Origin of the sequence: Streptacidiphilus cavernicola (genome assembly GCF_042510955.1) — a bacterium.
Taxonomy (GTDB): domain Bacteria; phylum Actinomycetota; class Actinomycetes; order Streptomycetales; family Streptomycetaceae; genus Streptacidiphilus; species Streptacidiphilus cavernicola.
In genome coordinates, this window is record NZ_JBHFAB010000003.1 from 169,075 (window position 1) to 223,856 (window position 54,782).

Consider the following 54,782-nt stretch of genomic DNA (forward strand, 5'->3'; position numbering starts at 1 on the left):
CGCGTGCTCGGCCGGTCCCGCGTAGGGGATCGAGCGACCGTCGTAGGCCCGGTAGTGGCTGCTCGCCTTGGCCCGCCAGAGGTAGTCCACCCAGACCACCGCCGGGTGCCCGGCCCGGAGCTGCAGGTAGAGCTTCGCCGGGCTGTAGTGCTCCTGGGCGGCCAGCACCTTTCCGCCGTTGGCCTTGGCGGCGGCGGCGACCGGCGGGTAGAAGACGCCGTAGCCGGTGCCGTGCAGCTCGCTGCCGTCCGGGCTGCCGACGAAGGCCCGGTACGGGTCGCCCGAGGTCTTCCCGGAGCGGCCGTAGTCCGGGTGCTTCAGGTCGATGCCGATCGAGGCGAGCAGCTGCCGGTCGCTGCGCCGGTGCCCCCGGTAGGCCAGCGCCATCCGCAGCGCCGCGGCCTCGCAGTCGTTGGACTGCTGCTGCCGATAGTGCGGCAGGGCCAGCACCCGGCTGCTGGGCAGGGCGGCGGCGCCCGGTGCCGCTGCGGCTGCCGAGGGCGGGAGCAGCCCGAGCAGCAGGGCGGTGGCACCGGCCGCGAGGGCAACGGAGCTGACGGTGCGTCGGATCGGGGTCATACTTCGCATCCTGCCGTCGTTCGGACGGCTCGGCAGCGGGGACTGTCGGTCGGCTCTGGTAGGACTGTGCACATGAACGGCACTCCTGACCCCGGCTCCGACTCCTCCGCGGGGGAGCAGCTGGAGCTGGTCAGGCTGGAGCTGAAGAAGGCCAGGGCGCGGGCCAGGCCGGGGGCGGGCCCCAAGGCGACGGCCCGTCACCTCCCGGTGGCGCGGGTGGTGGTGAACCGGAGCGCGCTGGTGATCGACCAGTTCTTCGACTACTCCGTCCCGGTGGACCTGGACGAGATCGCCCAACCGGGTGTCCGGGTGCGGGTCCGCTTCGGCGCGCGGATGGTGGAGGGCCGCCGCGAGGGCGGCAACCTGGTCGACGGATTCCTGGTGCAGCGGCTGGAGCGCTCGGACTATCCCGGCTCGCTGGCGCCGCTGAGCCAGGTGCTGTCGGCCGAGCGGGTGCTGACGCCCGCCCTGCTGCGGCTGTGCCGGGCGGTGGCGGACCGCTACGCGGGGTCGCTGGCGGACGTGCTGCAGCTGGCGGTGCCGCCGAAGCACAACCGGGCCGAGGCGGCGCCGTCGCCGGAGCCGTTGCCGGCTCCCGCGGCGCCTGGGCCCGGGTCCTGGACCCGCTACCCGCTGGGGGAGGCGTTCCTGACCGCGCTGGCCGCGGGCGAGGCGCCGCGTGCGGTGTGGGCGGCGCTGCCCGGCGGCTGGGCCGGGGAGCTGGCGCGGGCGGTGGCGGCGGTGCTGGCGTCGGGCCGGGGCGCGGTGGTGGTGCTGCCGGAGGGGCGCGCGGTGGCGCAGCTGGACGCGGCGCTGCTGGAGCTGCTGGGGGCGGGCCGGCACCTGGCGCTGACCGCCGAGCTGGGCCCGGAGGAGCGCTACCGGCGCTGGCTGGCGCTCAGCCGGGGCTCGGTGCGGGCGGTGGTCGGCACCAGGGCGGCGATGTTCGCGCCGGTGGCCGACCTGGGCCTGGTCGCGGTCTGGGACGATGGGGACGACCGGCACAGCGACCTCAACGCCCCGTTCCCGCACGCCCGGGACGTGCTGCTGCTGCGCGCCGCCGAGGCCGGCGCGGCGGTGCTGATCGGCGGTCTGGCGGTGACGGTGGAGTCGGCGCAGCTGCTGCACACCGGCTGGGCGCGTCCGCTGCTGGCCGACCGGGCGGAGGCGCGCCGGGCCGCGCCGCTGGTCCGTACCGGGTCCGAGCGGGACCAGGCGAACGACGCCGGGGCGCGGGCGGCGCGGCTGCCCTCGCACGCCTGGTCGGTGGCGAAGGAGGCGCTGGCCCGCGGGCCGGTGCTGGTCCAGGTGCCGCGCCGGGGCTATGTGCCCCGGCTGGCCTGCGTCCGCTGCCGGGAGCCGGCCCGCTGCCGGCACTGCGCGGGCCCGCTGGAGCTGCGGGACGCCGAGGGCGCGCTGTGCTGCGACTGGTGCGGGCGGCCGGACCAGGACTGGCACTGCCAGGAGTGCGGCGCGAACCGGCTGCGGGCCCAGGTGGTCGGCGCCCGGCGCACCGCGGAGGAGCTGGGGCGGGCGTTCCCGCTGGTCCCGGTGCGGACGTCGGGGCGCGGCGAGGTGCTGGCGACGGTGCCGGACGTCCCGGCGCTGGTGGTGGCCACGCCGGGGGCCGAGCCGGTGGCCGAGGGCGGGTACGCGGCGGCGCTGCTGCTGGACGGCTGGGCCCTGCTCGGCCGGGCCGACCTGCACGCGGGCGAGGACACGCTGCGGCGCTGGCTGAACGCGGCCGGGCTGGTACGGTCCCGGGAGCAGGGGGGCGCGGTGGTGGTGGTCGCCGACGAGGGGCTGCGGCCGGTGCAGGCGCTGGTGCGCTGGGATCCGGCCGGGTTCGCCGGGACGGAGCTGGCGGAGCGCGCGGAGCTGCGGTTCCCGCCGGTCTCCCGGATGGCGTCGGTGACCGGCACGTCCGCGTCGATCGAGGACCTGCTGACCCTGATCCGGCTCCCGGAGGGCGCGGACGTGCTCGGCCCGGTCGCGGTCGGCGGGGGGCGGCCCGGAGGCCGGGGGGAGGGCCGGGGTGGCCAGGGCGGGGACGGACGCGGCGGTCAGGACGGGCTGGAGCGGGTGCTGCTGCGGGTCGCGCCCGGCCGGGGCGCGGAGCTGGCCACCGCGCTGAAGGCAGCGCAGGTGGCCCAACTGGTCCGCAGGTCGGCCGAGCCGGTGCGGGTCAGGATCGACCCGCTGGACATCGGCTGAGCCCGGCGGCGTCAGGTCGCGGCTTCGCCCGGGGCGGGGAGCGCCGGGTCGCGGCGGGCCGAGGGGATGGCGGAGGAGAGCTGCGCTCCGCTGCCGGGGCTGCTGCCGCTGCCGGAGCTGGTTCCGCCGCCGAGGCTGCCGGGCCCGCCAAGGCCGGTGCCGTTGCCGAGGCCGCCGAGGTCGCTGTCCGGATCGGCCCCGGCAGCGGCACCGCCCCCGACCCGGGAACCAGCCCCGATGCCGGAACCGCCCCCGGCCCGGGAACCAGCCCCGACGCCGGAACCAGCCCCGGCCCCGGGACCAGCACCGATGCCGGAACCAGCCCCGCTGCCGCCGACCGACTGCGTCGGTAAGGTCCCGGCGCTGTGCGCGGCTGCCGCGCGGATCTCCGCGAAGGCCTGCTCGTGCCCGCTCACGGCGCCGCCCTCGGCGACCGTGTCGGCCGGGCGGCGGACCCCGTACCTGCGGTGCACGGCCTGCTTGGTGACGCCGAGCGCGGAGCCCACCGCGTCCCAGGAGAAGCCGAGCGAGCGGTCGAACTCGACGGCCGCGGCGACCAGCCCCTCGACGCTGTCCCGCAGCTCCTGGGCCAGCCGGACGGTGGGCGCGGGCGCGCGGCCGTAGACCACGAATCCGGCGGAGGTGGTCGGACGCCGGGGGCGGTAGACGTTGCCCAGCTGAGCGGTGAGCGTGCGCAGGGCGTCCACCTGGCGGCGCACCCGCTCGATGTCCCGCACCAGCAGGTGCAGGCTGGCCCTGGCACGGGCGTCGTGAGTGGCGTGTTCGGCCATGGTCTTCAGAGAGCCTCTCGGAACCGGCGGTCAATCTTCCTTGACCAACGTTCCCGAGCCCGTTGGGTCACGGAGAGGGCGCGCGGAAGCATCCGCGGGGCGTGTGCGCTCCGGCGTGCGGCGATTGCCCGCGAAGCCCTCAGTACACTGTGCAGCTGTGCACGAGGGACGTCTGCACGCCTCCACCCTGACCGACGGGAGCCCGTTCCGTGGCGATTCAGCCCATCCGCATCTTCGGCGACCCGGTGCTCCGCCTGGCGGCGCAACCGGTGACCGTGTTCGACAAGGAGCTGCGGACCCTGGTCAGGGACCTGACCGAGACCATGAAGGAGGCCCCGGGCAGCGGCCTGGCGGCCCCTCAGATCGGGGTCTCGCTGCGGGTCTTCACCTACCATGTGGACGGCGTCCTCGGGCATCTGGTCAACCCCTCGCTCGACCTGACCGACGAGGAGCAGGACGGCCCCGAGGGCTGCCTGTCGCTCCCCGGGCTCACCTTCGACTGCAAGCGTGCCTACGGCGTCGTCGCCAAGGGCTTCAACGAGTACGGCGACCCGGTCACCATCGAGGGCACCCAGCTGCTGGCCCGCTGCATCCAGCACGAGACCGACCACCTGGACGGCATCATCTTCATCGACCGGCTCGACCGCGAGCAGCGCAAGGCCGCGCTGCGGGCGATCCGCGAGGCCGAGTGGGCCGGGGACTCCGCACCGCAGGTGCGGCTCTCCCCGCACAGCACCTTCGGCCGCGCGCTCTGACCCGTCCCCGCCCACGCCCACCCTTCGCCCCGAGAGGCCGCACCCCCGAATGAAGCTCGTCTTCGCCGGCACCCCCGAGCCCGCCCTGCCCGCGCTGGAGGCGCTGATCGCCTCCCGGCACGAGGTCGCCGCCGTGGTCACCCGTCCGGACGCCCCCGCCGGGCGCGGGCGGAAGCTGGTGGCCAGCCCGGTCGCGCAGCTCGCCGAGCAGGCCGGGATCGAGGTGCTGCGGCCCGTGCGCCCGCGCGAGCCGGAGTTCCTGGCCCGGCTGGCCGAGATCGCCCCCGACTGCTGCCCGGTGGTCGCCTACGGAGCGCTGCTGCCCAAGGTCGCACTGGACGTGCCCCGGCACGGCTGGGTCAACCTGCACTTCTCGCTGCTGCCGGCCTGGCGCGGCGCGGCCCCGGTGCAGCACGCGCTGATGGCCGGGGACGAGGTGACCGGCGCGTCCACCTTCCTGATCGAGGAGGGCCTGGACTCCGGCCCGGTCTACGGCACCGTCACCGAGCTGGTCCGCCCCGGCGACACCAGCGGCGACCTGCTGGAACGGCTTTCCCGCTCGGGCTCGCGGCTGCTCGCGGCGACCATGGACGGGATCGAGGACGGCACCCTGGAGGCCCGTCCGCAGCCCGGTGACGGGATCAGCCTGGCGCCCAAGATCAGCGTCGAGGACGCCCGGGTGGACTGGACCGCCCCGGCGCTGCGGGTGGACCGGGTGGTCCGCGGCTGCGCGCCCGCGCCCGGCGCCTGGACCCTGTTCCGCGGCGAGCGGCTGAAGCTGGGCCCGGTGCGGCTCGCCGCGGGCCGCAGCGAGCTGGCCCCGGGGGAGATCGCGGTCGCGAAGAACACCGTGCGGGTCGGCACCGGCAGCCATGAGGTCGAGCTCGGCGAGGTCCAGCCGCAGGGCAAGAAGCGGATGGGCGCGGGAGACTGGGCCCGGGGCTCGCGCCTGGAGACCGGCGAGCGCCTCGGCGCGTAGCAGCGGCTCGGAACACCGACGGATGACCGGATAACCAACGTCAGCACCTTTGCGAGGCACCACATGAGCACCCCGAACACCCCGTCCGGCGCCAGGCCCGAGGGCCGGGCCCCGCGCCCGCACCGCCGGCCGAAGAAGGACCCGGCCCGGATGCTGGCCTTCACCGCGCTCCGCGCGGTGGACGAGCGCGACGCATACGCCAACCTGATCCTGCCCTCGCTGCTGCGCAAGGCCGAGAAGAACGAGGGCTTCGAGCGCCGCGACGCCGCCTTCGCCACCGAGCTGGTCTACGGCACGCTGCGGATGCGCGGCAGCTACGACGCGATCATCGCCGCCTGCATCGACCGCCCGCTGAGCAAGGTCGACCCCAACGTCCTGGACGTGCTGTCGCTGGGCGCGCACCAGCTGCTCGGCACCCGGATCCCGGCGCACGCGGCGGTGTCCGCGACCGTGGAGCTGGCCCGGGTGGTCCTCGGCGACGGCCGGGCCAAGTTCGTCAACGCGGTGATGCGCCGGATCAGCGCCCAGGACCTGGACGCCTGGCTGGAGCAGGTCGCGCCCCCGTACGAGCAGGACGCCGAGGACCACCTCGCGGTGATGCACTCGCACCCGCGCTGGGTGGTCGCCGCGCTCTGGGACTCGCTCGGGGTGTGGCAGCCGGAGCACTGCGGCCGGGCCGCCGTGTCCGAGCTGCTGGCCGCCGACAACGACCGCCCCGCGGTCACCCTGGTGGCCCGTCCCGGCCGCTCCACCGCGCAGGAGCTGCGCGACTCGCTGCCGGCCGAGGACACCGCTCCCGGTCGCTGGTCCCCGTACGCGGTGCGGCTGGTCGAGGGCGGCGAGCCCGGCCAGGTCGGGGCGGTCCGGGAGAACCGGGCCGGGGTGCAGGACGAGGGCAGCCAGCTGGTCGCCGCCGCCCTCGCCGCCGCGCCGCTGGACGGCCGCGACGGCCGGTGGCTGGACGCCTGCGCCGGGCCCGGCGGCAAGGCCGCGCTGCTGGCCGCGCTGGCCTCGGAGCGCGGCGCGGTGCTGGTCGCCTCCGAGTCGCAGCCGCACCGGGCGGCCCTGGTCGCCAGGACCCTGGACGGCAACCCCGGCCCGTACGCCGTGATCACCGCGGACGGGCTGCGCCCGGCCTGGCGGCCCGGGTCGTTCGACCGGGTGCTGGTGGACGTGCCGTGCAGCGGCCTGGGCGCGCTGCGGCGCCGCCCGGAGTCGCGCTGGCGCCGCCGCCCTGAGGACGTGGCCGCGTTCAACCCGCTCCAGCGCGGCCTGCTGCTCTCGGCGATCGAGGCCGCCCGGCCCGGCGGCGTGGTCGGCTACGCCACCTGCTCCCCGCATCTGGCGGAGACCCGCACCGTGGTCAACGACGTGCTGCGGAAGCGGGACGACCTGGAGTGGATCGACGCCCGCCCGCTGCTCCCCGGTGTGCCGGACCTCGGCCAGGGCCCGGACGTCCAGCTCTGGCCGCACCTGCACGGGACCGACGCGATGTACCTGGCCCTGCTCCGCAAGAAGTCCTGACCACCCCTCACTCGAAGGTTCGGGAAATGCCCCAGATCAGCCCCAGTATCCTGTCCGCGGACTTCGCCCGGCTCGGCGAGGAGGCCGAGGCCGTGCGCGGCTGCGACTGGCTGCACGTGGACGTGATGGACAACCACTTCGTGCCCAACCTCACCCTGGGACTGCCGGTGGTGGAGTCGCTGCGCAAGGCCACCGACATCCCGATCGACTGCCATCTGATGATCGAGCAGCCGGACCGCTGGGCCCCGCAGTACGCCGAGGCCGGCGCCGGGTCGGTGACCTTCCACGTCGAGGCCGCCGCGGCGCCGGTGCGGCTGGCCCGGGAGATCCGCTCGCTGGGCGCGCGGGCGTCGATGGCACTGAAGCCGGCCACCCCGATCGAGCCCTACGAGGACCTGCTGCCCGAACTGGACATGCTGCTGGTGATGACGGTGGAGCCGGGCTTCGGCGGCCAGTCGTTCCTGGACATCATGCTGCCCAAGATCCGCCGCACCCGGGAGCTGATCAACCGGCACGGCCTGCAGCTGTGGCTGCAGGTGGACGGCGGCGTCTCGGTGGAGACGATCGAGCGCTGCGCCGAGGCCGGCGCCGACGTCTTCGTGGCCGGCTCGGCCGTGTACGGGGCGGACGACCCGGCCGCGGCGGTGCGCGGGCTGCGCGAGCTGGCCGCGGCGGCGACCGAGGGCTCGCCCTGGGTGCACCGGCACTGACTTTGTAGGAACCTACAGGCCCGGCCTGCTTTTCCTGGGGCCGGGCTGTGCACATGCGCAGGAAAGCGCACTGAGCTGGAACCTTCGCGTCATCTGTACGAGAATCGAAGGTCGGGTGCAGATCGCCCCCTTCGCAGCAGAGAGCCCTCACATGCGCTTCTTGAACCCCCAGACCGGCAGCTACGACGAGCGCTCCTCGGTGCCGTACGACCTGACCTACGACGACGTGTTCATGGTGCCCAGCCGCTCGTCCGTGGGCTCCCGGCAGGCGGTGGACCTCTCCTCGACCGACGGGACCGGCACCACCATCCCGCTGGTCGTGGCCAATATGACCGCCATCGCCGGGCGCCGGATGGCCGAGACCGTGGCCCGCCGCGGCGGGCTGGTGGCGATCCCGCAGGACATCCCGATCGAGGTCGTCGCCGAGGTGGTCGACTGGGTCAAGCAGCGCCACCTGGTGCACGACACCGCGATCACGCTGGCCCCGGGCGCGACCGTGGCCGACGCGCTGTCGCTGCTGCCCAAGCGGGCCCACGGCGCGGTGGTCGTGGTCGAGGACGGCAAGCCGGTCGGCGTGGTCACCAGCGCCGACTGCCAGGGCGTGGACCGCTTCACCAGCCTCTCCGCGGTGATGTCGGCCGACCTGCTGCTGCTGGAGGAGGGCATCGCCCCGCGCGACGCGTTCGAGCGGCTCAACAACGCGCACCGCAAGCTGGCCCCGGTGGTGGACGGCCGCGGCGAGCTGGTCGGCATCCTGACCCGCAAGAACGCGCTCCGGGCCACCCTCTACACCCCCGCCGTGGACGGCGGCGGCAGGCTGCGGATCGCCGCCACCGTCGGCATCAACGGCGACGTGGCAGGCAAGGCCAAGGCGCTGCTGGCGGCCGGGGCGGACACGCTGATCGTGGACACCGCGCACGGCCACCAGGAGTCCATGATCACCGCACTGCGCGCGGTCCGCGGGCTCGACCCGCAGGTCCCGATCGCGGCCGGCAACGTGGTCGCCGCCGCCGGGGTGCGCGACCTGGTCGAGGCCGGGGCGGACATCGTCAAGGTCGGCGTCGGCCCCGGCGCCATGTGCACCACCCGGATGATGACCGGCGTCGGCCGGCCCCAGTTCTCGGCCGTGCTGGAGTGCGCCGCCGAGGCGCGCCGGCTCGGCAAGCACGTCTGGGCGGACGGCGGCGTGCGGCACCCGCGCGACGTCGCCATGGCGCTGGCCGCGGGCGCGTCCAACGTCATGATCGGCTCCTGGTTCGCCGGGACCTACGAGTCGCCCGGCGACCTGCAGACCGACGCCGACGGCCGCCAGTACAAGGAGAGCTTCGGGATGGCCTCGGCCCGCGCGGTGCGGAACCGGACCGCCGAGGAGTCGTCCTACGACCGGGCCCGCAAGGCGCTGTTCGAGGAGGGCATCTCCACCTCGCGGATGTTCCTCGACCCGGCCCGGCCCGGCGTCGAGGACCTGATCGACTCCATCGTCGCGGGCGTCCGCAGCTCCTGCACCTACGCGGGGGCGCAGTCGCTGGAGGACTTCCACCAGAAGGCCGTGGTCGGCGTGCAGAGCGCGGCCGGCTACGCCGAGGGCAAGCCGCTGCACGCCAGCTGGTAGCCCGTCGGCTGACGGCCGGTCAGCTGCTGCTCACCCCGCGCGTCCGGAGGACCGGAGCGGGGTGAGCAGACAGCGGCAGACCAGCCCGGCCGCGTCGTCCAGCGCCGCCGAGGCCACCGCGAGCGGGCCGGGGCGGTCGCGCAGCTCCCAGAGCGTCACCGCGGAGGCCCAGGCCGCGTCCCTGGCCCGGTCGATGCTCCAGGCGCTGACCAGGTGCAGCAGCGGCTCGGCCAGGTCCAGCTCCCCGGCCGAGGGCATCAGCCGGTCCCGCTCCTGCTCCTCGACCTGCGCCAGCACGTCGTTCACCCGGTGGAAGTCCCCGGACAGCTCGTCCGGGGAGCAGCCGAGCGCGGCGCAGGCGTCGAGCACCGCGAGCGGCAGGTCGTGCTCGATGTGGGCGTTCATCCCGCACAGCGCGAACTGCACCGGCAGCACGCCGGGGTGCAGCCGCAGCTCCAGCAGCGGCCGCCAGCAGGCGGGCGCGCGCGGGGCGGTCAGCGCGTCCAGGAAGCGGTTTGCGAACAGCACGTCCAGCACCGCCACCTCGGCGGGGGAGCGGAACAGGTCGCCCACCGAGAGGCGGTCCCTGACCGCCTCGGTGACGGTGAGGTACATCCCGCCGAAGACCGCGACGCCGTCCTGCGGCGGCAGCCCGGCCAGGAGCAGCCGCAGCCGCTCCACGATCGCGGTGACGTCGGCGGCGGGGCCGGGCGCTGTCTCGGTGGCCATAGGCTTCAGGGTCGGTGGTACCGGCCGGTAGGGCGATCCCTGCTGCGCCGCCCGGAGCAGCGGCTCAGTCCTGGCCGGCCCAGGCCTCGCGGGTGGTGCCGACGGTCTCGCCGGTGCGCAGCGACTCCTCGACGGCCAGCGCCAGCTGGTGGTCCTGGCAGGCCTCGGCCAGCGGGTAGGGGGCCGGGCCCGCGCCGCGGGCCCAGGCGACGGTGTCCAGCAGCAGGTCGGTGACCGCGAGGTCGTCCTCGGACAGCCGGGCGCCGTTGAGGCGGTTGCGCCAGAGCACCTCGCCGTCGACGCTGATGTGGTCCAGGTCGACGCCCTCCAGGTTGAGGTCCACTCCGGCCCGGCGGCGCACCAGCGGTGAGTCGACCACGCTGCGGGCGTCCGCCAGCCGGGTCAGCGTGTCGTCGACGATCTCGCCGTGCGAGCCGCGGACGACGATGCGGCGGGCCCGCAGCGGGTTCCACCACTGGTTGTCGGTGAAGTCGTACAGGCCCATCGGGCCGCCGAAGTCCAGGGTGGCCAGGGTGGTGCCCGCGGGCCCTGCGGTGGTGTCGCCGGTCCAGCCGTCCCGGTTCAGCGGGTCGGCCAGCGGGGCGCTGAAGCGCCGGGCGTGGACCGCGGCGGGGGCGAAGCCGACCCCGAGCAGCCGCCGGATCAGCGCCATGGCGTGGTACATGTGGGTCGAGGAGACCTGGACCGAGCCGACCTCGCCGATCGCGCCGCGGTCGACCAGGGCGCCGCGGACGGCGTGGGCGGGCATCCGCGGGTACTGCTCGGCGACCTGCACCAGACCGCCGGCGCCGACCGCCGCCCACAGTTCGCGCAGCCCGGCCAGGTCGGGCGCGGGCGGGGTCTCCGCGAGCACCCTGGCCCCGGCCCGGACCAGCCCGGTGATCACCTCTGGGCTGGCGTCCCAGGGGACGCAGGGGATGACGAAGTCGCTGGCGACGGACTCCAGCAGCTCGTCGGTGCTGCGGAAGACCGGCACGTCCCACTCCGCCGCCACCGCCTCGGCGCGCTCCGCACTGCGGGTCACCACGCCGGACACCCGCAGCCGGGACGGGGCCTGCCGGGCCAGCCGGAGGAAGAACTCGGATCGCCAGCCGGTGCCGATCAGGGCGAAGCCGCCCCCGGTGCGTCGATGTCCATGCCGTGCCTCTCGGGAAGAGCGGGAAGAGCGGGGAGGACGGGCGGCGTGCTGCCGCTGTGCCCGCCGGGGCTGCGGTGGCGCAGGTGGGCGCCCTCCCGCGCCATCCTCACACCTGATCCGTTCCGCGCGATGCCCTTCGGCCAGGATCGGCGCGGACCGGGAGCCGTTCGTCCCGGATCGGGCGGATCCTGGGCGACTATGCCGCTATGTCAGGTGATGAGGTGCCGTCAGCGGACATGGTGGGAAGGGAGACGGTCGTGCGTCCGGGGTCGGGCCGGGCGCCGACGGGGAGAGGCGGGGACAGATGGACGATCTCGGGACGGGGCGCGGACCGGGCTCGATCGGCGAACAGCTGCTGCAGGAGGAGTTGGGCACCCAGGCCCGCGCCGAGGCCTTCTACCGGGACCAGGTGCTGGACCATCTGAACGACCGGATGCGGGAGTTCGTCGCGGAGCAGGAGATGGTCTTCATCGCCACCGCCAACGGCCAGGGGGAGTGCGACAGTTCACTGCGGGCCGGGCCGCCGGGATTCGTCCTGGTGCAGGATCCGACCTCGCTCGCCTACCCGGACTACCGGGGCAACGGGGTGATGGCGAGCCTCGGCAACGCCTATGAGAACCCGCACATCGGCCTGCTGTTCCTGGACTTCTCCCGGCACCGGATCGGGCTGCACGTGAACGGGACGGTCCGGCTGGTCAGGGACGAGGACATGCGCGCGGAGAACCCCGGGATCGCGCCGGAGCCGGTCCCCGGCCGCCGGGCCAGGGTCTGGGTGCAGATCGCCGTCGAGGAGGCCTACATCCACTGCTCCAAGCACATACCGAGGCTGGTCAAGGTGCCGACCGACCGCTCCTGGGGGACCGACGACGTCAAGCGCAAGGGCGGCGACTGGTTCGGCTCCGCCGCCGCCCAGCGGGCCGCCGCCCAGCAGGCCGGGGGTCAGCCGCGGCCGTAGCGGTCCTCGGCCCGCCAGAAGAACCACATGCCGCCGCCGAGCGCGAGCAGCGCCCAGAACACGGCCACGTACCAGGCGTACGGGGTGGTGGAGCCGTAGCCGTCCAGCAGCGCGTGCCGGACCAGCTCGATGTAGACCGCGCCCGGGTTGAGCTCCAGGGCCAGCCGGATCAGCCGGGGCGCGTGCGCGGTCAGCTTGTCGATGCTGTACATCACGCCGCAGGAGTACATCCAGACCCGGAGCACCCAGGGGATCAGCTCGCTGACGTCGCGCAGCACCGCGCCGATCCGCGCCATCACCAGCGCCGCACCGAAGTTGAACAGGGTCTGCAGGAACAGCGCGGGCAGCACCGCGAGCCAGCGGGTGGACGGGACCTCGCCCACCGCGAGCAGCACCCAGCCGACCACGCCCAGCGAGAAGCCCAGCAGGATCAGCTGCTGCAGCACCATCGCCACCGGCAGCAGCGCCCGCGGGAAGTGGATCGCGCGGATCAGGTTGAGCTGCTGGGAGACCGCCTTGCTGCCGACCGCGAAGGCCTCGCGGGTGTAGCTGAAGACGAAGACGCCGATGCAGAGGAAGCCGATGTAGCTCTCGCCCACCCCGGCCTTGCGGTCCAGCAGGTAGCCGAAGACGAAGTAGTAGACCGCGATGTTGAGCACCGGGGTCAGCACCGTCCACAGCGGCCCCAGCCGGGCCGAGGAGTACACGGTGACCACCCGGGACCGGGCGTAGGTCAGCGCGAAGCCGTGGTAGGCCAGCAGCGAGCGCAGGTAGGCCCAGAACGGGGGCCGCCGTCCGGGCGACCTGAGGCCGTAGCGGGCGGCGAGCTGGCCGGGCGTCAGGTCGGCGTCGGCCAGGTGCGCGGTGGAGGCGGGCCCGGCGGGGCCCGGGTCCAGGGCTTGCACGGTCATGTGAGTGCGGCCTCCTGGCCACCGGGGTTGGTCGGTCGGGTGGTGGCCAGGGCGTCCGCCGCGGTCGCGCTGACCTGCTGCAGGAACGCGGAGACCTGGGCCGGGGTGTCGGGCCCGAGCCACTCGTGGATGTCCTCGCAGGCCGCGATCTGCACCCCGTGGCCGCGCAGCACGATCGGCAGGGTGTGCAGGATCGTGGAGGGGAAGCTCAGCAGGGTGGTGCCGATCGGCTGGTCCAGCACCGCCAGCTCCAGCGGCAGGTCGGGGCGGATCACCTCGACGCCCGCGGCGGCGGCCAGCAGCCGGAGCTTCTCCGGGTCCTCCCTGCGGTGCGCCAGGTAGCGCGAGACGCCGTGCCGGGCGGCCAGCCGGGCCACCCCTTCGACGTAGCGCTCCCGGGAGAGCAGGCCGGTCTCCACCAGCGAGCTGCCGGCCAGGTCGACCAGCGGCAGCAGGGTGGGCCGGCCGAAGCGCTGCCGGGCCCAGGTGTAGCGGTTCGCGGTGCAGAGCGTGCCGGAGGGCAGCGGCAGGATGCCCGCCATCGAGGTGAACAGCTCGACGCTGTGCCCGGGACGGGCGGTGAGCCGCCGGGTCGCCCGCGCGGCGGAGGCCGAGCCGGCCGCCGGGGAGCCGTCCGGGGCGCTGCGGTGCCAGCGGACCAGCGGGCGGCCCTCGTTCAGCGCGGTGGCGAGCCCTATGGTCGCGGTGCCGTCGTCGACCAGGACGATGTCCCTGGCCGGGGAGAGCGGCAGGAGCAGCTGGATCAGCCGGGAGAACGGGTCTCCCAGCACCAGCCGTCCGGCCGCGGCCAGCCGCGGCGCCAGTCTGGTGCCGCAGCCGGCCAGCGCGGCCGGTCCGCCGCGGATGTCGTGCACACTCACGCGAAGGCCGCCGCTGCGGGCGAGTTCGGCCATGCCGGCCAGCTGGCGCCGGGTCGGGTCGTCCTGCGGCAGCAGGACCGCTATGTCGACCGGGCGGTCGGCGGCGGCGCCGGCCCGGTCGCCGAGAGCCCACTCCAGGACGTTCAGCAGCTGGGCCGGGCTCTCGACCAGCGCGAGTGTGCGGGCCGTCATGAGGCGGCGGCTGGCTGCGGCAGGGTGGCCAGGTTGCCGGGCACCCGGCGCAGCTTGGCCATGGCGGCCTTCTCCGCGCTGTAGACCTTCTTGATGCCGTCGCCGAGCGCGGCCTCGACCACGCGGATGTCGCGGACCAGGCGCTGCAGGCCGCCGGGCTCGACCGAGGCGCTCTGGTCCGAGCCCCACATGGCGCGGTCCAGGGTGATGTGGCGCTCCACGAAGACCGCGCCGAGGGCGACCGCGGCGAGGGTGGTCTGCAGGCCGATCTCGTGGCCCGAGTAGCCGATCGGCACGTTCGGGTACTCGCGGCGCAGGGTCTCCAGCATCCGCAGGTTGAGCTGCTCGGTGGGCGCCGGGTAGGTGCTGGTGGTGTGGCACATCAGCATCCGCTCGCTGCCCAGCACCTCGACCGCGTGCCGGATCTGACGCGGCGTCGACATCCCGGTGGAGGCGATGACGGTCTTGCCGGTCTGGCTGAGCCGGACCAGCAGCTCGTCGTCGGTCAGGCTGGCCGAGGCCACCTTGTAGGCGGGCTGGTCGAACGCCTCCAGGAAGTCGACGCTGGGCAGGTCCCACGGGGAGGCGAACCAGTCGATGCCGGCTTTCCTGGCGTGCGCGTCGATGGCCCGGTACTCGTCCTCGCCGAACTCGACCCGGTGCCGGTAGTCGATGTAGGTCATCCGGCCCCAGGGGGTGTCCCGCTCGATGTCCCACTGGTCCCGCGGGGTGCAGATCTCGGGGGTGCGCTTCTGGAACTTGACCGCGTCGCAGCCGGCCTCGGCGGCCACGTCGATCAGCGCGAACGCGTTGTCCAGGCTGCCGTTGTGGTTGATGCCGATCTCGCCCACGATGTAGACCGGGCAGCCGGGGCCGACGAGCTTGCTGCCGATGGGACGGATGCGGGCCGAGTCGACGGTCACCGGGTCGATCTCGGCGCTGGTGTCAGCGGGGGTGGCAGTGATGCTCATGGGGTGAGGAGTTCCTTTCCGAGGAGCCAGGCGGCGATTTCACGTACGGCACCGAAACCCCCGCGCCTGGCGGTCACCGCGCGGGCGCGGTCGAGGACTTCGGGTTGTGCGTCGGCGACCGCGGTGGGCCAGCCGACGAGGTCGAAGCAGGGCAGGTCGTTCACGTCGTTGCCGAGGTAGAGCACCCGCCCCAGGTCGATGCCGTGCTCCTCGGCCCAGAGGGTGAGGGCACGGTCCTTGCGGTCGACGCCGTGCACCACGGGGATGCCGAGCTTGCGGGCCCGTGCGGCGACGACCGGGTTGGTCTCGGTGGACAGCAGCAGCACCGGCAGCCCGGCCCGGCGCATCCGGGCCACGCCCAGGCCGTCGCCGCGGTGGACCGCGACGGTCTCGTGGCCCTCGGCGTCGATCCAGACCCGGTCGTCGGTCTGGGTGCCGTCGAAGTCCAGCACCACCGCGTCCACGTCCTCGCGGGACGGGCGCCGCGGCGGGTCCGCGAACAGCGGCTCCAGGGCGCGGGCGCGGGCCAGGTCGGCCGGCTCGTCGATCTCCAGCACCCGGGCCGGGTCGGTCCTGACCAGCGCGGTGCGGCCGAAGAAGCGGTGCCCGGCGGCGCGGAAGCCCCCGGCCCGCATCGCGTAGGCGGCGCCGGTCTCCAGCAGGTCCTCCTGGCGGTCCTGGCGGCGCGGGCGGCGGGCCTCGTCGTGGTTGACGCCGTGTCCGACCCGCCTGCCGTCCGGGGTCGGGCGCTCGCGCCAGAGGAAGCCGTGGAACGGGGCGGCGGTGAAGGCGCTGTCCGCGCCGTCCTCCAGGACGGCGGCGATGACGCCGTCCACCTCCTCCGGGGTCAGGAACGGGCTGGTGCACTGCACCAGCACCACCACCTCGACCGGGGCCGCGTCCAGCAGCTCGACCGCGTCCATGGCGTGCAGCAGGGCGCTCTCGCTGCTGGCGGTGTCGCCGGACAGCTCGGCCGGGCGCGGCACCACGGTCGCGCCCGCGGCGCGGGCGGCGGCGGTCACCGCGGCGTCGTCGGTGGACACCACGACCCGGGTCGGCCGCTCGGCCGCGAGGCAGGCCAGGACCGTGCGGGCGACCAGCGGCTCGCCGCCGACCTGGGCGGTGTTCTTGCCGGGCACGCCCTTGGAGCCGCCCCTGGCCGGGATGACCACCAGTACCGAGGGCCGCCGGCCGGTCTGCTGACGGTTCGTCACAGCTGCCCCCAGCGGCGGATCGCGGGCGCCACGCGCTGGGCGCCGAGCCGGTAGCCGTAGCGCGCCCCGCGCCGGACGGTGCTGCGGACCAGCCGGGCGACCGGGCCGCGGCCCCCGCTGCCGAACGAGTCCAGCGGCACGCCCTGCGGGTCGAAGCCGTACCGCTCCAGCAGGTCCGGCAGGTAGCCGCTGGCCCGGGAGGCGGTGTAGTACGGCTGCAGCGGCGGCATCACGTCGCAGGCCCTGAGCTTGGCGATGCGCTCCTGCAGCTCCCGGTACGGGTCATCGGAGGACACCCCGTGCCGGTCCAGCCAGCTCTGGTCGGCCTCGGGCACCACGCCCTGGTCCAGTTCGTCCCAGGAGGCGAGGCAGCCGGAGCCGATGAAGTAGTGGTTGCCGAGGTTCTCCCGGACGCCGAAGTCGGTGAGCACGGCGGTCGGGACCGAGCGGTGCAGCGCCTCCAGGGCGGCGGTCGAACTGACCGTCACCAGCAGGTCGGTGCGGTCCAGCACCTCGCCCATGTGCCCGTACTTGAACTGGAGGTTGTCCGGCGGCGGCTCGCTCAGGTCCCGCATCAGCTGCTGGTACGGGAAGTCCTCGACGTGCGTGGTCTGCTCGCCGGGCAGGCTGCGCAGCTTCACCAGGACCTCGCGCTCCGGGTGCAGCCGGGCGTGCCCGGCGGCGCGCTCCAGCAGGTGCAGCCGGGCCGAGCGGCTGGCCGGGGCGGAGGGCTGGGCGGCGAAACAGACGGTGAACGGACGGGAGACGCCCGCGGCGGACGGGTCGTGCGACGTGCCGTCCAGGAACGGCAGCGCGGTCTCCACCACGGCCCCGGGGTCGGCCCCGACCCCGGCGATGGCGGCCCGGAAGCGCTCGGCGTCGGTGGTGGTGTTGGCGAGCACTATGTCCGAGCCGACCCGCAGCAGCAGGCCGTCCGTCATCTTCTCGTACACCACCCCGACGTAGCCGGTGATCACCACCGGGCGCACCGCGAGCCCGGCCCAGGCGTGGGCCAGCCCGTGCAGCAGGGCCTGTCCCGAGCCGCCGACCAGGGCCAGCACCAGCACGTCCGCCTCCAGCACCCGCGGGTCCGCCAGGAACTCGGCGGCGGTGACCTCGCGGGACGAGTCGGACCGGATGCCCACCTCGGCGAGCTGCCGCTCGGTGGGGGTGGCCCGGCCGTTCAGGTAGTACGCGTCGAGTACGGTGCCGGGGGCGATCCGACGGGCCAGCGTCGCGCCCCACTTCCAGCGGGTGTCGGAGTCCGCGAGGACCGCGATCCGCTGGGGCGGGGTGTGCGGCGGGTGTGACTGTGAGAGTTGGTCGTGAATCGTGGGCACGTGTTGAAGCTAGGAAGCGCGAGTTAATGAACGGTGGTTTTTGGCCGACCGGAACGTGTGGGCGGGAGAAAGTTCGTACGTCGCGGTCCCCAGGGGTGCTGCCCCGACCGGCATTTCACGCTGAATCAGGCCATAACGGACCTTTGGTCGCGGTGAACAGCGCCGTCGGAGCAAGGCAGCGTTTTCCGCCACCCACGTCGTCCAGAGGGAGAAGGGCTCCGCAGGGGAGACCTGGGAACGGGGGGCGGGTGTGAGTTCGGACGACACGGCGTTCACCGAGTTCGTCGCCGAGACGCACGGCCAGTTGGCCAGGTCGGCCCGGTTGCTGACCGGGGACTGGCACACGGCGGAGGACCTGGTGCAGGCCACGCTGATGAAGGTGTACCGGCAGTGGCGCCGGGTGGTGCTGGCGGATTCAGCACTGGCTTACACCCAGCGCATCATGCTGAACCTTTTTCTCACCTCGATGCGCCGCCGCTGGCACGGCGAGGCGCCGAGCGGGGAGCTGCCGGAGCGGCTCGGCCCGGACTCCGACTTCACCGGGGCGGTGGGCAGCCGCGACGCGCTGTCACGGGCGCTGGCCGGGCTGCCGCGGCGGCAGCGGGCGGTGGTGGTGCTGCGCTACTACGAGGACCTGTCCGTGGAGCAGACCGCGGACCTGCTGGACTGCTCCGCCGCGACCGTGCGCAGCCAGGCGTCCCGCGCCCTGGCGAAGCTGCGCTCCGATGTGGGGACCGCTCGACTGGAGCTGGAGGCGTGATGTCCGAGACGGAAGCGGAGAGGGAACTGCGCGCTCAGCTGGGCGCGCTGGTGGCGGACCGCCCGGCGGCGTTCTCACCGGCCCCGCTGGTGATCGCCCGGGTCCGCCGCAGCCGCCGACGGCGGGCTGTGGCGGGTGCGCTGGTGGCGGTCGCCGCGGTGGCCGGGGGGACGCTGGTCGGCCTGGACCGGGACCGGGGCGCCGCGCCGGTGGAACCGGCGAAGCCTGCCCCGGTCTGCCGGGTGCAGCTGCCCGAGGCGTGGGCGACCGCGCTGGTCGGCTCGACGGGTCGGCTGCCGACGGGGTCGAGCCTGATCGCGGCGTCGCCGAACGCGTCCCAGGTGTTCGTCCAGCAGGGCGACCGGATCGTCCGGCTGACCGACCACCTGGCGACGCAGACGACGGTGATGACCCTCCCGGCGCTGCCGACCGGGCTCGCGGCGTCGGCCTGGACGGTCACCGGCAGCTTCGACGGCCAGTGGCTGGTGCTCGCGCTGAAGCCGGACGACCCGAAGTACCTCGACACCCTCGGCCTGTACGCCTGGAACGCGGACACCGGGGCGTCCAGGACGCTGCTGGCCGCAGTCGCCCGTCCGACCCGGCAGATCGGCAGCTGGGTCGCCGGGTCGGGCCGGGCCGGGTGGGAGGAGGAGCCGTTCCGGCTGGACGGCGGGGTCGCCAACGGCACCGTGAAGTCCCGTCTGGCCGATCTGTCCACCGGTGCGGTCGGAGATCCCGGCGGCAGCGTCCGGGCCTTCGTGGGCGACACCATGCTGCTGCTGGACTCGGGCAACAAGCCGCGGACGGTCGCGCTGTCCGTCTCGGATCCGGCTCCGGTGCCGGAGGCGCTCAGCGCGTTCCTGGGCACGCACGGCAGTTGGGCCTCGATGACCGGGGACGGTGGTGCGTTCGCCTGGGGCGGGGGGACCACGCCGGTCAAGGGGCCGGGCGGCAAGGAGGTCGGCCAGGGCCCGGCCAGCTGGGACGTCTGGTGGCCGGGGGAGCCGTCGGTGGCCCGGGTGACTGCGCCGAAGGGCTCCTACGTCGCCGGGGTCTCGCCGTTCTCCACGGACTACGCGATCGGGACCCTGGTCAGGAACGGTGCGCCGCTGGGCGGCGAGACCAGTGAGATCCTGATCGACCTGCGGGACCGCAGCTATGCGCCGCTGACGGCGGCTCAGGACGTGGTGCTGGAGGGCAGCGGCGGCGGGGCCGACCGGGTGCTCGACATCCTGGCCCTGCCGAGGCTGCCGGACTGCTGACGGTGTGACGGCCGGGCCCCTCGGGGTCCGGCCGCCCACTGTCGCCGGTCAGGCCTCCCGCTGGTCCACGATGCGCTTGAACTTGCCCATCGAGCGCTCCAGCGTCTCCGGGTCGACGATCTCCACCGCCACGCTGACGCCGACGCCGTCCTTCACGCCCTGGGCGATCGCCGCGGCAGCGGCCTCCCGCTGGGCCGGGGCCGCGCCGGGGCGGGCCTCGGCGCGGACGGTCAGATGGTCCATCCGCCCGCGCCGGGTCAGCTGGAGCTGGAAGTGCGGGGCCACCCCCGCCGTCCGCAGCACGATCTCCTCGATCTGGCTGGGGAAGACGTTCACCCCGCGCAGGATGATCATGTCGTCGCAGCGTCCGGTGACCTTCTCCATCCGCCGGAACGCCGGGCGGGCGGTGCCCGGCAGCAGCCGGGTCAGGTCGCGGGTGCGGTAGCGGATGATCGGCAGCGCCTCCTTGGTGAGGGAGGTGAACACCAGCTCACCGCTCTCGCCGTCGGCCAGCACCTCGTCGCTGAGCGGGTCCACGACCTCCGGGTAGAAGTGGTCCTCCCAGATGTGCAGCCCGTCCTTGGTCTCCACGCACTCCTGCGCCACTCCGGGGCCGATCACCTCGGACAGCCCGTAGATGTCGACCGCGTCGATGTCCAGCCGCTGCTCGATCTCGCGCCGCATCGCCTCGGTCCACGGCTCCGCGCCGAAGATGCCGACCTTCAGCGAGGTGCCGCGCGGGTCGATGCCCTGGCGTTCGAACTCGTCCAGCAGGGTCAGCATGTACGAGGGGGTGACCATGATGATCTCGGGCCGGAAGTCCTGGATGATCTGCACCTGCCGTGCGGTCATCCCGCCCGAGGCGGGGATGACGGTGCAGCCGGCCCGCTCCGCGCCGTAGTGGGCGCCCAGGCCGCCGGTGAACAGCCCGTAGCCGTAGGAGATGTGCACCTTGTGCCCGGGGCGTCCGCCGGCCGCGCGGATCGAGCGGGCGACCACGTCCGCCCACATGTCCAGGTCGTTCTCGGTGTAGCCGACGACCGTGGGCCGCCCGGTGGTGCCGCTGGAGGCGTGGATCCGGCGGACCCGGTCCATCGGCACCGCGAACATCCCGAACGGGTAGCCCTCGCGCAGGTCGGCCTTGCTGGTGAACGGGAACCGGGCCAGGTCGGCCAGGCTGCGGCAGTCGTCCGGGCCCACTCCGGCGGCGTCGAACTTCCTCCGGTACGTCTCGACCTGGTCGTAGGCGTAGCGGAGGGTCCACCGCAGGCGTTCCAGCTGGTGCGCCCGCAGCTCCGGCCCGCTCATCCGCTCGCCGGCGTCCCGTGCTGCTGGTTCGTTCATTGTCGCCCTTGTCTCCCGACCGAACATTCGGTTAGCGTTGTGGCGAGGTCCAGTAATCCAGCCTCCGCAGCCACTGTCAAGGGACGGCGTCCATGACCGCAGGATCCGCCGAAGTGCTCCAGCAGCAGTTCGACGACACCATCGCCCGCGATCAGCGGGTCGAGCCCAGGGACTGGATGCCCGAGGGCTACCGCCGCACGCTGATCCGGCAGATCGCCCAGCACGCCCACTCCGAGATCATCGGCATGCAGCCGGAGGGCGACTGGATCACCCGCGCGCCCTCGCTGCGGCGCAAGGCGATCCTGTTCGCCAAGGTCCAGGACGAGGCCGGGCACGGGCTCTACCTCTACTCCGCCGCGGAGACCCTGGGCGCGGACCGGGCCGACCTGACCGAACGGCTGATCGAGGGGCGGCAGAAGTACTCCTCGATCTTCAACTACCCCACCCCGACCTACGCCGACGTCGGCGTGATCGGCTGGTTCGTGGACGGCGCGGCGATCTGCAACCAGGTGCCGCTGTGCCGCAGCTCCTTCGGCCCGTACGCCCGCGCGATGGTCCGGGTCTGCAAGGAGGAGTCGTTCCACCAGCGCCAGGGCTACGAGCTGCTGCTGACCATGATGCGCGGCACCGCGGCCCAGCGGGCGATGGTGCAGGACGCGGTGGACCGCTGGTGGTGGCCCTCGCTGATGATGTTCGGCCCCCCGGACGCCGACTCGCCCAACTCGGCGCAGTCCACGGCCTGGAAGATCAAGCGCCACTCCAACGACGAACTGCGGCAGCGCTTCGTCGACATGACGGTGCCTCAGGCCGAGAAGCTGGGAGTGGTCCTGCCCGATCCCGAGCTGCGCTGGAACGAGGAGCGGGGCCGGAACGACTTCGGCACCCCGGACTGGTCCGAACTGCAGCGGGTGATCTCCGGCGACGGCCCCTGCAACGAGGAACGGGTCTCCCGCCGCCGTGCGGCGCACCAGGACGGCGCCTGGGTCCGCGAGGCGGCGACCGCGTACGCGGCCAAGCAGGCCGCGCGCACCACGACGAAGGAGACTGTGGCATGAACGCCGACTGGCCGCTGTACGAGGTGTTCGTCCGGGGCAAGCGCGGACTGAACCACGTCCACGTGGGCTCGCTGCACGCCGCCGACGACCGGATGGCGCTGACCCACGCCCGCGACCTCTACACCCGGCGCAACGAGGGCGTCAGCATCTGGGTGGTGCGCAGCTCCGCGATCACCGCCTCCACCCCGGACGAGAAGGACCCGTTCTTCGCCCCCAGCGGCGACAAGGTCTACCGCCACCCCACCTTCTACGACATCCCCGACGACGTCCCCCACATCTAGGAGCCAGGGCAATGAGTGCGGACCACGTGTATCTCTCCCTGGTGGAGGAGCACCCCGACGACGCCGCGCACTGGGCCTTCGGCACCGGCTTCGAGGACCCGCTGCTGGGCGTTGACGCCGCCGTCCCGGCCGGGGTGGACGGTGCCGAACTGGCCGCGGCCTGCCTGGCGCTGGGCGACGACGCGCTGGTGCTGGCCCAGAGGCTGGCCCAGTGGTGCACCAGGGCACCGGAGTTGGAGGAGGAGGTCGCGCTGGCCAACATCGGCCTCGACCTGCTCGGCCAGGCCCGGCTGCTCTACACCCGGGCCGGGCAGGCCGACGGCAGCGGACGCGGCGAGGACGCCTACGCGTACTTCCGCGACCCGGCCGAGTTCCGCAACGTCCGGCTGGCCGAGCTGCCGAACGGCGACTTCGCGGTCTCGACCGCCCGGCTGCTGGTGCTGTCCGCCTGGCGGCTGGCCCAGTTCGAGCTGCTGGCCGGCTCCCCGGACCCGGTACTGGCGGCGGTCGCCGCCAAGGGCGTCAAGGAGCTGGCCTACCACCGGCTCTACGCGGCCGAGTGGACGGTCAGGCTCGGCGACGGCACCGAGGAGTCGCACCGCAGGATGCAGGCCGGGCTCGACCTGGCCGCCCCCTGGCTCGGCGAGCTGTTCGCCGCCGAACCGCGGCTGGAACCGCAGGTCACGGCGGTTCTGCGGCAGGTCGTCGAGGCCGCGGGGCTGGAGCTGCGCGCGATCGCGGCCCGGCCCGGCTCGGGCCGCGACGGGCAGCACACCGAGCACCTGGCCCCGCTGCTGACCGAGCTGCAGAGCGTGGCCAGGGCCGACCCGGACGCGACATGGTGACCCCCGGCCCCGCGCCGACCCGCGAGCTGGCCCGCGCGGTGGCCGGGGCGGTGCCCGATCCGGAGATGCCGATGCTCACCCTCGCCGACCTGGGCGTACTGCGCTCGGTCGAGGTCGGTCCGGACGGCGCGGTGACCGCCGTGCTCACCCCGACCTACTCCGGCTGCCCCGCGCTGGCCGAGATGCGGGCCGAGGTGGACCGCAGGCTGCGCGCGGCCGGCTTCGCCGAGGTGCGGATCCGGACCAGCCTGGACCCGGCCTGGTCCACCGACTGGATCACCCCGGCCGGCCGCCGGGCGCTGGCCGAGCACGGCGTCGCCCCGCCGGGGCCCGCGCCGCACCGGGCCGCCGGGCCGGTGCCGCTACTGCTCTCCGCCCGCCGCCCCGCCGTGCCCTGTCCGCGCTGTGGCTCCGCGGACACCGAGGAGACCTCCCGCTTCTCCGGCACCGCCTGCAAGGCGCTGTGGCGCTGCCGGGCCTGCCGCGAGCCCTTCGAGTACGTCAAGGAGATCTGAGATGACGGCCCCCACCGCCGCCGGACCGGCCGCGCCGGCTGCCCCCGTCCGCCGCCGCCCCGCCTTCCACCCGCTGCGGGTGGCGGCGGTCGAGCCGCTGTGCGAGGACGCGGTCGCCGTCACCTTCGCGATCCCTGACGCGCTCTCAGCGGCCTTCGCCTTCGCCCCCGGGCAGTCGCTGACGCTGCGCCGCGAGGTGGACGGACGCGACGAGCGCCGCTCGTACTCGATCTGCGCGCCGGTCGGCGACCGGCCCAGGATCGGCGTCCGGGTGGTACCGGACGGCCTGTTCTCCTCCTGGCTGGTGCACGACCTGCGCCCCGGCGACCTGGTCGAGGTGATGGAGCCGGTCGGCGCCTTCACCCCGGACCTCGCCGTCCCCGGCCGGCACGTCCTGGTCGCGGCCGGTTCCGGGATCACCCCGATGGTCTCGATCGCCGCCTCGGTGCTCGCCGCCGACCCGGTCTCGACCGTCGCGCTGCTCTACGGCAACCGGCGCAGCGACACGGTGATGTTCGCCGACGACCTGGCCGACCTCAAGGACCGCCACCCGGGCCGGTTCCAGCTCGCCCACGTGCTCTCCCGCGAGCCGCGCGAGGCCGAGCTGCTGTCCGGCAGGCTCGACCCGGAGCGGCTGGCGGCCCTGCTGCCCGCGCTGCTGGACGTGCCGTCGGTGGACCACTGGTGGCTCTGCGGCCCGTACGCCATGGTGCTCGGGGCCCGTGAACTGCTCGTCGGCCTCGGCGTCCCGGCCGGGCGGATCCACCAGGAGCTGTTCTTCGCCGACGACGAGCCCCCGGTCGAACCGCTGCGGCACACTGACGCCGCCCCGGACGGACCGGTCAGCGCGGTCAGCCTGACCCTGGACGGCCGGACCACCACCGCCCCGCTCCCGCGCGACCGCAGCATCCTGGACGGCGCCCAGCGCTCCCGCCCGGACCTGCCGTTCGCCTGCAAGGGCGGGGTCTGCGGCACCTGCCGGGCCCTGGTCCGCGAGGGCGAGGCCGACATGCGCCGCAACTTCGCCCTGGAGCCCGCCGAGGTCGCCGCCGGGTACGTGCTGACCTGCCAGACCTACCCGGTCTCGGACACGCTCACGGTGGACTACGACAGCTAGAGCCGTTCCCTGGCCGTCACTCCGGCCTGGCGCCGGTGGCGAGCCACTGGTCGCGGACGGTGGCCGGGGTGGCGTTGATGGCCGCGAGGGCCTGGGCGCAGGCGGCGTCCAGGGTCTCGCTGGGTACGCCGTGGTCCTTCAGGGCGTCGATCATCGCGTCCCAGGTGACCGGGTCGAGCTCGCACATGGCTGTGGTGGCGGCCTTGTCCACGGTTCCTCCAGCGTCTCAGTGGCTGGGCTCAGGCTCACCCACCGGGCTGCGGTCGGCAACCGGGTCCGCCGGTACCGGCAGGGCGCCGGTCACCGGGTCGCGTCCGGTCAGGCAGTAGCTGCCGCCGGCCGGGTCGCGCATGACGATCCAGTGGGCGCCCCTGGCCTGCTCGGTCGCGCCCAGCGACTCGTGCCAGCCGCGGACCGCGTCCGGGTCGGAGCAGGCCAGGTCCTGGTGCGCCCCGGCCGGGCGGGCGGCGTCCAGCCGTTGCAGCAGGAACCGCAGCGGCTGTCCCGCGGGCGGCCGGAGCAGGTGGAACTCGGGCCGGGAGCCGGTCAGCGACTCCCAGCCGGTGAGCGCGGCCCAGAACGCCGTCTCGGCCCGGAACAGGTCCGGGGAGACGTCCAGGCAGAGCTGGTCCAGACGGCTGGTCGCGCCGCCGGGCGCGGTCACCACGGCCGGACGGGTCCGCTGGCCCTGCCAGGGGGCCAGGCAGAACGGCTGGCCGCCGGGGGAGCGCAGCACGGCCCAGTCGGCGTGGTCGTCCAGCACGGTCGCGCCGAGGTCCAGGGCGGCCTTCCGGGTGGTCGGGACGTCGTCCACGGACAGGTCGGGGTGGCCGCCGCCGTGGTCGCCGACGCCCTGGAGCTTCAGGCAGGCGTCGGCGCCGTCGGCCAGCAGGGTCGCGAACTCGCCCCGTTCGCCGCGCGGCGCCGACAGCCGGGTGCCGGTGGCCGCGGTCCAGAACGCCGCCGCCTCGGCGAGCCGGTGCTCCGGCCGGTCGACGAAGGCGTGGGTCCACCTGATCATCGGTCAGCCCCCTCAGCCCTCGGCGAGCGCGGCCGGGAAGCCGCCGGTGGCGACCGGGCTCCAGCGCTCCGGGGTGATCCGGACCAGCGCCTTGCCCTGCTTCAGCATCGCCGCGCGGTACTCGTCCCAGTCCGGGTGCTCGCCCGCGATGCAGCGGAAGTACTCGACCAGCGGCTCCACGTCCTCGGTCGCGTCGATCACCTCGGCGCTGCCGTCCACCTGCACCCAGGGGCCGTCGAAGTCCTCCGACAGCACCAGGATGCTGACCCGGGGGTCGCGCCGGGCGTTGCGGGCCTTGGCGCGCTGCGGGTAGGTGGAGACCACGATGTGCCCGGCGGAGTCCACCCCGCAGGCGACCGGCGAGGCCTGCGGCCGTCCGTCGGCCCGGGTGGTGATCAGCAGCCCCTTGTGCCGGGGGCGGAGGAAGTCGAGCAGCGCCTCGCGCTCGACGGCGGTGGTGGTGGCGATTTTCCGGGTCATGCTGCGCAGTCTAGGGTCGGGGCGCAACCGGATTCCCCGGGGCACGACACGGCGTCAGGAGACCGGCGGTCATGGCGAAGAAGGCGGGACGCGGCGGCCGGGGCACCCCGGCGACGGTGGCGCTGGAGGCCGCGGGGGTGGCGTTCACGGTGCACGGGTACGAGCACGACCCGGCCGCCGCCTCCTACGGCGAGGAGGCCGCCGAGGCGATGGGGGTCGGTCGGGAGCGGGTCTTCAAGACCCTGCTCGCCGACGTCGACGGCGCCCTCACGGTCGGCGTCGTCCCGGTCGACGCGCGGCTCGACCTCAAGGCGCTGGCTGCCGCGGTCGGCGGCAAGCACGCGGCGATGGCCGACCCGGCCGCCGCCGAGCGCGCCACCGGCTACGTCCTCGGCGGGATCTCCCCGCTCGGCCAGCGCAGACGGCTGCGCACGGTGCTGGACGGGAGCGCGCTTGAGCACCCCACCGTCTACGTCTCGGCCGGGCGGCGCGGCCTGGAGGTCGAGCTGGCCCCGCGGGACCTGCTCGCCCTCACCGCCGCGACCGCCGCCCCGATCGGTCGCCGCTAACGTAGGTGCATGCACTTCCTCCACCGCTGCCACGCACTCGCGCGGGCGCACCCCTACCGGGCGGACGGGCTGCTGGCGGTCGTGCTGTACGTGATCACACTGCTGGACCCGATCAGCGACCACGTCGCGGCCGAGTGGTCCGACCTCAACCCGCTGCTGGTGCTGACCGTCGCCGGGATCCCGGTGTTCGCCCCGCTGGCCTGGCGCCGCCGCTACCCGGTCCCGGTGCTGGCCGTCTCGGTGGTCGGCACGCTGGGCTTCTTCTACGTCGGCCCGGTGCGCGGGCCGATCCTGCTGGGCTCGGCGCTGGCCGTCTACACCGTCTCCTCGGTGGTCGAGCGGCGGCTGGCGATGACCATCGGCGCCATCGCCGTGTTCTGCCTCGGCAGTGTGAGCATGCGGCTGTCCCCCGAGGTCTGGGACCGCCCGGTCAACGCCATCGCCTTCGTCTGGACCGCGCTGGCGGTCGCGGTCGGTGAAGCGGTGCGCAACCGCAGGGCCTTCGTCGCGGCGATAGAGGAGCGGGCCACCCGGGCCGAGCACACCCGCGAGGAGGAGGCCCGGCACCGGGTCGCCGAGGAGCGGATCCGGATCGCCCGTGAGCTGCACGACATCGTCGGCCACCACATCGCGCTGATCAACGTCCAGGCCGGGGTCGCCTCGCACGTCCTGGACACCCAGCCGGAGCTGGCCCGGCAGGCGCTGGCGCACGTCAGGGAGGCCGGGCGGTCGGCGCTGGCCGAGCTGAGCGCGACCGTCGCGGTGCTCCGCCAGGGCGACGAGTCGGACGCCCCGCACGAGCCGGTCCCCGGCCTCGGCGGGCTGCCGGCCCTGCTGGAGAGCTTCGACCGGGCCGGACTCCGGGTCAGCCGGGAGGACGAGGGCCGGCCGCGGCAGCTGCCGACCACGGTCGACCTGACCGCCTACCGGGTGGTCCAGGAGTCGCTGACCAACGTCCGCAAGCACGCCGGGACGTCCGCGGCGCGGCTCCGGCTCTCCTACCGCAGGGACGAGCTGCGGATCGTGATCGAGGACGACGGCCCGGGTCCCGGCACGGTCCGGGGCCGCTCCGCGCTCGGCGGCACCGGGCACGGCCTGATCGGGATGCGCGAGCGGGCCGCCTCGGTCGGCGGGCGGTTCCTGGCCGGGCCGGGGCCCGAGGGCGGGTTCCGGGTCTGCGTGGACCTGCCGCTGCCGCGGGTCCCCCATCCGAGCAACGGGAGCAGGCGCGCGAAGTGACCGTCAAAGTCGTCATCGCCGATGACCAGGTGCTGGTCAGGGCAGGTCTGCGGGTCCTGGTGGACTCGGCCGCCGACCTGGAGGTGGTCGGTGAGGCGGCCACCGGCCGGGAGGCCGTCGCGCTGGCCCGGGAGGCCCGCGCCGACGTGGTGCTGATGGACATCAGGATGCCCGACATGGACGGCCTCGCCGCCACCCGCGCGATCACCGCGGACGAGGACCTGGCCGGGGTCAGGGTGCTGGTGCTGACCACCTTCGAGATCAACGAGTACGTCTTCGAGGCGCTGCGGGCCGGGGCCAGCGGCTTCCTCGGCAAGGGCGCCGAGCCGGACGACCTGCTGGACGCGATCCGGGTGGTGGCCAGGGGCGAGTCGCTGCTGTCCCCGGCCGCGACCCAGGGGCTGATCACCCGCTTCCTCGAAGTGCCGGACAAGCGGCCGACCCGCACCCCGGAGAGCATGTCCGCGCTCACCGACCGGGAGCGCGAGATCGTCGCGCTGGTGGCCGGCGGCGGCTCCAACGACGACATCGCCGAGCAGTTGGCGGTCAGCCCGTTGACGGTGAAGACGCACGTCAGCCGGGCCCTGCTGAAGCTCGGCGCCCGGGACCGGGCCCAACTGGTGGTGCTCGCCTACGAGTCGGGACTGGTCCGGCCCGGCGAATGCTGATCCCAACCGTCGACCGGCCGTGATCTTCCCCACATGCGTCCGAGGGCCGGGCGGTCTTGCCAAAACGCCGCTGGACCGTGGCAGACTGGACGCACAAGTTACGACGTTTGCGCACTCCGGGGTCGGTGTAATTCCGAACCGGCGGTTACAGTCCGCGACCCGACCGCTTCCAGCGGCCGGTTGACCAGGTGAAACTCCTGGACCGACGGTGAAAGTCCGGATGGGAGGCAGTGCGCTGCGGACGTCGGGCTCGGCTTGCGTCCGTCGCGGTTCCGCGGTGTCTGCTGACATCGGGGCGCCTCCTCCGCGCACACCGCGCCCGGGGCCTCGGCCCGTGCGTCCGCACACCTCTCCCGCAATGCCCCCGGAGCCCGCGCCGATCAGCGCGAGGAGGATCCGGTGGGCATTTCTTTCGTTCCAGGGCTGTTCACGACGGATGACCGCGCGCTGCGCCGGTTCGCTGCCGAGGAGAGCTGAATGTTCACGGGAATCATCGAAGAGCTGGGCGAGGTCCTCGCGATCGAGGATCTGGGGGACTCCTCGCGGATCCGCCTGCGCGGACCGGTGACCACGCGGGACGCCCGCGAGGGGCAGTCCATCGCGGTGAACGGCGTCTGTCTGACCGTCCTCGACACCGATGAGCAGCTCGCCGCCGCCCCGGGCGAGTTCAGCGCCGACGTGATGGCCGAGACGCTGCGCAGGTCCAGCCTGGGCGCGGTCGGCGTCGGCTCCCGGGTGAACCTGGAGCGGGCCATGGCGCTGGGCGCCCGGCTCGGCGGCCACCTGGTGCAGGGCCATGTCGACGGCACCGCCGTGCTGCTCTCCCGCAGCCCCGGCGAGCCCGGCGCGGACGGCCTCCCGCAGTGGGAGGTACTGCGGTTCAGCCTCCCGTCGGCGCTCTCCCGCTACCTGGTCGACAAGGGCTCGATCACCGTGGACGGCGTCAGCCTGACCGTGGTCGAGGCGGCCGAGGACAGCTTCACGGTCAGCCTGATCCCGGCCACCCTGGCGCACACCACGCTGGGCGCCAAGCAGCTCGGCGAGCCGGTCAACCTCGAAGTGGACGTGCTCGCCAAGTACGTCGAGCGGCTGCTCGGCGACCGGGTCGGGAAGGGGCTCTGAGCGCGGTGTCCAACCTCCTCAACGACCTGAACAGCCAGGCGTTCACCGTGCTCGGGCAGCCGTTCAAGTGGTCCGACATGGTCGGCAACCTGCTCGGCCTGGGCGCGCTGGCGCTGGGCTGGCGCCGGTCGATGCTGACCTGGCCGGTGCAGCTGCTGTCCGGGCTGGTGCTGTTCGGCGCCTTCGCGGCCGGGCACCTGAGCGGCAGCGCGGGCAAGCAGCTGATCGTCGTGGTGATGTCGCTCTGGGGCTGGACCCAGTGGCAGCGCGGCCGTCGCGGCGACGGCGAGCTGCGGATACGGTTCGCCGGCTGGACCGAGCGGGCGGCCCTGGTCGCCGCCGCGGGCGTGGGCACAGTGGTGCTGGCGGAGGTCTTCAAGGCCTACCCGTGGATGTCCTGGAGCCCCTGGGCCGACGCCTACATCTTCGTCGGCACCCTGGTCGCGATGGTGGCGCAGGCCCGCGGCCTGGTCGAGTTCTGGTTCGCCTGGCTGGCCGTCGACCTGGTCGGCGTCCCGCTCAACTTCGCCAACGGCTACGCCTTCTCCGGCTACGTCTACATCGTCTACTTCGTCCTGGTCATCGCCGGGATGCGGTCCTGGTGGCTGCGCACCCGCAACCAGCAGCCGCCCGCCACGATCGTCCCGAAGGGGGCCACCGCATGAGCATCACCCTGGACCCGATCGCCCCGCCCGAGCAGGACGGCGCGGACCTGACCCTGGACAGCGTCGAGCTCGCCATAGCCGAGATCGCGGCCGGGCGCCCGGTCATCGTGGTGGACGACGAGGACCGCGAGAACGAGGGCGACATCGTCTTCGCGGCGAGCGCCGCCACCGCCGAGGTGCTGGCCTTCACCGTCCGCTACAGCTCCGGCGTGGTGTGCGTGCCGATGACCGGCGCCGAGCTGGACCGGCTGAAGCTGCCGCCGATGACCGCGGTCAACGAGGACCGCAAGGGCACCGCCTACGCGGTCTCGGTGGACGCCCGCGACGGCGTCAGCACCGGCATCTCCGCCGCCGACCGGGCCCGCACCGTGCGGCTGCTGGCCGGGCCCGGGACGGTGGCGACCGACCTGACCCGTCCGGGCCACGTCTTCCCGCTGCGGGCCAAGGACGGCGGGGTGCTGGAGCGCCCCGGCCACACCGAGGCCGCGGTGGACCTGGCCCGGCTGGCCGGGCTGGCCCCGGCCGGCGGCATCGCCGAGGTGGTCAACGACGACGGCAGCATGGCCCGGCTGCCCGAGCTGGTCCCGTTCGCCCGCCGGCACGGCCTGGCGATCATCTCCATCGAGGACCTGATCGCCTACCGCCGCCGCACTGAGGGGGGCGACCCGGGCGACGCGCCGAAGCCCGCCCCCGGCACGGTCACCCGGGCCGCGGTCACCGCGCTGCCCACCGCGCACGGCGGCTTCACCGCGGTCGGCTACCTCAGCGAGCCGGACGGGGTCGAGCACATCGCCCTGGTGGCCGGCGGCCTGGACGCCGGCGGGCGGCTGCCGGAGGGCGAGAACGTCCTGGTCCGGGTCCACTCCGAGTGCCTGACCGGGGACGTCTTCGGCTCGCTGCGCTGCGACTGCGGTCCGCAGCTGCGGGCCTCGCTGGACCGGATCGCGGCCGAGGGCCGGGGCGTGCTGCTCTACCTGCGCGGGCACGAGGGCCGCGGCATCGGCCTGCTGCCCAAGCTGCGCGCCTACCAGCTGCAGGAGGCGGGCCGGGACACCGTGGACGCCAACCTGGAGCTGGGCCTGCCCGCCGACGCCCGCGACTACGCGGCGGCGGCGCGCATCCTGGACGACCTGGGTGTGCGCTCGGTCCGGCTGCTGACCAACAACCCGGAGAAGCACCTGGCCCTGGAGAGCCACGGGCTCACCGTCAAGGAGCGCGAGCCGGTCGAGGTCCAGGCCGGGGAGCACAACCTGCGCTATCTGACCACCAAGCGGGACCGGATGGGGCACCAGCTGCCCTGGCTCGGCTGACCGCACCCCGTACTACTGTCATTGACAGACCGTCAGCAAGGAGAGCAGAGCAGATGAGCGGCGAGGGCGCACCCGTAGCGAGCGTGCAGGACGGCCGGGGCCTGCGGGTCGCGGTGATCGCGGCGCAGTGGCACCGGCAGGTCATGGACGGCCTGATCGCCGGCGCGCAGCGGGCGCTGGAGGAGTACGGCGTCGAGGACTCGGTGCTGCTGCGGGTCCCCGGCAGCTTCGAGCTGCCGGTGGTGGCCAAGCGCCTGGCGACCACCGGCTACGACGCGGTGGTGGCGCTGGGCGTCGTCATCCGCGGCGGGACACCCCACTTCGAATACGTGTGCGAGGCGACCAGCATGGGTCTCACCCAGGTCTCCGTGGACACCGGTATCCCGATCGGCTTCGGCCTGCTGACCTGCGACGACGACCAGCAGGCGGTGGACCGGGCGGGCCTGCCCGGCTCCAAGGAGGACAAGGGCTTCGAGGCCGCCACCGCCGCCATGGACACCGCCCTGCTGCTGCGCGGGCTCCCCAGGCGTTGACCGTCCGTTCCCTGGACGTTCGCGCGGACCGGGTCGGGGACCACGTAGGGTGGGGCGCATCATGGCACAGAAGACATTCGAGGAACTCTTCACCGAGCTCCAGCAGAAGGCCGCGAGCGGCGCGCCGGGTTCGCGTACCGCCGAGCTGGTCGGCCAGGGCGTGCACGCGATCGGCAAGAAGGTGGTCGAAGAGGCCGCCGAGGTGTGGATGGCCGCCGAGCACGAGTCGGACGAGCGGACCGCTGAGGAGATCTCCCAGCTGCTCTACCACCTCCAGGTGATGATGGTCGCCCGCGGCCTCAGCCTGGAGGACGTGTACGCCCATCTGTAGACCCCGCCCTTGAGCAGTAACGGGAGCGGGGCACCGAGCACGACCGGTGCCCCGCTTTTTTCATGTCCTCACCCACCCAGATCCGAAAGGCACCTCCCATGCTGCGTATCGCCGTTCCCAACAAGGGGTCCCTCTCCGAGCCGGCGTCCGCGATGCTGCATGAGGCGGGCTACCGGCAGCGCAAGGACTCCAAGGAACTGGTCCTGGTCGACCCGGAGAACCAGGTCGAGTTCTTCTTCCTGCGTCCGCGCGACATCGCCATCTACGTCGGCTCCGGCCGGCTCGACATCGGCATCACCGGCCGTGACCTGCTGCTCGACTCCGGCGCCGACGCCGAGGAGGTGCTCGCGCTGGGCTTCGCCGGCTCCACCTTCCGCTTCGCCGGGCCGGCCGGGGTCGCCACGGACGTCAAGGACCTGGAGGGCCGCCGGATCGCCACCTCCTACACCGGCCTGGTCCAGCAGCACCTGACCGAGCACGGGGTCACCGCCGCGGCGCTCACCAAGCTGGACGGCGCGGTGGAGACCGCGGTGCAACTGGGCGTCGCCGACGTGATCGCCGACGTGGTGGAGACCGGCACCAGCCTGCGCAACGCCGGGATGGAGGTCTTCGGCGAACCGATCCTGGTCTCCGACGCGATCGTGATCCGGCCGACCGGCGCGGGGGAGGACCAGCGCGCCGAACAGTTCCTGCGCCGGCTGCAGGGTGTCCTGGTGGCCCGCCGGTACGTGATGATGGACTACGACATCCGTGCCGAGCGCGTCGCGGAAGCGGTCGCGCTCACCCCGGGCCTGGAGTCGCCCACGGTCTCGCCGCTGCACAGCGAGGGCTGGGTCGCCGTGCGGGCGATGGTGCTCCGCAAGGAGGCGCAGCGGATCATGGACGACCTCTGGGCCATCGGCGCCCGCGCCATCCTGGTCACCAACATCCACGCCTGCCGGCTCTAGGGGCGGCAGCGGTCGGGAGTCCTGTCGTATGACCGTCCAGCCCAGCCGTACCGTGGTCGGTCCGCCGCGGCTGCCGCACAGCTGGCGGCCGCTGCTGACCCGGTTCGTGCTGGTCGGCCTCGCGGTGGTCAGCCTGGCCTTCTTCTGCACCATCGCCGCGCTCGGGCCCGCCCACTACTGGCAGCGGCACGACCGGATCGGCATCGCGGTGACCGGGCTGCTGTTCGCGGTCGTGCTGCTGGTGCTGGCCCGACCGGTGGCGCGGGCCGACCGGGACGGTCTCACCGTGGTCAACTTCCTCCGCAAGCGGCGGCTGGAGTGGGCCGAGATCCTGGGCGTCAACCTGCGCAAGGGCGACCCCTGGGTGCTGCTCGACCTCGCCGACGGGACCACCCTGGCGGTGGTGGCGATCCAGCCGGGCTCCGGACTGCGCCAGGCGGTCCGCGCCGCGCGGGAGCTGCGCGCCTGCGTGGACGCCTACGGCACGGCCGTGCGCTGAGCCGCCGCGTCGAATAGGTGACCGTGCCCCGATCGGGCATCCTTGGGGGACCGACCTCCCGTGCGTCACCCGAGTAACCGGAGAAGATCGCTCCCCGATGGAACCCGCGAGTCCCACCGCCGCCTGGCTGCTGCTGGGCGTGGCCCTGCTGCTGATCCTTGCCAACGGGCTGTTCGTCGCAGCCGAGTTCGCCCTGGTCACGGTCGACCGAGGGGCGGTGACCCGGGCCGCAGAGGCCGGGGACCGCCGGGCCGGTGGGGTGCTGTCCTCGCTGCGCTCCCTGTCCTTCGAGCTCTCCGGCGCCCAGCTGGGCATCACCGTCACCTCGCTGCTGGTCGGCCTGCTCGCCAACCCGGCCATGGCCAGGCTGCTCAGCCCGCCGCTGCACGGGATCGGCCTGCCGTCCGCGCTGGTGCACGGCTTCGCCGCGGTGATCGGGATGCTGGTCGCGACCGTGGTGCAGATGGTGGTCGGCGAGCTGGTCCCGAAGAACTGGGCGATCTCCCGCCCGCTCCAGGTGGCCCGCGCGGTCGCCGGGCCGCAGCGGGTCTTCAGCACCGTCTGCCGCCCGGTGATCCTGCTGCTGAACGGCGCGGCCAACCGGCTGGTCCGGGCGCTGGGGATCGAGCCGCAGGAGGAGCTGGCGTCCGCGCGCGGCGCGGAGGAGCTGGTCGCGCTGGCCCGGCACTCGGCCGAGGAGGGCGCGTTGGAGCCGGACACCGCGGACCTGTTCGTGCGCACCCTGGGCCTGGCCGAGCTGACCGCGGAGAGCGTGATGACCCCCCGGGTCGAGGTCCGCTCGCTGCAGGAGCTGGCCACCGCGGCCGACGTGCTCAACCTGACCCGGGCCACCGGGCTGTCCCGCTTCCCGGTCTACCGGGACAGCATCGACGAGGTCACCGGGGTGGTCACGCTCAAGGACGCGCTGGCGGTGCCCGCCGACCACCGCGCGGCCACCCCGGTCGCGGCGCTGATGGCGGAACCGCTGCTGGTCCCGGAGACGCTTCCGGCCGAGCGCCTGCTCGACCTGCTCCGCCGCCGGCACGGCATGGCGGTGGTGGTGGACGAGTACGGCGGCACCGCCGGCGTCGCCACCCTGGAGGACGTGGTCGAGGAGATGGTCGGCGAGGTGCTGGACGAGCACGACACCGAGGAGCACCCGGAGCTGCGCGCGGTCGCCCGGGTCGAGGGCCGTCCGGCCTGGGAGGCCGACGGCCGCTGCCGGGTGGACCAGTTGGCGGCGGTCGGCTTCCACGCGCCCGAGGGCCCCTACGAGACCGTCGCCGGGCTGGTCGCCGACCGGCTCGGACGGCTCCCGGCCGAGGGCGACGCGGTCGCCCTGCCGGGCTGGCGGCTGACCGTGCTGGACGTGGTCCGGCACCGCACCGAAGCGGTGCTGCTGGTCCGCACCCACGACGACCCGCGCGACGACCGGCACCGCGGCGACGCGGAGGCGGCCCGGTGAGCGCGGTGCTGCAGATCGGCTTCTCGGTGCTGCTGCTGCTCGGCAACGCCTTCTTCGTCGGCGCCGAGTTCGCCCTGGTCTCGGTCCGCCGCAGCCAGGTGCAGCCGCTCGCCGAGGGCGGCAACCGGCGGGCCCGCACCGTGCTGTACGCGCTGGAGCACGTGTCCGCGATGATGGCGGCGGCCCAGCTCGGCATCACCGTCTGCTCGCTGCTGCTCGGCGCGCTGGCCGAACCGGTGGTGGCGCACCTGCTGGAGGGCCCGTTCGGGGCGATCGGCATCCCGTCCGGGCTGACCCACGCCTTCGCCTACGTGCTGGCGCTGTCCGTGGTGGTGTTCCTGCACATGGTGGTCGGCGAGATGGTCCCGAAGAACATCGCGCTGGCGAGCCCGGAGCGGGCCGCGCTCTGGCTCGGGCCGCCGCTGGCCTGGCTGGCCCGGGTGCTGCGCCCGGTGATCGGCTTCCTGAACGCCTTCGCCAACCTGCTGCTGCGGCTGCTCGGGGTGGAGGCCAAGGACGAGGTCGAGTCGGTCTACACCAGCGAGGAGCTGGCGCACCTGCTGCAGGACTCGCGCGAGGCCGGGCTGCTCGGCCGCGGCGCCCAGGAGCGTCTTGAGGATGCGTTGGAGCTGGGCCGCCGGCCGATCCGCGAGGTGCTGCTCGACCGTGGTCAGCTGGTCAGCGTGGAACGCTCGGTGACGGCGCGTCAGCTGGAGGAGCTGGCGGTCCGCACCGGCTTCTCCCGGTTCCCGCTGCTCGACGCCGACGGCGTGCCGCTCGGCTACCTCCACGTCAAGGACGCGCTGGAGGTCGACGACCGCGAGGCCGCGGTGCCGCGGTCGCTCTGGCGCGCGGTGCTCACCCTGCCCGACAGCACCCCGCTGGACGACGCCCTCGGCGCGATGCGCCGGGCCACCTCGCACCTGGCCGCGGTGACCGGCCAGGACGGTCGCCCGGTCGGCCTGGTCACCATGGAGGACGTGCTGGAGGAACTGGTCGGCGAGGTCCAGGTCTGACAGCTCAACAGGTCCTCAAATCTTCCCCGTCCGGCTTCGGTCCGGGGGATGATCGGAATCTCGGACACGGGGGAGAGGGAGCAGCGCGTGAGTGATCGCAGACTGGAGGTGGACGGCGTCTCCAAGCGGTACGGGGACACCGTCGCGCTCAGCGACATGACGTTCGACGTCAGGGCCGGGGAGGTGTTCGGGTTCGTCGGCAGCAACGGCGCAGGCAAGACCACCACCATGCGGATCGCCCTGGGCGTCCTCGCCGCCGACGCCGGGGAGGTGCGCTGGGACGGCGCGCCGGTGACCCTGGAGACCCGCAGCCGGATCGGCTACATGCCGGAGGAGCGCGGGCTCTACCCGCGGATGCGGGTCGGCGAGCAGTTGGAGTACCTGGCCAGGCTGCACGGCCTGACCCGGGCCGACGCGGTCCGGGCCACCCGCGAGTGGACCACCAGGCTCGGGGTGGACGGCCGGATCGGCGACGAGGTGCAGAAGCTCAGCCTGGGCAACCAGCAGCGGGTGCAGCTGGCCGCGGCGCTGGTGCACCACCCGGAGATTCTGGTGCTGGACGAGCCGTTCTCCGGCCTGGACCCGGTCGCGGTGGACGTGATGAGCGAGGTGCTCAGGGAGAAGTGCGCCGAGGGCGTCCCGGTGGTCTTCTCCAGCCACCAGCTGGAGCTGGTCGAGCGGATCAGCGACCGGGTCGGCATCGTCCGGGCCGGCAGCATGGTCGCGGTCGGCCCGGTCGCCGAGCTGCGCGGCCGGGGCACCGAGGAGCTGGTGGTGGACGCGCCGCAGGCCGCGCCCGGCTGGGCGGACGGGCTGCCCGGGGTCGCCGTCCGCTCGCACCAGGGGCAGCGCACGGTGCTGGCGCTGGGCGACGGCGCGGACGACCAGGCGGTGCTGCGGGCGGCGCTGGCCACCGGACCGGTGCGGGAGTTCGCCCGGCGGCTGCCGACGCTGACCGAGCTGTTCCGGGACGTGGTCAGCGCCGACGAGGCGACGAAGGACGAGTGCAAGGGGGCGGCGGCATGAGTGACAAGCTCCGGATCGGGTCGTGGCAGGCGATCCGGCTGGTCGCCTGGCGCGAGATCGCGGTCCGGGTCCGCAGCAAGGCGTTCCTGATCCTGCTGGCGATCACCGCCGTGGCGGCCGTGGCCGCCCCGCTGATCACCCACTTCGCCAACCTCAGCTCGGGCCCGACGAAGATCGCGGTGGTCCGTCAGGACGCCGCGCTGGCGCCGGCGCTGGAGGCCACCGCGCGCCACCTCGGCCAGAACGTCACCGTCAGCACCGTCGCCGACCACGCGACCGGGGTGGACCAGGTGAAGTCCGGGACGGTGTCGGTCCTCGCCGAGGTCGGCCCGCACGGCATCGAGGCGACGGTGAAGCGGACCCTCGGCGATCCGACCACCCAGCTGTTCTACGTCACCGGCCAGCAGGCCGTGCTGACCGAGCAGATCACCGCGCTGGGCAAGGACCCGGCGCCGGTGCTGCAGGCGGTCGGCGGCACCCAGGTGTCGGTCACCCCGCTGCAGCCGGCCGCCGCGAACAACGGGCAGCGGATCACCATCGCCATCGTCGCGGGCCTGCTGCTCTACATGACGCTGATGTTCGTGGGCCAGTCGGTGGCCCAGGGCGTGGTCGAGGAGAAGTCCAGCCGGGTGGTCGAGCTGCTGCTCGCCACGCTGCGGCCGTGGCAGCTGCTGGCCGGGAAGGTGGCCGGGGTCGGCGTGCTGGGGCTGGTGCAGTTCATCGTCCCGGCCGGGCTCGGGGTCGGCGTCGGCATGGCGGTCGGCGCGATCACCCTCTCCCTGGGCAGCTCGGTCGGCACCGTGCTCTGGGCCCTGGCCTGGTACGTGGTCGGCTTCGCCGTGTACGCGCTGGTGTTCGCGGCGCTCGGGGCGACCGTCTCCCGGCAGGAGGACGTCGGCGGGCTGACCTTCCCCGCGGTCATGCCGCTGATCGTGGCCTGGGTGGTCGGCATCTCCGTGGTGCCGTCCAACCCGGGCAGCTCGCTGGTGACCTGGCTGTCGATGGTCCCGCCGTGCGCGCCGGTGCTGATGCCGATGCGGATCGCCATGGGGGTGGCCCCGACCTGGCAGATCCTGCTGTCGCTGGCGCTGACCATCGCCTTCGCCGGGCTGCTGCTGCGGCTCGCCGGGCGGATCTACCGCAACTCGGTGCTGCGGAGCGGGGCGAGGATCCCGCTGCGGGAGGCGCTGAAGGCGGCGTGAGGTCCGCGGGCGGCTAGGGGCGGCCGTCGATGAGCTCGCCGTAGGCCTGGAGCACGTCCGGGAGTCGGAGGGTGGCCAGGTCCTGGCGGGTCGGGGCCTCGGCCATCATCGACAGCCGCAGGTCCCGGTAGGCGCAGGACTTCTCGTAGAGGGTCCGCATGAAGCGGCCGTTGCCCAGCTCGTCGATCCAGCCCTCGCGCACCACGTGGGCGCAGATGCTGCGCAGTTCCTCCAGCGCCTCCTCGTCCCAGAAGTCGCCGTCGGCCTCGGCCAGGGCCTGGCCGATCGAGGTCAGCTCGGCCGGGCGGTAGCTGGGGAAGTCGACCCGGCTGGTGAAACGGGAGTTGAGCCCGGGGTTGGCGGCCAGCAGCCGGTTCATCCCCTCCGGGTAGCCGGCCAGGATCACCACGAGCCGGTCCCGGTTGTCCTCGGCCCGTTTCAGCAGCACCTGCAGCGCCTCGTCGCCGTAGGCGTCGCCCTTGCTGTAGCCGGAGTTGGCGAGGCTGTAGGCCTCGTCCACGAACAGCACGCCGTCCAGCGCCGAGTCGATCAGCTCATTGGCCTTGACCGCGGTCTGGCCGAGGAACTCGCCGACCAGGTCCGCCCGTTGGGCCTCGACCAGGTGGTCGCCGGAGAGCAGCCCCAGCGCGTAGAACACCCGGCCCAGTATCCGTGCCACCGTGGTCTTCCCGGTGCCGGACGGGCCCGAGAACACGAAGTGACGTTTCGGCGGCTGCACCGGCAGCCCCTGGTCCGCGCGCAGCTGAGCCATCCTCAACTGTGCTGACAGCGCCAGCACTTGGCGCTTCACCGGCTCCATCCCGACCATCCGCTCCAGCTCGGCCAGGGCCGCCTCCAGCCTGGGCCGGTCCGGCTGCGCGCTGGTCCCCGGCGGCAGCGCGGCGGTCGGGGCGGCGGCCCGGTGCCGGGCGCTGCCGGGGCCGTCGTCGTCGGGCCCGGCCGCCGCGTCCTGGCCGGGGCCGTCGCTCTGCGGGGCGGCCTGCAGGTCGGCGTCGAGTAGCCCGGGGAGGTAGGAGCCCTCGAACTCGCCGTCGTCGTCGGAGCCCTCGGCGCCGCCGTCCTGGTAGCCGCCGTCCGGGTAGGAGTCGTAGAACGAGCTCTCGTAGACCTGGTCCGGCAGCGGGTCGGCGAAGGGGTCGGCCGACTGGCTCGGCGGCGGGACCGGGCCGCCGCCACTGGCGTGCCGCGGGCGCTGCGGGGTGGGCGGCGCCGGGGCCTCCAGCATGGCCGGGTCCACCCCGTCCTCCGCGGTGATCGCGGCCAGCCGGGCGGCGGTGTCCATGAAGCCGGGATCGACCCGGTGCACCGCCCGGTACAGCGACAGCGCCGCCGCGCTGCGCCCGCCGCCCTCGTAGGCGCGGGCCAGCCAGTAGCGCAGCTCCTTGCGCTGCGGCTGCTCGGAGCGGCAGCGGGCCAGCGATCCGGCCAGCGGCAGTTCGGCCTGGCCGCACATGTCGAGCCGGACCCGGGCCATCCCGCCGAAGAGACCCGCCTCGATGCCCAGTAACGGGTCGTCCAGCAGGCCGTCGGTGTCCCTGATCAGCTGCTCCCAGTCCTTGAGCAGGTAGGAGCGGCAGGCGTGCAGGAAGCGGACCGAGCTGTCCTCCTCCCGGGCCGGACAGTCGGCCAGGGCCTGCTCCAGCTCGGCCAGGTGCCGCCCGTCCAGCCAGTGCGAGGCATGGGCGAGGGAGAGGTCGCGGACGTCCTCCAGCACCGGCTGGACCCACCAGCCGAGCCAGTACCAGGAGCTGAGCGGACGGCGGTGCCGGCGCCGCTGCTCGCCGAAGCGCTCGCGGTGCCGGTGCATGGCCAGCAGGGCGGCCGAGGTCTCCGAGCGCAGCGCGTGCAGGCCAAGCCAGGCGTCGGCCATGCCGGGGTCGATCCGCACGGCGGCGCGGAACTCCTCCTCGGCCCTGGTGTAGGCGCCGGCGGTGTAGGCGTCCATGGCGCGCAGCCAGGCGCGGTCGGCCAGGCTGCTGGGCCGCCTGCCGTCAGTGTCCTCTGTCCTCACCGGTCAGTCCCCCTGCTGTGCGCGGCTGTGCCGGTCACACAGCGTCCGAACCGCCGGTCGCCCCCCATGGATGACCGTGCGGACAACGCTCCATGACGCTTCGTCGGCGGGTGCGAACCACTACCGCGCCCTGCTGGCATGGTACCGGTGGCGTGCTGATCCGGAAGGGTGCCGGACAGCGATGACCACCCTGGACATCCGTCGCCGGACGGTGCCCGCGGGTCCGCTGTGACGCCTGCGGCCACACCCCGTCACGGCCGGGCGGCGAACCCGTCCGCAACCCCCTGATTCTCCGCCTTCCGCGGCCGGCCCTCACGGTCGTTCCCGGGAATGGCATAGTCCGACCGGAACGGATGATCACTCTTAGTGAGCCGTGGTGCGGAAAAGCACAATCGCCGACCGAGCTGAGTTGCTCAGAGGCCACGGGGGAACGGCCTCTGAGCAACCCAGCAGGATCGGCGACGCGTCGTCCGGGGAGGATCCCCCGGAATGCCCACACCGTTGTCGTGTGCGCTGGACAGAACGTAGTTCCTGTCCAGGGGGCAGGTCAAGGGGCTGCGGCGGGAGGGATCGGCGGCGGCTCCGCGGCGGGCGGCGGTCCGGCGGCCCCGGCGTCCGGCCCGGCGCTCCCGGGCGGGGGCCTCCGCGGCGGGCGTCCGCGTACCCGGCACGGGTGATCACGTTCCGTTACCTACCCGTTGGTATGCGTCGCACCGGCCTCCCGGGCCGCCGAACGGCCGCCCGCCGCTGGTGACGCGGGGCCCGGAATGGGGCATACTCACCTCGCCACGCATGTTAGCGAGCGTTCACTGAGACCCGGTGGCGGCGCGCCGGTGGCCGGTGAGGCGGCGCCCGTGAACCCGGAGGCGTCCAGGCCGCGATGCGCAGGAGGCGTGAGCCCGCGATGAGCCGTTCGGACGGAGCCCTGAACCCCGGAGCCGTGAAGCCGTTGGACCGTCAACTCCCCAGCGAGGAGGCCGCCGACCTGCTCGCGCTGACCCGTGAGCTGGTCGCCCGCGAGATCCTGCCGCAGGTGGCGGAGGACGAGGCGGACGGCGTGTTCCCGCGCGAGACCATGCGGCTGCTCGGCCGGTCCGGCCTGCTCGGCCTGCCCTACCCGGAGGAGTACGGCGGCGGGGAGCAGCCCTACGAGGTCTACCTCCAGGTGCTGGAGGAGCTGGCGGCGGGCCGGCTCACCGTCGGCCTGGGCGTCAGCGTGCACACCCTGGCCTGCCACGCGCTGGCGACCTTCGGCAGCGAGCAGCAGAAGCAGGACTGGCTGCCGGAGCTGCTCGGCGGCGAACTGCTGGGCGCCTACTGCCTCTCCGAGCCGCAGTCCGGCTCCGACGCGGCGGCGCTGAGCACCCGCGCCGAGCGCGACGGCGACGGCTACACCGTCACCGGCACCAAGGCCTGGATCACCCACGGCGGCGTCGCCGACTTCTACAGCACCATGGTCAGGACCGGCGGCCCCGGCGCGGGCGGCATCAGCGTGCTGCTGGTGCCCGGCGACACGCCGGGCGTGGTCGCGGACACGCCGGAGCGGAAGATGGGCCTCAAGGGCTCGCCGACTGCCCAGGTGCGCTTCGAGGGCGCCAGGGTCGACGCCGGACGGCTGGTCGGGGTCGAGGGACAGGGCTTCTCGATCGCGCTGTCCGCGCTGGACTCGGGCCGGCTCGGCATCGCCGCCTGCGCGATCGGGGTGGCCCGCGCGGCGCTGGACCACGCGGTGGAGTACGCCAGGACCAGGACCCAGTTCGGCAAGCCGATCGCCGAGTTCCAGGGCCTGTCGTTCATGCTCGCCGACATGGCCACCGCAGTGGAGGCGGGCCGCGCGCTCTACCTCTCCGCGGCGCGGCGCAGGGACGCCGGGCTCGCCTTCAGCAAGGAGGCGGCGATGGCCAAGCTGTTCTGCACCGACGCCGCGATGCGGGTCACCACCGACGCGGTGCAGGTGCTCGGCGGGTACGGCTACACGGCCGACCACCCGGTGGAGCGGTACATGCGCGAGGCCAAGGTGCTGCAGATCGTGGAGGGCACCAACCAGATCCAGCGCATGGTGATCGGCCGCAAGCTGACCGGGTGACCGGCTGACGCGTCGTCAGCGGCTGCGCTGGGCCGGGATCCGGAGCCGGTACGGCCGCGATCCGGGGCCGCCGACGTGCGAGAACGGCTGCCGCCGCCAGTCCAGCTCCGGCGGCAGCGCCAGCAGCTCCTCCAGCGACGGCTCCGGGTCGAAGCCGGGCTCGTCCTCCAGGTCCTCGGCGTCGTCCACCGGGCGGCCGGAACCGGGGCAGACCGCGGGGGAGAAGGGGTGCCAGGCGGTGGGCAGCACCGCGTGCTGCGGGAACAGGTACTCGTCGCCCACCAGGGCGATCGGCCGGTCGCAGTCGGGGCAGCGGAGGCGCTGGATGTCCCAGGTCTCGCCGTCGCCGGGGTCGGTCCCCGGCATCGGTTCGACGGCAGGCGTCAGCTCATCGGCGACAGACATGTGGTTCCCCCTTGGAGAAGGATGGCGACGACCCTGGCGTGGCAGGGCGGCGGTCGCCAACACTGGTGCGATCCTCCCGATCCCTCAGCAGTCCCCGGGCGGAGGAGGATTCACAGCGAGGACTTCCCAGCCGGGCCCCGCGGTAATCCCCTGCCGAGGGTGGCACTTCCCCCAGGTCACTGTGGCCTTGGTCACATTCGGCGGTGTCCAGGACCGGTCGCGGTCGGATAGCCTCCGAGGCGTGGAGGAACTGGACCGACAGATCGTGCAGCTGCTCGTCGCCGACGGGCGGATGAGCTACACCGACCTGGGCAAGGCCACCGGCCTGTCCACCTCGGCGGTGCACCAGCGGGTGCGCCGCCTGGAGCAGCGCGGGGTGATCCGCGGCTACGCCGCCATCGTCGACCCGGAGGCGGTCGCGCTGCCGCTGACCGCGTTCATCTCGGTGAAGCCGTTCGACCCCAGCGCCCCCGACGACGTCCCGGAGCGGCTGGCCCCGCTGGAGGAGATCGAGGCCTGCCACAGCGTCGCCGGGGACGAGAACTACATCCTCAAGGTCCGGGTCTCGGTCCCGGGGGACCTGGAGCACCTGCTCACCAGGATCCGCACCGCGGCCGGCGTCTCCACCCGCACCACGGTGGTGCTCAGCACCCCCTACGAGGCCCGCCCGCCCCGGCTGAGCTGACGGTCCGGCGCGGGGCAGACTGGTGCCCATGACCCACGCCTCCGCTCCCGCCCTGCCCGGCCCCGGCGACCCCGCCGTACGCACCCTGCTGCTGCGCGGCGGTGACGTCTACAGCCCGGCCGACCCCTTCGCCACCGCCCTGCTGGTGCAGGACGGCACGGTCGCCTGGGTCGGCTCGGACAGCGCCGCGGAGAGCTACGCGCGGGACGCCGACGCCGTGGTCGAGCTGGACGGCGCGCTGGTCACCCCGGCCTTCGTGGACGCCCACCTGCACGCCACCTCCACCGGCCTGGCGCTGACCGGCCTCGACCTCACCGGCTGCCCCAGCCTGGCCGAGGCGCTGCGCCGGATCCGGGAGTTCGTCCGGGCCCAGCCCGCCGCCGCCGGGGCCGGGGGCGTGCTGATGGGCCACGGCTGGGACGAGGCCGGCTGGCCCGAGGGCCGCCCGCCGACCCGCGAGGAGCTGGACCAGGCCTGCGAGGGAGCGGCGGTCTACCTCTCCAGGACCGATGTGCACTCGGCGCTGGCGTCCGGCGCGCTGCTGGCGCTGGTGGGCACCGGCCCCGGCACCGGCCTCGGTGAGTATCCGCTCACCCGCGACGCGCACCACGCCGTCCGGCGGGCCGCGCTGGCCTGGCAGACCCCCGACCAGCGCGAGGCCGCGCAGCGGGCGACCCTGCGCCGGGCCGCCGAGCTGGGCATCGGCGCGGTGCACGAGTGCGCGGGGCCCGACATCTCGTCGGAACAGGACCTGGCCGGGCTGCTGGCACTGGCCGCCGAGGGCGGCGCCACCCCGGAGGGCAGGGCCACCCCGGAAGTCTTCGGCTACTGGGGCGAGGCCGGCGCGGTGGACACCGCCCGCCGGCTGGGCGCGGTCGGCCTCGGCGGCGACCTCTTCGTGGACGGCGCGGTCGGCTCGCACACCGCCTGCCTGCACCACCCCTACGCGGACGACGCCGGGACCGCCGGGGCCGGGTACCTGACCGCCGATCAGATCGCGGCCCATGTGCTGGCCTGCACCGAGGCCGGGATCCAGGCCGGCTTCCACGCCATCGGCGACGCCGCGCTGACCGCGGTGGTGGCGGGGGTCCGCGCGGTGGCGGACAAGCTCGGCATCGCCCGGGTCCGGGCGCTGCGGCACCGGGTCGAGCACGCCGAGCTGATGACCGCGGAGACCGTTGCCGGCTTCGCCGAGCTGGGCCTGACCGCCTCGGTCCAGCCCGCCTTCGACGCGGCCTGGGGCGGCCCGGACGGGATGTACGCGGCCCGGTTGGGCGCGGACCGGGCCGCCGCGATGAACCCGTTCGCGGCCATGGTCAGGGCCGGGGTGCCGCTGGCCTTCGGCTCCGACGCGCCGGTGACTGCGCTCGACCCCTGGGGCGCGGTCCGCGCCGCGGCCTTCCACCGCACCCCCGGGCACCGGATCTCGGTCCGGGCCGCCTTCACCGCGCACACCAGGGGCGGCTGGCGCGCGCTGGGCCGGGACGACGCCGGGGTGCTGGTGCCGGGCGCGCCCGCGTCCTACGCCGTCTGGGCGCCGACCGACCTGGTGGTGCAGGCCCCGGACGAGCGGGTGTCCAACTGGTCCACCGACCCCCGTTCGGGCGTGCCGGGCCTGCCCGACCTCACCCCCGGCGCCGCGCTGCCGCGCTGCCTGGCGACTGTGGTCAACGGCCGTACCGCGTACCTGGCATAAGGAACGGGCGATCCGCCGGGCGGGTGGTCGCGGGCGTCCGGATACCGCCGAACGGCGGGTGTCCCGAGTGTCGCCGACAGCCCGATTACCGGGGCCTGACCTGCGAAAACCCCTTGTTTGAGCTGGTCGGAGGGTGGTTGACAGCTGGCGGGAGACGGCGAGTAGGTTCGGCCGGGTCCACCTTCCGGATTCCTCCGCAGGACCGACCGACCGGATCACCTCCACGCAAAACCCGGGACCACAACTGGGCCATCGAGCGGCGTCCCCGCCAGGGGAACGCCGACAGGCAGCCAGGTCCAGTCGCTCCAGGCCCGGGGAGCGCGGGCGCCGGCAGGCCAACCGGGGCCGGTCGGTTAGGTGCGACCCGAGCACGGCCCGGACGCTCAGTAGACAACGGCCTTCGGTCGATCCGCAGCCAGCGGACCCCAGGTCGGACCGAAGAGCGTCCGGGCCGCGCCCGTCGGACGATGCGCCGTCGGCGCCGCCCCCTCCTGTGAGCTGCGGGAAGATTGGGGCCTGTGGGCCGACCCGGCAGGTTCACGTTGTACGGTCTTCGGATACGTACCCCCAACGCGTGAGTGAGTGTGGCGCTCGTGGTCCTTCCCCTCGACCCCGGTCTGCGTGCCGGCGGTGGCGGCAGCGCCGACGCGGGCGCCGACGCCGTGCCCGCGCGCGCGGCCGGCTCCTGGCTGAGCCGACGCCGCGCCGTGGTCCGCGCCGGGCTTCCGCGCACCGGCCTGGCCGTGGTCTGCGGGGTGCTGCTGGCGCTGTCCTTCCCGCCGTACGGGGCCTGGCCGCTGTCGCTGGTCGCGGTCGCCGGGCTCAGCCTGCTCACGTACCGCCGCACGCCCCGGCAAGCGGCCTGGACCGGCTTCGCCTTCGGCGCGCCGTTCCTGATCTGGCTGCTGGCCTGGCTGACCGTGATCGGCGCGGACGCCTGGCTGCTGCTGGCCGTGTTCGAGTCGCTGTTCCTGGCGCTGATGGCGGCCGGCCTCGCCGTGGTCAGCCGGCTGCCCGGCTGGCCGGTGTGGACCGCCTGCCTCTGGGTCGCCCAGGAGTGGGCCAGGGACCGGGTGCCGCTCGGCGGCTTCCCTTGGGGGCGGCTCGCCTTCGCCAACACCTCCTCGCCGTTCACCCCGCTGGCCGCCCTCGGCGGCGCGCCGCTGGTGACCTTCGCGGTGGCGCTCGGCGGCGCGCTGCTGGCCGCGGCGGCGCTGGCGCTGCGCACCGGCGCCAGGACCAGGTCCGGCCGGGCCAAGGCGCTCGGCGCGGTCGCCTTCGCGCTGGCGGCGGGACTGGTCGGCTACGCGGTGCCGCTGCCGACCGCGGGCACCACCGCGGGCGGCCCGGCCCAGGCCGACGTGGCGATCATCCAGGGCAACGTCCCGCACGCCGGGATGGACTTCCTCGGCCGCCCGATGCAGGTGCTGCAGAACCACGTCCGGGCCACCGACGCGCTGGCCGCGCGGGTGGCCGCGGGCAAGGCCGAGCAGCCGCAGCTGGTGATCTGGCCGGAGAACTCCTCCGACGTCGACCCGTACACCACCCCCGAGGCCTACAACGCGATCCAGCAGGCGGTGGACACCATCAAGGCGCCGATCCTGGTCGGCGCTCTGGTCGACGGCCCGGACCCGCAGCACGTCCAGAACGAGGGCATCGTCTGGGCCCCGTCGAACTCCGCCACGCCCGGACCGGGGGCGCATTACACCAAGCAGCACCCGGTGCCGTTCGGCGAGTACGTGCCGTTCCGCGCGGTGCTGTCGAAGTACATCACCCGGCTGCAGCGCGTGGCCCGTGACTTCGCCCCCGGTACCCGTACCGGTATCCTGCAGGTCGGTCCCGCCAGGATCGGTGACGTGATCTGTTTCGAAGTGGCGTACGACGGCATCGTCACCGATGCGGTGGACAAGGGAGGCCGGGTGCTGGTGGTGCAGACGAACAATGCCACGTACGAGCACACCGACCAGCCCGACCAGCAGTTCGCGATGTCCCGGCTGCGCGCCGTCGAGCACGGCCGGGCCGTGCTGATCGCCGCGACCAGCGGGATCAGCGCGGTGATCGAGCCGGACGGCAGCGTCCAGCAGCGGACCAAGCTCGCCACCGCCGCCGAGATCGAGTCCACCGTGCCGCTCCGGGACCCGCTGACGCTCGCCGACCGGGTCGGTGCGGCCCCCGAGTGGACCCTCGCGGTGCTCGGGCTGCTCGCGGTCGCCGCTGGCGTGGCCACAGCCGGACGGCGACGCGCCGACGAACGAGAGACAACGCCGACGAAGGGGCCGGTCCGTGACGGACAGCAGCACTGAGGGCAACGAGACCTTTGGTGACCTGGGCAGGATCCTCGTGATCATCCCGACCTACAACGAGGTCGAGAACATCCCGCTGATCACCGCCCGGGTCCGCGCCGCCGTGCCCGAGGCCCACATCCTGGTCGCCGACGACAACAGCCCGGACGGCACCGGCGCGGTCGCCGACCGGATCGCCGCCGCCGACCCCAACGTCCAGGTGCTGCACCGCAAGGGCAAGGAAGGGCTGGGCGCCGCCTACCTGGCCGGCTTCCGCTGGGGCATCGAGCACGGCTTCGACGTCCTGGTCGAGATGGACGCGGACGGCTCGCACCAGCCCGAGCAGCTGCCCCGGCTGCTGACCGGGCTGCGGCACGGCGCCGACCTGGTGCTCGGCTCGCGCTGGGTGCCCGGCGGCGAGGTGGTCAACTGGCCGGCCAGCCGTCAGTTCATCTCCCGCGGCGGCAGCCTCTACTCGCGGACCATGCTCAAGGTGCCGATCCGCGACGTCACCGGCGGCTACCGGGCCTTCCGCAAGCAGACCCTGCTCGGCCTCGGCATGAGCGAGGTGGCCTCGCAGGGCTACTGCTTCCAGGTGGACCTGGCCTGGCGCGCGGTCCGGGCCGGCTTCACCGTCGTCGAGGTGCCGATCACCTTCGTCGAACGGGAGCTGGGGGCCAGCAAGATGAGCCGCAACATCCTGGTCGAGGCGCTGGTCCGGGTCTCCGCCTGGGGCGTCAACTACCGCCTGGGCCGGGTGCCCGCCCCGGTCGCCGAGCCGGAGCCCGCGCCGTCCCCGGAGGCGCGCAGCGCACGGGGCTGACCCTGCGTCGGCGCGACCCCGCGTCGCCCGGCACCCGGGCGCTGCGCCCGGAGCGCGCCGCTCCGGCTTCCCTGGCAGGCTGATCCCGACGGCGCCTCCGGTGGAACACCGGTCCGGTTCCGCACGTTGACCGGAGCAGAGGCAGCCCCGAGCACAAGGGAAGTGGCAGCGCAGTGAGCCAGGTACGAGCCGACACCCGGCCCCCGCGGAGACTCCGCAGGTTCCTGCCGCTGGTCGTGGCGGCCTGGGCGGTGCTGGAGATCTGGCTGCTGATCCAGCTGGCCGGGGTGATCGGCGGGCTGGGCGTGCTGGGCGTGCTGCTCGGCGCGGCGCTGCTGGGCGGCTGGGTGATCAAGCGGGCCGGGATGCGGGCGCTGCGGGCCACCACCGCCGGGATGCGCGGCGGACCGTTCGGCGCGGCGCCGGGCACGGGCCCGGTGGTCGACCCGGGCGGCGATCCGATCGCCAGGGAGAGCCGCACCGCGGTCACCATCGTCGGCGGGCTGCTGCTGATCGTGCCGGGCCTGCTGTCCGACCTGCTCGGGCTGGCCTGCCTGTTCCCGCCGACGGCGCGGCTGCTGCGCCGGTTCCCGGAGCGCTGGGTGCGCCGCAGCACCGAGCGGCTGCGGATCCACCGCCCGGACGGCAAGGTGGTCCCCGGCGAGGTCATCGTGGGTGAGGTGGTCGACCCCGACCCGTTCGCCAAGAAGGCCCGGCGGAACCCGAACGACCCCTACGGCTACGGCGACCGGGACCAGCTCCACTGAACCGAGCCGGTCGGCAACACGGCAGGGCCCGGGACGCGGTACCTGGTGGTGGTACCGCGTCCCGGGCCCTGCCGTGCCTGCCCTGGCGGGGGCGGGCTGCCTGGATCAGGCCGACTTGCGGCTGTCACGGGGATGGACGGCGATGTTCATCCGACCGGACCGCAGCACTGCGAGCCGTTCGGCGAGCACCTCCTCCAACTCCTCGCGGGTGCGCCGCTCCATCAGCATGTCCCAATGCGTCCGGGCCGGCTTGGCCTTCTTCTCCTCCGGCTCGTCGCCGTTGAGCAGGAGTGCCTCGCTGCCGCAGAAGCGGCATTCCCACACGGTGGGGATCTCGGCCTCTACAGAGAACGGGACCTCGAAGCGGTGTCCGTTCGTACATGCGTACTCGACGGTCTGGCGCGGGGCCAGGTCGATGCCGCGGTCGGTCTCGTAGCTGGTGGCCCCGAGTCGCGTGCCGCGGAGAGCTCGCTCACTCATGAATCGTGCCTCCCGGGCTTATGGCCCACAGGACTGGATGTCGCTGTCTTCGTCGATTGGTGCAACGCGCGGCAACCGTCGAAGATTCCCGGTAGGGGGAAGCGTCTTCCGTCGTGCCGCCCCTGTTTGTACCCACACCCGCCCGATTTGTCACATCTGGACGTGGATATCACCCTGAGTCGTGCAATTTTTGCATGCAGTGACGGTGTCAGCCGCTCATCTGAGGCGTACACTACAGCCGCTCCGGGACCGGGTTGCCCACCGCCTGGACCGCGCGGGCCACCGGAACCCGGAGCAGCAGCAGGAATCCGATCACGAAGAACACCAGCAGCGAGATGATCGCCGCCCGGTAGCTCCCGGTCAGCTGGTAGGCGAGGCCGAAGACCAGCGGGCCCATCCAGCTGGTGCCCCGGTCGCTGATCTTGTAGAGGCTGAAGTACTCGGCCTCCCGCCCGGCCGGGATCAGGTGCGAGAAGATCGACCGGGACAGCGCCTGGCTGCCACCCAGCACCAGCCCGATCAGCACCGCCAGCAGGAAGAACCAGGCCGGGCTGCGGGCCGGCATCACATAGCCGAGGGCCAGCGTCAGCACCCATCCGACCAGCGAGCCCAGCACGGTCCGCTTGGCGCCGAAGCGGCGGGCCAGCCGGCCCAGCAGCAGCGCCCCGGCGATGGCGACCACCTGCACCAGCAGGATCGCGATGATCAGCGTCTGCTGGCCCATGTGCAGTTCCTTGCTGCCGAACAGCGAGGCTTGCGAGACCACGGTCTGGATGCCGTCGTTGTAGCAGAGGAAGGCCGCCAGGAAGAGCAGCGTGAGCGGGTAGCGGCGCATCCCGCGCAGGGTGGCCAGCAGCTCGCGCACGGTCCCGCCGGCCGCCTCCGGGGCGCGTTCGGCCGGGGCGCTCAGCGCCGCCGCGCCGTACTGCGGCCTGGTCGGCAGTCTGAGCATCGGCAGCACGGTGAACGCGGCCCACCAGGCCCCGGCCGAGGCCAGGCAGAGCCGCACCGCGGTCGCCTCGGACAGCCCCAGCGCGTCCCGGCCCTCGTACAGGGCCAGGTTGACGATCAGCAGCAGCCCGCCGCCGCCGTAGCCGAAGGCCCAGCCCTTGGACGAGACCGCGTCGCGGTCGTCCGGGGCGGCCAGTCCCGGCAGGAAGGAGTTGGCCAGGGCGGCCGAGACGGCGTAGCAGATGTTCGCGGCCACCAGCAGGCCGCCGCCGAGCAGGTAGCGGTCGCCGCGCAGGAAGAACATCCCGAGCGTGGCCGCGGCCCCGGTGTAGGCGAAGCCGCAGAGCAGGAACCGGTGCCGCCCGGTCCGGTCGGCGACCGTCCCGGCCAGCAGCATCACCAGCACCGAGAGCAGCACCGAGGCGGAGACCGTGTACGGGTAGAACGAGCCGGCCCGGACCGGGATACCGAGCGGGTGGACGTCCCCGTGGGCGTCGGCGGCGTTGGTCGCCACGGTGGTCAGGTAGGGGCCGAGGAAGACGGTCAGCACCGTCGCCGAGAACGCCGCGTTGGCCCAGTCGTTGAAGAACCAGCCGTACTGCTGGCGGCGCAGCAGGCCGGGCTGTCCTGAGGTGGTGGTCACGTGTGGTGCTGCTCCCCCGTGGGCCCCGGCCGGGGTCAGCCCGGCCAGGTGCCGCGTTCGATCAGGGCATCGCGCAGGATGTCGATGCGATCCGCCATGATGCCATCCACGCCGAGGTCGAGCAGCGCGTGGATCCGTTCCGCGCTGTCCACGGTCCAGACGTGCACCTGGAGGCCGAGCCGGTGCGCGGCGCGGACGAAGGTGCGGTCCACCAGCGGCGGCCCGCTGTCCGGCCAGCGCACCGGCACCTGCACGCAGACCGCCTGCCGCCGGGCGGCGGCCCCGAGCACCCGGTCCACCGGCACCGGGCCGGTCAGCGAGCGCAGCCGCAGGCCGAGCACCGCGCGCGGGGCGAGCGCGGTGGCCAGCCGGGGCCCGGCCGCGGCGCGGACCGCGGCCAGCCGGCCGTCGGAGAAGGAGCCGACGCAGACCCGTTCCCAGGCGTCGGCCCTGCGGATGGCGTCCGCCAGCGGGCGGACCGCGCCGGGGGACTTCACGTCGACGTTGAAGCGGGTGTCGGGGAAGGCGTCCAGCAGCTCGTCGAAGCGCGGGATCGGCTCCCGGCCGGCGATCCGGGCGGCCGAGACGGTGCGCCAGGGCAGCGAGCCGACCGCGCCGTGCCCGTCGGTGACCCGTTCCAGCCTGCTGTCGTGGAAGGCGACCAGGACGCCGTCCGCGGTGCTGTGGACGTCCGTCTCCAGGTAGCGGTAGCCGAGGGCGACCGCGCGGGTGAAGGCCGGGAGGGAGTTCTCCGGGCCGCCGAGGGCGCCGCCGCGGTGGGCGAAGGCGAGCGGGCCCTGGTGGTCCAGGAACGGGTGGCGCGGGAGGCTGCGGCTCGTCACGGGCAGCAGGATCGCATGCCGCGGGGCCGGTCGCTGACTGAAGATTCAGTCCCGGCCGAGTCCGGCCAGCTCCACCTCGATGGCCTCGGCCAGCAGCCGCCTGGCGTGGCCGAGCGGGACCGAGCCGCTCAGCCAGCGCACGCTCAGCCCCTCCAGCAGGGCGGTCAGCCGCTCGGCGGCGGCGGCGTGGGCGGGCGCGGGGCCGGTCGGGCGGATCCGGCCGAGCAGTTCGGCGATCTCCTGGACCCACTCCAGGGTGGCCCTGGCCAGGTCCTCGCGCAGGTCCTGGTCGAACACCGCGGTCGCCCGCAGCTCGCCCCAGGCAGTGCTGTTCTCGCGGACGGCCGGGGTGTCCTGCAGCTCCAGCAGCAGGGTCTGCTCCAGCTCCTGGCGCGGGGTGGCCGGGGGCGCCGCCGGGTCGCGCTCGTGGGTGTAGCGCCCGGCCCGGTCGTTGATGAACTCCAGGGTGTGCCGCAGGATGCCGGCCCGGTCGGTGAAGTGGTAGTAGATCAGCGAGGTGGACACCCCCGCCTCCGCCGCCAGTTCCTCCACCCGGAGGCCGCGGACGCCACGGCGCGCGATCACCCGGGTGGCTGCTTCCAGTAGTGCCGTTCGACGATCTGCCACAGCGGCACCCTATAGCGTCGCCGCACATCTTGACTAAAACTTCAGCGCCGGTGCGGGCGTCCGGGGGAGCGGACGCCCGCACCGGCACGGGTGGCTCAGACCGTGCCCAGATCCCGTTCGACGGCGGCGAGTTCCTCCGCCGTGCCCTGGACCTTGGGGCCGGTGAACCACCGGTGGGCGGAGACCAGCCACCAGATGCCGGCGAAGCCGATCACCACGACCACCGCGATCGGCGCGTAGTTGAAGGACTTCACCGTCACCGGGCTGACCTGGGGCAGCATGAACAGCACGGTGATCACCACCACCCAGCCCACCGCGACGGTGCCGACCAGCCGGCTCCAGCGGCCCAGGTGCCAGGGGCCGCGGACGAAGCGGTCGCCCTGCAGCAGCCGCAGGAAGGTCGGGATCACATAGGCGATGTAGAGGCCGATCACGGCGATCGAGGTGACCGCCGCGTAGGCGGTGGAGTTCCACAGGTACGGCAGGCCGAGCAGGAAGGCCCCGCCCGCGGCCAGCCAGACCGCGTTGGTGGGGGTACGGGTGCGGGGGTTGATCCGGTGCCAGAGCGCAGAGCCCGGCAGCGCGCCGTCCCGGGAGAAGGCGTAGACCATACGGGAGTTGGCGGTGACCGAGCTCATCCCGCAGAACAGCTGCGCGCCGACCACCACGAGCAGCAGCAGCTTGCCGCCGGTGGCGCCGACCGCGTCGATGAAGATCTGGGCCGGCGGGACGCCGGTGGCGCTGCCCAGCTCCCCGCTGTAGCTCTGGATGGCGAAGGTGATGCCGATCAGCAGCACCCAGCCCGCCACCAGCGAGACGATGATCGACATCACGATGCCGCGCGGTCCGGAGCGGGCCGCGTCATGGGTCTCCTCGGTCATGTGCGCGGAGGCGTCGTACCCGGTGAAGGTGTACTGCGCCAGCAGCAGGCCGAGCGCGGCCACGTAGAGGGTGCTGTGCCAGCCGGTGGTGTTGGCGAAGTGGGTGAAGACGAAGGACGCCGACTGGTGGTGCGAGGGGGCGATGGCCAGCGCTCCGACGATCACCAGCACGCCGAGCACGTGCCACCACACGCTGATGTTGTTGAGCAGCGCGACCAGCCGCACCCCGAAGGTGTTCAGCGCCCCGTGCAGCAGCAGGATCAGGCCGAACAGCAGCACGGTGTGGCCGGGGGTGGCGGTGAACCAGCCCTGGATGTCCAGCAGTGCGTTGAGGAACTGGGCCGCGCCGAAGTCGATGCCCGCGGTGACCGCGACCTGGCCGATGAAGTTGAACCATCCGGTGAACCAGCTGACCACCGGGCCGCCCCGGCCCGGGGCGAGCTTGGCGGCCCAGTAGTACAGGCCGCCCGCGGTCGGGAAGCTGGAGCAGACCTCGGCCATGGACAGCCCGACCAGCAGGGTCATCAGTCCGACGAAGGGCCAGCCCCAGACGATCAGGACCGGGCCGCCGGTGTTCATGCCGTACCCGTAGAGGGTCAGGCAGCCGGAGAGGATCGAGATGATGGTGAAGGAGACGGCGAAGTTGGAGAACCCGGACATGGTCCGGGAGAGCTCCTGGGCGTAGCCCAGTTCGTGCAGGCGCTGTTCGTCGGCGGTGCGCTCGGTGGGGGCGGTGGCGGCGGGGGCGGGCTCGGAGGACATGTGCACCTCTCGTCGGGTGCGGACCGCTCAAT

At 73.7% G+C, this 54,782-nt stretch carries 53 protein-coding genes, 1 pseudogene and 1 riboswitch (1 of these 55 running past the window's edge); of the genes and pseudogenes, 34 read left to right on the forward strand and 20 right to left on the reverse strand.

All coding sequences use genetic code 11. The features are described from left to right. Nucleotides 1-579: the 5' portion of a C39 family peptidase gene (locus ACEZDE_RS05135; RefSeq protein ID WP_380532787.1), read on the reverse strand. It extends 132 nt beyond the left edge of the window; 579 of the gene's 711 nt are visible here — the first part of the coding sequence; the start codon lies at nucleotides 577-579; its stop codon lies beyond the left edge, outside the window. Between the two features lie 72 nt (nucleotides 580-651). Here ACEZDE_RS05135 and ACEZDE_RS05140 point away from each other — a divergent pair, with 72 nt between their 5' ends. After that, nucleotides 652-2,793 carry a primosomal protein N' gene (locus ACEZDE_RS05140; RefSeq protein WP_380532790.1) on the forward strand — a complete coding sequence of 714 codons (2,142 nt, stop codon included), beginning with the start codon at nucleotides 652-654 and terminating at the stop codon, nucleotides 2,791-2,793. Nucleotides 2,794-3,233: 440 nt separating this feature from the next. On the opposite strand, the pseudogene ACEZDE_RS05145 reads toward ACEZDE_RS05140, so the two are convergent. Next, nucleotides 3,234-3,584, reverse strand: a pseudogene (locus ACEZDE_RS05145) (hypothetical protein); the annotation flags it as partial. Between the two features lie 209 nt (nucleotides 3,585-3,793). Here ACEZDE_RS05145 and def point away from each other — a divergent pair. From def to ACEZDE_RS05170, 5 genes are all read left to right on the forward strand, one after another. Further along, entirely contained in the window at nucleotides 3,794-4,339 is a 546-nt protein-coding gene (def, locus tag ACEZDE_RS05150) for a peptide deformylase (protein ID WP_380532793.1), read from the forward strand. A 49-nt stretch (nucleotides 4,340-4,388) separates the two neighbouring features. Further along, nucleotides 4,389-5,318, forward strand: a complete 930-nt coding sequence (gene fmt / locus ACEZDE_RS05155) for a methionyl-tRNA formyltransferase (protein WP_380532795.1) — start codon at nucleotides 4,389-4,391, stop codon at nucleotides 5,316-5,318. 63 nt (nucleotides 5,319-5,381) lie between these two features. Then, nucleotides 5,382-6,842 (forward strand): RsmB/NOP family class I SAM-dependent RNA methyltransferase, encoded by a 1,461-nt coding sequence (locus ACEZDE_RS05160; RefSeq protein WP_380532798.1) that lies wholly within the window; start codon nucleotides 5,382-5,384, stop codon nucleotides 6,840-6,842. 26 nt (nucleotides 6,843-6,868) lie between these two features. Next, nucleotides 6,869-7,552, forward strand: coding sequence for a ribulose-phosphate 3-epimerase (gene rpe / locus ACEZDE_RS05165; protein ID WP_380532802.1), 684 nt, complete (start codon nucleotides 6,869-6,871; stop codon nucleotides 7,550-7,552). A 151-nt stretch (nucleotides 7,553-7,703) separates the two neighbouring features. Continuing rightward, the gene (locus ACEZDE_RS05170) at nucleotides 7,704-9,164 is read left to right on the forward strand and encodes a GuaB1 family IMP dehydrogenase-related protein (protein WP_380532805.1); all 1,461 of its coding nucleotides are present in this window, start codon (nucleotides 7,704-7,706) and stop codon (nucleotides 9,162-9,164) included. A 30-nt stretch (nucleotides 9,165-9,194) separates the two neighbouring features. Here ACEZDE_RS05170 and ACEZDE_RS05175 read toward each other — a convergent pair whose 3' ends face one another. Together ACEZDE_RS05175 and ACEZDE_RS05180 are read right to left on the reverse strand one after the other, a co-directional pair. Further along, nucleotides 9,195-9,893, reverse strand: coding sequence for a DUF5995 family protein (locus tag ACEZDE_RS05175; protein ID WP_380532807.1), 699 nt, complete (start codon nucleotides 9,891-9,893; stop codon nucleotides 9,195-9,197). A gap of 64 nt (nucleotides 9,894-9,957) precedes the next feature. After that, the gene (locus ACEZDE_RS05180; protein ID WP_380533336.1) at nucleotides 9,958-11,019 is read right to left on the reverse strand and encodes a Gfo/Idh/MocA family protein; all 1,062 of its coding nucleotides are present in this window, start codon (nucleotides 11,017-11,019) and stop codon (nucleotides 9,958-9,960) included. A 337-nt stretch (nucleotides 11,020-11,356) separates the two neighbouring features. On the opposite strand from ACEZDE_RS05180, the gene ACEZDE_RS05185 reads away from it, so the two are divergent. Next, nucleotides 11,357-12,007 carry a pyridoxamine 5'-phosphate oxidase family protein gene (locus ACEZDE_RS05185; RefSeq protein WP_380532810.1) on the forward strand — a complete coding sequence of 217 codons (651 nt, stop codon included), beginning with the start codon at nucleotides 11,357-11,359 and terminating at the stop codon, nucleotides 12,005-12,007. Here ACEZDE_RS05185 and ACEZDE_RS05190 read toward each other — a convergent pair. The 5 genes from ACEZDE_RS05190 to ACEZDE_RS05210 are packed head-to-tail and all read right to left on the reverse strand — an operon-like array spanning nucleotide 11,992 to nucleotide 17,507. Next, the gene (locus tag ACEZDE_RS05190; protein WP_380532812.1) at nucleotides 11,992-12,918 is read right to left on the reverse strand and encodes an ABC transporter permease; all 927 of its coding nucleotides are present in this window, start codon (nucleotides 12,916-12,918) and stop codon (nucleotides 11,992-11,994) included. The genes ACEZDE_RS05185 and ACEZDE_RS05190 overlap by 16 nt on opposite strands. Then, nucleotides 12,915-13,991, reverse strand: a complete 1,077-nt coding sequence (locus ACEZDE_RS05195) for a hypothetical protein (RefSeq protein WP_380532815.1) — start codon at nucleotides 13,989-13,991, stop codon at nucleotides 12,915-12,917. The genes ACEZDE_RS05190 and ACEZDE_RS05195 overlap by 4 nt, the downstream gene beginning before the upstream one ends. Beyond that, nucleotides 13,988-14,962, reverse strand: a complete 975-nt coding sequence (locus tag ACEZDE_RS05200; RefSeq protein ID WP_380532818.1) for an N-acetylneuraminate synthase family protein — start codon at nucleotides 14,960-14,962, stop codon at nucleotides 13,988-13,990. Before ACEZDE_RS05200 ends, ACEZDE_RS05195 begins: the two co-directional genes overlap by 4 nt. After that, nucleotides 14,959-16,176 carry a cytidylyltransferase domain-containing protein gene (locus ACEZDE_RS05205; protein WP_380532821.1) on the reverse strand — a complete coding sequence of 406 codons (1,218 nt, stop codon included), beginning with the start codon at nucleotides 16,174-16,176 and terminating at the stop codon, nucleotides 14,959-14,961. The genes ACEZDE_RS05200 and ACEZDE_RS05205 overlap by 4 nt, the downstream gene beginning before the upstream one ends. Then, nucleotides 16,173-17,507 carry a DUF6716 putative glycosyltransferase gene (locus ACEZDE_RS05210; RefSeq protein ID WP_380533338.1) on the reverse strand — a complete coding sequence of 445 codons (1,335 nt, stop codon included), beginning with the start codon at nucleotides 17,505-17,507 and terminating at the stop codon, nucleotides 16,173-16,175. Before ACEZDE_RS05210 ends, ACEZDE_RS05205 begins: the two co-directional genes overlap by 4 nt. Before the next feature lie 259 nt (nucleotides 17,508-17,766). Between ACEZDE_RS05210 and ACEZDE_RS05215 the strand changes: the two genes are divergently transcribed. Further along, entirely contained in the window at nucleotides 17,767-18,276 is a 510-nt protein-coding gene (locus tag ACEZDE_RS05215) for a SigE family RNA polymerase sigma factor (RefSeq protein ID WP_380532824.1), read from the forward strand. Continuing rightward, nucleotides 18,276-19,538, forward strand: coding sequence for a hypothetical protein (locus ACEZDE_RS05220; RefSeq protein ID WP_380532827.1), 1,263 nt, complete (start codon nucleotides 18,276-18,278; stop codon nucleotides 19,536-19,538). The genes ACEZDE_RS05215 and ACEZDE_RS05220 overlap by 1 nt, the downstream gene beginning before the upstream one ends. 48 nt (nucleotides 19,539-19,586) lie before the next feature. Here the strand turns inward: ACEZDE_RS05220 and paaK are convergent, their stop codons facing one another. After that, complete coding sequence (gene paaK, locus ACEZDE_RS05225) at nucleotides 19,587-20,882, reverse strand: phenylacetate--CoA ligase PaaK (protein WP_380532830.1); 1,296 nt, start codon at nucleotides 20,880-20,882, stop codon at nucleotides 19,587-19,589. Nucleotides 20,883-20,974: 92 nt separating this feature from the next. Between paaK and paaA the strand changes: the two genes are divergently transcribed. The 5 genes from paaA to paaE are packed head-to-tail and all read left to right on the forward strand — an operon-like array spanning nucleotide 20,975 to nucleotide 24,695. Next, nucleotides 20,975-21,937, forward strand: coding sequence for a 1,2-phenylacetyl-CoA epoxidase subunit PaaA (gene paaA / locus ACEZDE_RS05230; protein ID WP_380532833.1), 963 nt, complete (start codon nucleotides 20,975-20,977; stop codon nucleotides 21,935-21,937). Beyond that, nucleotides 21,934-22,218, forward strand: coding sequence for a 1,2-phenylacetyl-CoA epoxidase subunit PaaB (gene paaB / locus ACEZDE_RS05235; protein WP_380532836.1), 285 nt, complete (start codon nucleotides 21,934-21,936; stop codon nucleotides 22,216-22,218). The genes paaA and paaB overlap by 4 nt, the downstream gene beginning before the upstream one ends. Before the next feature lie 11 nt (nucleotides 22,219-22,229). Continuing rightward, nucleotides 22,230-23,063 carry a 1,2-phenylacetyl-CoA epoxidase subunit PaaC gene (paaC, locus tag ACEZDE_RS05240; RefSeq protein ID WP_380532840.1) on the forward strand — a complete coding sequence of 278 codons (834 nt, stop codon included), beginning with the start codon at nucleotides 22,230-22,232 and terminating at the stop codon, nucleotides 23,061-23,063. Next, on the forward strand, nucleotides 23,057-23,578 hold the full coding sequence (gene paaD / locus ACEZDE_RS05245; protein WP_380532843.1) for a 1,2-phenylacetyl-CoA epoxidase subunit PaaD: 522 nt from the start codon (nucleotides 23,057-23,059) through the stop codon (nucleotides 23,576-23,578). The genes paaC and paaD overlap by 7 nt, the downstream gene beginning before the upstream one ends. Nucleotide 23,579: 1 nt before the next feature. Then, on the forward strand, nucleotides 23,580-24,695 hold the full coding sequence (gene paaE / locus ACEZDE_RS05250) for a 1,2-phenylacetyl-CoA epoxidase subunit PaaE (protein ID WP_380532846.1): 1,116 nt from the start codon (nucleotides 23,580-23,582) through the stop codon (nucleotides 24,693-24,695). 16 nt (nucleotides 24,696-24,711) lie between these two features. On the opposite strand, the gene ACEZDE_RS05255 is transcribed toward paaE, so the two are convergent. Genes ACEZDE_RS05255 through ACEZDE_RS05265 form a run of 3 tightly spaced genes read right to left on the reverse strand, consistent with a single transcriptional unit; the run spans nucleotide 24,712 to nucleotide 26,196 of the window. Continuing rightward, nucleotides 24,712-24,906, reverse strand: a complete 195-nt coding sequence (locus tag ACEZDE_RS05255) for a hypothetical protein (protein WP_380532849.1) — start codon at nucleotides 24,904-24,906, stop codon at nucleotides 24,712-24,714. A 15-nt stretch (nucleotides 24,907-24,921) separates the two neighbouring features. Next, on the reverse strand, nucleotides 24,922-25,716 hold the full coding sequence (locus tag ACEZDE_RS05260) for a VOC family protein (RefSeq protein WP_380532852.1): 795 nt from the start codon (nucleotides 25,714-25,716) through the stop codon (nucleotides 24,922-24,924). 12 nt (nucleotides 25,717-25,728) lie between these two features. Then, nucleotides 25,729-26,196 (reverse strand): PPOX class F420-dependent oxidoreductase, encoded by a 468-nt coding sequence (locus tag ACEZDE_RS05265; protein WP_380532854.1) that lies wholly within the window; start codon nucleotides 26,194-26,196, stop codon nucleotides 25,729-25,731. Nucleotides 26,197-26,267: 71 nt separating this feature from the next. Here ACEZDE_RS05265 and ybaK point away from each other — a divergent pair, with 71 nt between their 5' ends. The 14 genes from ybaK (at nucleotide 26,268) to ACEZDE_RS05335 (ending at nucleotide 38,788) form a co-directional block, all read left to right on the forward strand. Further along, entirely contained in the window at nucleotides 26,268-26,765 is a 498-nt protein-coding gene (gene ybaK / locus ACEZDE_RS05270) for a Cys-tRNA(Pro) deacylase (RefSeq protein WP_380532857.1), read from the forward strand. A 9-nt stretch (nucleotides 26,766-26,774) separates the two neighbouring features. After that, nucleotides 26,775-28,004 (forward strand): sensor histidine kinase, encoded by a 1,230-nt coding sequence (locus tag ACEZDE_RS05275; protein WP_380532860.1) that lies wholly within the window; start codon nucleotides 26,775-26,777, stop codon nucleotides 28,002-28,004. Next, a complete protein-coding gene (locus ACEZDE_RS05280; RefSeq protein WP_380532862.1) occupies nucleotides 28,001-28,672 on the forward strand; it encodes a response regulator in 672 nt (223 codons plus the stop codon). Before ACEZDE_RS05275 ends, ACEZDE_RS05280 begins: the two co-directional genes overlap by 4 nt. Before the next feature lie 107 nt (nucleotides 28,673-28,779). Continuing rightward, nucleotides 28,780-28,910, forward strand: a riboswitch (FMN riboswitch). A gap of 239 nt (nucleotides 28,911-29,149) precedes the next feature. After that, the gene (locus ACEZDE_RS05285) at nucleotides 29,150-29,794 is read left to right on the forward strand and encodes a riboflavin synthase (RefSeq protein ID WP_380532864.1); all 645 of its coding nucleotides are present in this window, start codon (nucleotides 29,150-29,152) and stop codon (nucleotides 29,792-29,794) included. Between the two features lie 77 nt (nucleotides 29,795-29,871). Further along, nucleotides 29,872-30,459, forward strand: a complete 588-nt coding sequence (locus ACEZDE_RS05290) for a nicotinamide mononucleotide transporter family protein (RefSeq protein WP_380533340.1) — start codon at nucleotides 29,872-29,874, stop codon at nucleotides 30,457-30,459. Continuing rightward, nucleotides 30,456-31,769, forward strand: coding sequence for a bifunctional 3,4-dihydroxy-2-butanone-4-phosphate synthase/GTP cyclohydrolase II (locus tag ACEZDE_RS05295; protein WP_380532867.1), 1,314 nt, complete (start codon nucleotides 30,456-30,458; stop codon nucleotides 31,767-31,769). The genes ACEZDE_RS05290 and ACEZDE_RS05295 overlap by 4 nt, the downstream gene beginning before the upstream one ends. 53 nt (nucleotides 31,770-31,822) lie before the next feature. Next, complete coding sequence (gene ribH, locus ACEZDE_RS05300) at nucleotides 31,823-32,302, forward strand: 6,7-dimethyl-8-ribityllumazine synthase (protein WP_380532869.1); 480 nt, start codon at nucleotides 31,823-31,825, stop codon at nucleotides 32,300-32,302. A gap of 61 nt (nucleotides 32,303-32,363) precedes the next feature. Further along, nucleotides 32,364-32,633: a phosphoribosyl-ATP diphosphatase gene (locus ACEZDE_RS05305; protein ID WP_380532872.1), complete on the forward strand. Its 270-nt coding sequence runs from the start codon at nucleotides 32,364-32,366 to the stop codon at nucleotides 32,631-32,633. 98 nt (nucleotides 32,634-32,731) lie between these two features. Beyond that, the gene (hisG, locus tag ACEZDE_RS05310; protein WP_380532874.1) at nucleotides 32,732-33,580 is read left to right on the forward strand and encodes an ATP phosphoribosyltransferase; all 849 of its coding nucleotides are present in this window, start codon (nucleotides 32,732-32,734) and stop codon (nucleotides 33,578-33,580) included. A 28-nt stretch (nucleotides 33,581-33,608) separates the two neighbouring features. Continuing rightward, entirely contained in the window at nucleotides 33,609-34,079 is a 471-nt protein-coding gene (locus ACEZDE_RS05315) for a PH domain-containing protein (protein ID WP_380532877.1), read from the forward strand. A gap of 97 nt (nucleotides 34,080-34,176) precedes the next feature. Continuing rightward, the gene (locus tag ACEZDE_RS05320; RefSeq protein WP_380532880.1) at nucleotides 34,177-35,544 is read left to right on the forward strand and encodes a hemolysin family protein; all 1,368 of its coding nucleotides are present in this window, start codon (nucleotides 34,177-34,179) and stop codon (nucleotides 35,542-35,544) included. Next, nucleotides 35,541-36,560, forward strand: coding sequence for a hemolysin family protein (locus ACEZDE_RS05325; RefSeq protein WP_380532883.1), 1,020 nt, complete (start codon nucleotides 35,541-35,543; stop codon nucleotides 36,558-36,560). The genes ACEZDE_RS05320 and ACEZDE_RS05325 overlap by 4 nt, the downstream gene beginning before the upstream one ends. Before the next feature lie 87 nt (nucleotides 36,561-36,647). Then, nucleotides 36,648-37,586: an ABC transporter ATP-binding protein gene (locus ACEZDE_RS05330; protein ID WP_380532886.1), complete on the forward strand. Its 939-nt coding sequence runs from the start codon at nucleotides 36,648-36,650 to the stop codon at nucleotides 37,584-37,586. Further along, complete coding sequence (locus tag ACEZDE_RS05335) at nucleotides 37,583-38,788, forward strand: ABC transporter permease (RefSeq protein WP_380532887.1); 1,206 nt, start codon at nucleotides 37,583-37,585, stop codon at nucleotides 38,786-38,788. Before ACEZDE_RS05330 ends, ACEZDE_RS05335 begins: the two co-directional genes overlap by 4 nt. A gap of 13 nt (nucleotides 38,789-38,801) precedes the next feature. Here ACEZDE_RS05335 and ACEZDE_RS05340 read toward each other — a convergent pair whose 3' ends face one another. Continuing rightward, nucleotides 38,802-40,754, reverse strand: a complete 1,953-nt coding sequence (locus ACEZDE_RS05340) for an AAA family ATPase (RefSeq protein WP_380533342.1) — start codon at nucleotides 40,752-40,754, stop codon at nucleotides 38,802-38,804. A gap of 970 nt (nucleotides 40,755-41,724) precedes the next feature. Here ACEZDE_RS05340 and ACEZDE_RS05345 point away from each other — a divergent pair. After that, complete coding sequence (locus ACEZDE_RS05345; RefSeq protein WP_380532889.1) at nucleotides 41,725-42,906, forward strand: acyl-CoA dehydrogenase family protein; 1,182 nt, start codon at nucleotides 41,725-41,727, stop codon at nucleotides 42,904-42,906. Between the two features lie 15 nt (nucleotides 42,907-42,921). Here ACEZDE_RS05345 and ACEZDE_RS05350 read toward each other — a convergent pair whose 3' ends face one another. Next, nucleotides 42,922-43,311: a hypothetical protein gene (locus ACEZDE_RS05350; protein WP_380532891.1), complete on the reverse strand. Its 390-nt coding sequence runs from the start codon at nucleotides 43,309-43,311 to the stop codon at nucleotides 42,922-42,924. A 241-nt stretch (nucleotides 43,312-43,552) separates the two neighbouring features. On the opposite strand from ACEZDE_RS05350, the gene ACEZDE_RS05355 reads away from it, so the two are divergent. From ACEZDE_RS05355 to ACEZDE_RS05375, 5 genes are all read left to right on the forward strand, one after another. After that, the gene (locus ACEZDE_RS05355; RefSeq protein WP_380532894.1) at nucleotides 43,553-43,996 is read left to right on the forward strand and encodes an Lrp/AsnC family transcriptional regulator; all 444 of its coding nucleotides are present in this window, start codon (nucleotides 43,553-43,555) and stop codon (nucleotides 43,994-43,996) included. A 28-nt stretch (nucleotides 43,997-44,024) separates the two neighbouring features. Then, nucleotides 44,025-45,692, forward strand: a complete 1,668-nt coding sequence (locus ACEZDE_RS05360; protein ID WP_380532897.1) for an amidohydrolase — start codon at nucleotides 44,025-44,027, stop codon at nucleotides 45,690-45,692. A 593-nt stretch (nucleotides 45,693-46,285) separates the two neighbouring features. Continuing rightward, nucleotides 46,286-47,995, forward strand: coding sequence for an apolipoprotein N-acyltransferase (gene lnt / locus ACEZDE_RS05365; RefSeq protein WP_380532899.1), 1,710 nt, complete (start codon nucleotides 46,286-46,288; stop codon nucleotides 47,993-47,995). Continuing rightward, nucleotides 47,976-48,797, forward strand: a complete 822-nt coding sequence (locus tag ACEZDE_RS05370; protein WP_380532901.1) for a polyprenol monophosphomannose synthase — start codon at nucleotides 47,976-47,978, stop codon at nucleotides 48,795-48,797. The genes lnt and ACEZDE_RS05370 overlap by 20 nt, the downstream gene beginning before the upstream one ends. Before the next feature lie 173 nt (nucleotides 48,798-48,970). Further along, complete coding sequence (locus tag ACEZDE_RS05375) at nucleotides 48,971-49,564, forward strand: FxsA family protein (protein ID WP_380532904.1); 594 nt, start codon at nucleotides 48,971-48,973, stop codon at nucleotides 49,562-49,564. 105 nt (nucleotides 49,565-49,669) lie between these two features. Here the strand turns inward: ACEZDE_RS05375 and ACEZDE_RS05380 are convergent, their stop codons facing one another. The 5 genes from ACEZDE_RS05380 to ACEZDE_RS05400 all read right to left on the reverse strand — a co-directional run bounded on the left by ACEZDE_RS05380 (nucleotide 49,670) and on the right by ACEZDE_RS05400 (nucleotide 54,750). Further along, nucleotides 49,670-50,044 (reverse strand): RNA polymerase-binding protein RbpA, encoded by a 375-nt coding sequence (locus ACEZDE_RS05380; protein ID WP_380532907.1) that lies wholly within the window; start codon nucleotides 50,042-50,044, stop codon nucleotides 49,670-49,672. Nucleotides 50,045-50,276: 232 nt separating this feature from the next. Beyond that, entirely contained in the window at nucleotides 50,277-51,638 is a 1,362-nt protein-coding gene (locus ACEZDE_RS05385; protein ID WP_380532908.1) for an MFS transporter, read from the reverse strand. Nucleotides 51,639-51,673: 35 nt separating this feature from the next. Further along, a complete protein-coding gene (locus ACEZDE_RS05390) occupies nucleotides 51,674-52,480 on the reverse strand; it encodes a glycerophosphodiester phosphodiesterase (RefSeq protein WP_380532911.1) in 807 nt (268 codons plus the stop codon). A gap of 45 nt (nucleotides 52,481-52,525) precedes the next feature. After that, a complete protein-coding gene (locus tag ACEZDE_RS05395; RefSeq protein WP_380532914.1) occupies nucleotides 52,526-53,107 on the reverse strand; it encodes a TetR/AcrR family transcriptional regulator in 582 nt (193 codons plus the stop codon). A gap of 95 nt (nucleotides 53,108-53,202) precedes the next feature. Beyond that, the gene (locus ACEZDE_RS05400; protein ID WP_380532917.1) at nucleotides 53,203-54,750 is read right to left on the reverse strand and encodes an amino acid permease; all 1,548 of its coding nucleotides are present in this window, start codon (nucleotides 54,748-54,750) and stop codon (nucleotides 53,203-53,205) included. Between the last annotated feature and the right edge of the window lie 32 nt (nucleotides 54,751-54,782).

Coding starts and splice junctions, on each gene's coding strand:
- ACEZDE_RS05285 (WP_380532864.1), top strand. CDS start 29,150: ATGTTCACGGGAATCATCGAAGAGCTGGGCGAGGTCCTCGCGATCGAG.
- rpe (WP_380532802.1), top strand. CDS start 6,869: ATGCCCCAGATCAGCCCCAGTATCCTGTCCGCGGACTTCGCCCGGCTC.
- ACEZDE_RS05335 (WP_380532887.1), top strand. CDS start 37,583: ATGAGTGACAAGCTCCGGATCGGGTCGTGGCAGGCGATCCGGCTGGTC.
- ACEZDE_RS05400 (WP_380532917.1), bottom strand. CDS start 54,750: ATGTCCTCCGAGCCCGCCCCCGCCGCCACCGCCCCCACCGAGCGCACC.
- ACEZDE_RS05195 (WP_380532815.1), bottom strand. CDS start 13,991: ATGACGGCCCGCACACTCGCGCTGGTCGAGAGCCCGGCCCAGCTGCTG.
- ACEZDE_RS05185 (WP_380532810.1), top strand. CDS start 11,357: ATGGACGATCTCGGGACGGGGCGCGGACCGGGCTCGATCGGCGAACAG.
- ACEZDE_RS05315 (WP_380532877.1), top strand. CDS start 33,609: ATGACCGTCCAGCCCAGCCGTACCGTGGTCGGTCCGCCGCGGCTGCCG.
- ACEZDE_RS05290 (WP_380533340.1), top strand. CDS start 29,872: ATGGTCGGCAACCTGCTCGGCCTGGGCGCGCTGGCGCTGGGCTGGCGC.
- paaK (WP_380532830.1), bottom strand. CDS start 20,882: ATGAACGAACCAGCAGCACGGGACGCCGGCGAGCGGATGAGCGGGCCG.
- ACEZDE_RS05305 (WP_380532872.1), top strand. CDS start 32,364: ATGGCACAGAAGACATTCGAGGAACTCTTCACCGAGCTCCAGCAGAAG.
- ACEZDE_RS05265 (WP_380532854.1), bottom strand. CDS start 26,196: ATGACCCGGAAAATCGCCACCACCACCGCCGTCGAGCGCGAGGCGCTG.
- ACEZDE_RS05350 (WP_380532891.1), bottom strand. CDS start 43,311: ATGTCTGTCGCCGATGAGCTGACGCCTGCCGTCGAACCGATGCCGGGG.
- ACEZDE_RS05360 (WP_380532897.1), top strand. CDS start 44,025: ATGACCCACGCCTCCGCTCCCGCCCTGCCCGGCCCCGGCGACCCCGCC.
- ACEZDE_RS05380 (WP_380532907.1), bottom strand. CDS start 50,044: ATGAGTGAGCGAGCTCTCCGCGGCACGCGACTCGGGGCCACCAGCTAC.
- ACEZDE_RS05340 (WP_380533342.1), bottom strand. CDS start 40,754: ATGGACGCCTACACCGCCGGCGCCTACACCAGGGCCGAGGAGGAGTTC.
- paaA (WP_380532833.1), top strand. CDS start 20,975: ATGACCGCAGGATCCGCCGAAGTGCTCCAGCAGCAGTTCGACGACACC.
- ACEZDE_RS05190 (WP_380532812.1), bottom strand. CDS start 12,918: ATGACCGTGCAAGCCCTGGACCCGGGCCCCGCCGGGCCCGCCTCCACC.
- ACEZDE_RS05295 (WP_380532867.1), top strand. CDS start 30,456: ATGAGCATCACCCTGGACCCGATCGCCCCGCCCGAGCAGGACGGCGCG.
- ACEZDE_RS05200 (WP_380532818.1), bottom strand. CDS start 14,962: ATGAGCATCACTGCCACCCCCGCTGACACCAGCGCCGAGATCGACCCG.
- paaD (WP_380532843.1), top strand. CDS start 23,057: ATGGTGACCCCCGGCCCCGCGCCGACCCGCGAGCTGGCCCGCGCGGTG.
- ACEZDE_RS05170 (WP_380532805.1), top strand. CDS start 7,704: ATGCGCTTCTTGAACCCCCAGACCGGCAGCTACGACGAGCGCTCCTCG.
- ACEZDE_RS05275 (WP_380532860.1), top strand. CDS start 26,775: ATGCACTTCCTCCACCGCTGCCACGCACTCGCGCGGGCGCACCCCTAC.
- paaC (WP_380532840.1), top strand. CDS start 22,230: ATGAGTGCGGACCACGTGTATCTCTCCCTGGTGGAGGAGCACCCCGAC.
- ACEZDE_RS05220 (WP_380532827.1), top strand. CDS start 18,276: ATGTCCGAGACGGAAGCGGAGAGGGAACTGCGCGCTCAGCTGGGCGCG.
- ACEZDE_RS05160 (WP_380532798.1), top strand. CDS start 5,382: ATGAGCACCCCGAACACCCCGTCCGGCGCCAGGCCCGAGGGCCGGGCC.
- paaE (WP_380532846.1), top strand. CDS start 23,580: ATGACGGCCCCCACCGCCGCCGGACCGGCCGCGCCGGCTGCCCCCGTC.
- fmt (WP_380532795.1), top strand. CDS start 4,389: ATGAAGCTCGTCTTCGCCGGCACCCCCGAGCCCGCCCTGCCCGCGCTG.
- ACEZDE_RS05260 (WP_380532852.1), bottom strand. CDS start 25,716: ATGATCAGGTGGACCCACGCCTTCGTCGACCGGCCGGAGCACCGGCTC.
- paaB (WP_380532836.1), top strand. CDS start 21,934: ATGAACGCCGACTGGCCGCTGTACGAGGTGTTCGTCCGGGGCAAGCGC.
- ACEZDE_RS05345 (WP_380532889.1), top strand. CDS start 41,725: ATGAGCCGTTCGGACGGAGCCCTGAACCCCGGAGCCGTGAAGCCGTTG.
- ACEZDE_RS05320 (WP_380532880.1), top strand. CDS start 34,177: ATGGAACCCGCGAGTCCCACCGCCGCCTGGCTGCTGCTGGGCGTGGCC.
- ACEZDE_RS05175 (WP_380532807.1), bottom strand. CDS start 9,893: ATGGCCACCGAGACAGCGCCCGGCCCCGCCGCCGACGTCACCGCGATC.
- ybaK (WP_380532857.1), top strand. CDS start 26,268: ATGGCGAAGAAGGCGGGACGCGGCGGCCGGGGCACCCCGGCGACGGTG.
- ACEZDE_RS05140 (WP_380532790.1), top strand. CDS start 652: ATGAACGGCACTCCTGACCCCGGCTCCGACTCCTCCGCGGGGGAGCAG.
- ribH (WP_380532869.1), top strand. CDS start 31,823: ATGAGCGGCGAGGGCGCACCCGTAGCGAGCGTGCAGGACGGCCGGGGC.
- hisG (WP_380532874.1), top strand. CDS start 32,732: ATGCTGCGTATCGCCGTTCCCAACAAGGGGTCCCTCTCCGAGCCGGCG.